Genomic DNA, 54,114 nt, shown 5'->3' with positions numbered 1-54,114 from the left:
GACCACGCAAGTACGTCCAGTACGAGCCGTGGCCCTCCGCCTTGCGATGCACCGCACCGGACACCGCGACCCGGCAAACCTTTCCGGCCACAGCACTAGCCGCGGGCCCGCAGGGCCGCGGTGTGGGCCCGAACCTGCGCGGGCGTCAGATAGCCGGACGTCTCCTCGAACTCCCGCAGGGCGGGCGGCTTCGCGGACTGGAAGCCGGTCCGCACGAAATCGTCCCCGGCGGCCGCGTTGAGCAGCCAGTTGGTCAGGACCCGGGTCTTCGCCACGTTCGTCCGCAGCGCCGACCAGTGGTACCCGCGGGCCACAGCCTGCGCGGGCAGCCCCCGCAACGGGATGCCGAGCGGCCTGGACACGGCGTCCGCGCCCCCGAGGTCGACCACCAGGCCCAGGTCCCTGTGCACGTACGGCCGCATCGGCCGGCCGCGCAGCACCGCGATCAGGTTGTCGGCGGCCGCCCGCCCCTGGCGCTGGGCGTGCTGCGCGGTGGGCGGGCAGACCGCGCCGTCCCGGTCCGCGGCGAGGTCGGGCACGGCCGCTGCGTCCCCCAGGGCGAACACCCCGGGTGCGCCGGGCACGGTCATCTCCGGGGCCACCACCAGCCGCCCCCGGTCGGTCGGCGCCTCCAGCGTCGCGACCAGCGGGCTCGCAGTGACCCCCGCCGTCCAGATCAGGGTGCGGCTGGGCAGCACCCGCCCGTCCGTCAGCGTCAGTTCCTCGGGACCCGCCTTGGCGACGCTGACCCCGAGCGACACCTGGATGCCGCGCCTGCGCAGGATCTCCAGGGCGGCCAGCCCGAGCCCCTCGCCCAGCTCGGGCATCAGGGCCGGGGCGAGGTCGAGGAGGTGCCAGGTGATCTGCCGGGGATCGAGCCGGGGGTACCGCTTCACCGCGTGGTGGGTCAGCCGCTGGAGGCAGGCCGCCGTCTCGGTGCCCGCGTAGCCGCCGCCCACCACCACGAAGCAGAGCCGGGCGGCGCGCTCCGCCTCGTCCTCGCTCGCGTCGGCCAGGTCGAGCTGTGCGATCACGTGGTCCCGCAGGTGCGCGGCCTCGGCCAGGGTCTTCATACCGCGCGCCTGCTCGGTGAGGCCGGGGACGTCGAAGGTGCGGGTCACGCTCCCGGGCGCCAGTACCAGGTGGTCGTAGGTCTGTTCGGTGACCTCCCCGGTGATCTTGCGGATCACGCAGACCTTCGCCGCCGTGTCCACCCCGATCGCACCGCCCGGCACGATCCGGGTCCGGTGCCGGCGGCTGCGCCGCAGCGATACGGCGATGGACTGCGGGGTCAGTACGCCGGACGCCACCTGCGGCAGCAGCGGCAGGTACAGCTGGTAGGCGTTCGGCGTGACCATGATGATCTCCGCCTCGGCGGGGGACAGCCGGCGTTCCAGCCGGCGCACGCACTCGACACCGGCGAAGCCGGCGCCCACCACGAGGATCCTCGGTCGTGTCACGGTGTCCGTCCTCTCTCGGGCCTGCGGATACCCGCTGCACCTGCCCCGTCCGGGGCGCCGCGCACCCGCAGAAGCCGAAGAACGCCGGATTCGGCCGGAATTCCTCTTAGCCTCTGTCGTGTGACCGACACCCGAGGAGGAGCCGCGATGGCCGACAGGGAGCCCGTGGCCGAGCTCGACGAGCGCTACAGCGACGCGCAGGCGACGCCCGTGCCGTGGCCGCGGGCGGCGGCCGCCCTGGCCGGGGCCGAGCTGTACTGGCTGACGACCGTACGCCCCGACGCCCGCCCGCACGTCACCCCGCTGATCGGCGTCTGGACGGACGGAGCCCTGCACTTCTGCACCGGCGCGCAGGAACGCAAGGCCGAAAACCTCCGCGCGAACCCGCACGTCGTCCTCACCACCGGCTGCAACACCCTGCACGAGGGCCTCGACCTGGTCGTCGAGGGCCGGGCGGCCCGGGTGACCGACCCCGACCGGCTGCGCGCCCTCGCCGCCGCCTGGGAGGAGAAGTACGGCCCCGACTGGCACTTCGACGTGGGCGACGGGGTGTTCGTCGCCCCCGAGGCGGGCGAGGCCCTGGTCTTCACCGTCCCCCCGGACACGGTCTTCGGCTTCGGCAAGGGCGTCTACAGCCAGACGCGCTGGAGCTTCGCCTGATGTGCGGCCGCTACGTCTCCACCCGCAGCCCCGAAGACCTGACCCGGCTCTTCGACATCACGCAGTGGAACCCGGAGCAGCTCGTCGAACCGAGCTGGAACGTCGCCCCGACCGACCCGGTGTGGGCGGTGCTGGAACGCCCCGACCGCACCTCGGGCGTACTGGAACGGCAACTGCGCGCGCTGCGCTGGGGACTGGTCCCGTCCTGGTCGAAGGGTCCCGGCGGCGGCCCGAAGATGATCAACGCCAGGGTGGAGACCGTCCACGAGAAGCCCGCCTACCGCAAGGCCTTCGCCCGCCGCCGCTGCCTGCTCCCCGCGGACGGCTTCTACGAATGGCAGCCCGTGCCCGCCACCGCCGGGGCCAAGGCCTACAAACAGCCGTACTTCATCCGGCCCGAGGACGGTTCGGTGATGGCGATGGCGGGCCTGTACGAGTTCTGGCGCGACCCCGCCGTCGCCGACGACGAGGACCCCGCCGCCTGGTGGACCACCTGCACAGTGATCACCACCGAGGCCACCGACGCAGCGGGCCGCATCCACCCGCGGATGCCCCTGACCGTCGCGGCGGACGACTACGAGACCTGGCTCGACCCCTCCCACGAGGACACGCACGACCTGCGGGCGCTCCTGGCCGCCCCCGCCGAGGGCCGCTTGGACGTCCGGGCCGTCACCACCGCCGTCAACAGCGTCCGCAACAACGGCCCCGAACTCCTGGACGACGCCCCCGATGCCCCGCCGGCATGAGACGGAGGGTCACGATCCCACGCCCTTCGTAACGATCCGCCGCCGGGTACTTCCGAATCGCGGAAGGTGACCTAGGCTCCGCGCCATGCCGATCTTCGGAAACCGCCGTCGTAAACCGCGCCTCGCGCCCGAGCTCGACGACGGCCGGCTCGGCAAGGTCCTCAAGGCCCTGGACGGCCCTCCGTCGCCCGGCCTGGCGGACCTGCACACCGCCCAGGTGGAACAGCTGCTGACGGAGGCGGGCACCGACTGGGACCGCCGCTCCCACCGCATCACCGTCCTCGCCCGGTGCACGGCCGACTCCGGCTTCGTACGGACCTGGGCCTCCCGGCACCCCAAGAACGCCGACGCGCTGGTCCTGCGAGCCGAGGTGGACCTCGTACTCGGCCGCCGTACCGGCGAGCTGGCCGACGCGCGCGAGACCCTCGACACCTGCTACCGCGCGGCCGAACTGGAGCCGGCCGACCCCGCACCCTGGGTGGCTCTGCTCGGCATCCTGCGCCTCCTGCGGGCCCACTCCGACGAGGTGTTCCCCGTGTGGCGGGAGGCGGTGGCCCGCGACGTCTGGAACCGCGAGGCGCACCTGCGGATGCTCGGGTACCTCTCGCCCGCCGAGTGCGGATCCCACATGCAGGTGCTGGAGTTCGTCGACGCCGCGCGCCCCCGCATGCCGGCCAACGCGCCCACCGTCGGCGTGGAGCTGACGGCGACGCTCCGCCGCCACCGGCACGTCGCCGGCGACGACGCCCTCACCGCGGTCATGGCGCGCCGCCACTGGGCGAGCGCTCCGGCCGTCACCGTCCTCGACCGCGCGTACGAGAACTGGCGGCACCCCGGGTTCCTCCACCACGCGGCGGCCGCCGCCGATCTGAACCTGCTGGCCTACGCGCTGGTGCAGGCCAACCGGATCCGGCACGCCGCGGAGGTCTTCCCGCTGATCGACGGGGTGGTGACCCCCTGGCCCTGGGTGCTGGACGGGGACCCGCTCCAGCAGTTCGAGAACTCGCGCGGGCGGGCACTGCGGTGAGACCGGCGTCCCGTACTTCGGTAGGGTGCCGTTCGATATCGGGTTCTGCGTGGGAGACATGAGTTGATGAGCGGTCAGCAGCCGGACCGGGGGCGTGCCTCGCAGATTTTCCAGCCCCTCGCGGGGGACGACCCGACCACCATCGCCGGATACCGGCTCGCCGCCAAGCTCGGCGCCGGTGGCATGGGCAAGGTGTACCTGTCGTACACGCCCGGTGGACGGCCCGTGGCCATCAAGGTGATCCGGCCCGAGTTCGGCGAGGACCCCGAGTTCCGCCGCCGGTTCGCCCAGGAAGTGCAGTCCGCGCAGCGCGTGCAGGGCCTGTTCACGGCGCCCGTCATCGATGCCGACACCGACGGTGCCCAGCCCTGGCTGGCCACCGCGTACGTGCCCGGCCCCTCGCTCGCCGACGCCGTCGTCGCCCACGGGGCGCTGCCCGTCGAGGCGGTGCTGCTGCTGATCGCGGGCATGGCCGAGGCCCTGCACGTCATCCACGGCGCGGGCATCGTGCACCGCGACCTCAAGCCGTCCAACGTGCTGCTCGCCGCCGACGGACCGCGCGTCATCGACTTCGGCATCGCCTACGCCGCCGACGCGACCTCGCTGACCGGCAGCGGCGTGACCATCGGCACCCCGTCCTTCATGGCTCCCGAGCAGGCGGCGGGACGCAGGGTGACCCCCGCCACCGACATCTTCGCCCTCGGCCAGGTCGCGGCGTACGCGGCGACGGGCACCCCGGCCTTCGGCGAGGGGACCTCGCACGGGGTGCTGTACCGGATCGTCCACGAGGAGCCCGACCTCAGCGCCGTCCCGGAGCGGCTCAGGGACCTGGTCACCCGCTGCCTCGACAAGGACCCCGAGGCCCGGCCCTCCATCAGCGAGGTCATCGCGCTCTGCCAGTCCGCGAACGCGGAGACGGTGCTGCGCCGCCCCGAGGACTGGCTGCCGGGGTCGGTCGCCGCCGACATCACCGTGCGTGCCGCGGCCCCCGCCCCGGTGCAGACCCCGCCGCCCCCGGCCACCGCCCCGTCCGTGGCCTACTCGCCCACCACGCCGGTGGCCCCGGCTGCCCCGCCGACCGCACCGCCGGCCGCCCCGGCCACCCCGCCTCCGGGATTCGGCCCGGCCGTCGTCCACCAGCCCACGCACACCGGGCCGCAGCCCGCCCCGGGGCCTTCGCCGTACAGCACGCCCGCCCCCGGGCAGGGCCACGCCTACGCCCCGACCCAGGTACCGGGCCCCGCGTACCCGCAGGCGTACCCGCCCAGGCACCCGGGCCACCCCGGCCAGCCCGGCCATCCCGCGCCTCCCGCGCCCCAGCCCCCGAGGAGCGGCGGCCGCAAGCGGGGCACCTTCCTCGCGCTGGCCGCGGCGCTGGTCTTCGCCGTCGCCGGCAGCGGTACGGCGTACGTCCTGCTCAAGGACAACGGCACCGAGAAGTCGGCGCAGCCGGGCGGCGCGGGCTCGAACGGCGCGGGCTCGAACAAGGACAAGACCGGCGACGGCGGCAGCAGCAGCGGTTCGGCCGACCCCAAGCAGAACGCCAAGAGCGACCCGAAGCCCGCCGACTACAAGGCCATCAACCTCACCGCCGGATACCACCTGACCCTCGGCGACGACAGCGTCCGCCCCCAGCAGGGCGAGGACGGCGGATACGAACTCTCCTACGACACCGGCGGCTACCTCGACGCGGAGAGCCACGGCGGCAACCTCGTCCTGCTCGACCCGGGCCAGGAGGGCTCGCTCGCCACCTGCCGCGCGGAGACCCGCTTCACCCAGAACGTCTACGTGAACAAGCTGTCCAAGGGGCGGCAGGTCTGCGTCACCACGGGTTCGGGGCACCTCGGCCTCGTGACCGTCCAGGGCTTCTCCGGTGAGGACTCGCCCAGCAAGTACATGACGCTGGACGTGACCGTCTGGCGCAACGCGGTCAGCCCCGGCACGAGCAGCTGACCCGCGCCGCGTCACGCCGGGGGTGCGGCCGCGCCCCCGGCTCAGGTGGGTGACGGCGCTCGTTGACACGCGACCGTCTCCTCGCGTGTAATGGCGGCGGTGCCGCGTGGCCCCGACCAAAGAGCAGTGGGCCGGTCGGTGTTCGGGCGAGCACCCCTTCCTCAGGGGATCAGCCATGAGTTCACACTCCGCACCCCGTCGCTGACGCAGCCCGCCGTACGTCCTCCTGCGCCTGTCCTGCGCCCGTACACCGTCCGGTGTGCCGCGCGCACACCGCAGGCCGTGCGGCCCGCTCCGTCCCGCGCCCGTCACGTCGCCCGTCACCGCAGCGCACCTGCGGTTTCCCATGTTCTCCGGAGACACATCCGCATGCCCACATCGTTCAACCAGTCCGTCATCGAGGAGTTCCGCGCGAACCGGGGGAAGGTCGGTGGCCCCTTCGAAGGCGCGGACCTGCTCCTGCTGACCACCACCGGCGCCCGGTCGGGGACCGAACGGACCACGCCCCTCGGCTACGTCCGCCACGAAGGTGCCCTGCTGATCATCGGCTCGAACCTCGGGGCCGACCGCCACCCCGCCTGGTACCACAACCTGCTGGCCCGTCCCGTGGTGCGGGTGGAGCTCGGCGGGGACAGCTTCGAGGCCCTCGCGGTACCCGCCGAAGGCGCCCGGCGCGCCGAGCTGTTCGCACATGTCGTGCGTGCGGAGCCCGGATACGGTGCCTACCAGGCCGCCACCGGCCGTGTGCTGCCGGTCGTCGTGCTGGAGCGCGCCGATCCCGACGCGTGGGAGGCGCCCCAGGAGATCACGAGCCTCGCCGACAAGCTCGTCGAGGTCCACACCTGGCTGCGGGCCCAACTGGACCAGGTGAGCGCGGAGGTGGAGGCCCACTTCGCCGCCCGGGCCGCCCACCAGGGCCCCGGCGAGCCGCCCGCACCGGGTCTGGGGCTCCAGATCCGCCAGCGCTGCCTGGCCTTCTGCCAGGCCCTGGAGTTCCATCACACCAGTGAGGACGGCCACTTGTTCCCGGGGGTCGCGCACCACCACCCCCACCTGGCCGGGACCTTCGAACGGCTGGCCGCGGAACACCGGACCGTCGCACGCATCCAGAACGACCTGGTCACCCTGCTGGCCGGGCTCGCCGTGGCCGGACCCGACCGGTTCCGCGTCGAGTTGGCCCGGATGTCGAAGGAACTGGGCGCCCACCTCGACTACGAGGAGGAGGCGCTCCTGCCGCTCCTCGCCGAGGTCCCCTGGCCCCCGGTTCCGCGCTGATCGGCCGGCCCCGGGGAGAGCCGCTGCTGCCGGTAGCGCCCCGGGGTCGTCCCGAACTCCCGGCTGAAGGCGTGGGAGAAGGCGTACGGGGTGCCGTACCCCACCCGGCGGGCCACGGAGGCCAGCGAGTCCGGGGTGTCGCGCAGCAGCGTGGCGGCCAGCGTGAGGCGCCACCAGGTGAGGTACGCCATGGGAGGGCGGCCGACCAGCGCGGTGAACCGGCGGGCGAGGGTGGGCCGGGAGACGCCCGCTTCGGCGGCCAGCCGCTCGTTGCTCCACGCGGCGGCCGGGTCCGCGTGCAGGGCCCGTAGCGCGGCGGCCGCCACCGGGTCCTCCAGCGCGGCCGGCCAGGCCCCGCCGGTGTCCCCGTCCATCCAGGAACGGATCATGTAGACGAGGAGGAGGTCGAGCAGGCTCGGCACCGCAGTGCCCGATCCCGGCCGCGGCCCGCCCAGCTCCCGGCCCAGCAGGTCGATGGCGGCGCGCAGTTCGGGATGACGGCCCACGCGGTGGGGCAGGTGGACCACCTGCGGCAGCTCCGCCATCAGCGGGTGCACGTGGCTGCGGTCCAGGCGGTACTTCCCGCACAGCATCTCCACGCCGCCACCACCGTCACCGCCCCCTTCGCCCGCGGTCCGGGGCGCAGCCGGCTGCCGCCCGGCGAGCCAGGGGCCGAAGGGCACCGCCCGCTCCACGGCCGCCGCGTCGGCCGAGGCGTCGGCGATCACATGGCCCGTACCGTGCGGCAGCAGCACCGCGTCGCCCGTGGCGAGGGAGACGGGCGGGCCGCCGTCGGGCAGCAGCCAGCAGCTGCCCTCCAGCACCACGTGGAAGCCCGCGCCGTCGTACGGGTCGAGCCGCGTGCACCAACTCCCGCCCGCCCGGACCCGGTCGGAGGAGGGCCGCCCGATGCGTACGGCCGAGATCGCGTCGCTCACGACATCCATCAGGGCAGCGTACCCATGGGTTCAGCACTGAGACGCATGCGTATCGGGATGAGCCGTACGGGCATTGAGCGGCTCGATCCACCGTCCCTAAGGTCGAGGACATGGAGAACGAGAGCACACGGAGCGGGAGCATCCTGCTGGGTGACGTCGAAGTCGTCCGGGCCCGCGAATGGCAGGGGCCCTTCGGGCCCGCCCGGGGCATCGTCCCCGCCGCCGGTCCCGTGCTGTGGCAGGAGAACGAGGAATGGCTGGCCCCAGGGCACTGGCAGCCGCAGGACGACAGCGCGGTCATGGCGCTGCAGTCCTGGGTGCTGCGCAGCGGCGGACGGACGGTGCTGGTGGACACCGGGGTGGGCAACGGCCGCGAGCGGCCCGGCGCCCCGCAGTTCCACCACCGGCAGGGCGACTTCCTGGGCGCGCTGGCGCGGGCCGGGGTCCGGCCCGAGGACGTGGACGTCGTCGTCAACACCCACCTGCACGCGGACCACGTGGGCTGGAACACCTACGACGCCGAGGGGGAGTGGGCGCCCACCTTCCCCAACGCCCAGTACCTGATCCCGGCTGCGGACGACTTCCACTTCGGCCCCCGCAACGCGTACGGCGGCGGCCTCCAGGAGGCGGACCGGCTGGTCTACCAGGACAGCGTGGAGCCCGTGCACCGGGCCGGGCAGAGCGTGCTGTGGGACGGCTTCCACCGCATCGACGAGCACCTGACGCTGGAGTCGGCGCCCGGCCACACGCCCGGTTCGGCCGTGCTGCGGCTCGCCTCCCGCGGTGAGCGGGCGGTGTTCGTCGGGGACCTGCTGCACAGCCCCGTGCAGATACTCGCCCCCGCCTGCAACAGCTGCTTCTGCCTGGACGCGGAGGGTGCGGAGCACAGCCGCCGCCGGGTCCTGGGACGGGCGGCGGCCGAGAAGGAACTGGTCGTACCCGCCCACTTCGGCGGGACCGGGGCCGTGGAAGTGCGGCAGGAGGGCACGGGGTTCGCCCTCGGACCGTGGGCGCCCTTCGCCGAGCGGTAGTGCGCGCCCGCCCGTCGGCCGGGGCGGGCCCGGCCGCGGGCCGTGCCGCTACTCGAAACGGGCCGTGTCGCCCGCGCCCCGGCGCACGATCTCGACGTCACCGCCGGAGAAGTCGATGACCGTGGTCGGCCTGACACCGCAGTCGCCCGAGTCGAGGACGGCGTCGACCACGTGGTCGAGCCGCTCCTTGATCTCCCAGCCCTGCGTCATCGGCTCCTCCTCGTCGGGCAGGAGCAGCGTGCTGGACAGCAGCGGCTCACCCAGCTCGGCGAGCAGGGCCTGCGTCACGACGTGGTCGGGGATCCGGACGCCGACGGTCTTCTTCTTCGGGTGCATCAGCTGGCGCGGCACCTCCTTCGTCGCGGGGAGGATGAAGGTGTAACTGCCGGGCGTCGCGGCCTTCACGGCGCGGAACACGTCGTTGTCGAGCTGCACGAACTGCCCGAGCTGGGCGAAGTTCTGGCAGACGAGGGTGAAGTGGTGACGGTCGTCGAGCTTGCGGATCGACCGGATCCGGTCGAGGCCCTCCCGGTTGCCCAGCTGGCATCCCAGAGCGAAGCAGGAGTCCGTCGGATAGGCGACGAGGGAGCCGGAGCGGATGGAGTCAGCCACGTTGCTGATGGTGCGCCGCTGGGGATTGTCGGGGTTCACGTCGAAGTACTTGGCCATCCGCCGACTCTACGGGATCGGACGCCCGCGCTCCGGAGTCCTGCGGTGGACGCGGGCCAGGACCAGCACGGTGTCGTCGGCGGGGGGACCGGGCAGCAGCTGCGCCAGCATCCGGTCCGCGAGCCCGTCCAGGGTGGCGGGCCCCGCCGCGCCCAGTTCGGTGCGCAGGGCGTCCAGACCCGCCCCGATGTCCCTGCCGCGCGTCTCGATCAGGCCGTCGGTGTACAGGGCCAGCACCGAGCCCTCGGCGAGCTCGGCCTCCGTGGTCCGGAAGGGGACGCCGCCGACGCCCAGGGGTACGCCCAGCACCTCGCCGACGGTGTCCACGGCGCCGTCCGGGCGTAGCACCAGGGGCGGCAGATGGCCCGCGCTCGCGATGCGGGCCAGTCCGTCCGCCGGGTCGTAGACGATGTAGAGGCAGGTCGCGAGTTCGATGCCGGACTCCTGTGCACACGCGTCGAGTTCGGTGAGCAGCGCCGCGGGGTCGCTGTCGTGCCGGGCCAGCGCCTTTGTGGTGATGCGCAGCCTTCCCATCGCCGCCGCGGCGGGCACCCCGTGGCCCATCACGTCGCCCACCACCAGGCCGATCCGGCCGCCCGGCAGCTTGATCACGTCGTACCAGTCACCGCCGACCTCCGTGAGGTGGCTTCCCGGCAGGTACCGGTGCGCCACCTCCACGTACGGGCTGGTGGCCAGGGCGCTGGGCAGCAGGGCCCGCTGCAGGGTGCGCGAGATGTCCTGGACGCGGCTGAACAGGCGGGCGTTGTCCAGGCAGATCGCGGCGCGCGAGGAGAGCTCGCCGGCCAGGGCGAGGTCGTCCTCGGTGAACACCGGCCGCTGCGTGGACCGGCCGAACATGGCGATCCCCTGGACGGTGCCCCGCGCGATCAGCGGGGCGACCAGGACACAGCCCAGGCCGCTCCCGGCCAGCAGCCGGGCCCGGGACTCCAGGGGCACCGTCCGGGCCACGAAGTCCTCGTCGACCACGGCGCAGACGGGCCGGTTCGCGCGCAGCATGTCGTGGACGGCGGAGCCGGGCGGATAGCGTACGGAATCCACCCCGCTCACCAGTTCGGTGGCCGGAGGGGGCAGCACCGTACCGGAGGCGATCCGGCGGGTGAGCAGGGGCAGGTCCGGGTCGAACGCCTCCGAGGCGTCCATCCATTCCACGATCTCCACCACCGCGCCGTCGCAGAAGTCCGGCATCACCACGTCGACGAGTTCCTGGGCCGTGAGGTTCACGTCCAGGGTCGTACCGATGCGGGTGGCGGCCCGGTCCAGCAGGGCCAGCCGCTGACGGCTCGCGGTGGCTTCCAGGATGGCCTGCTCGCGGTCCGTCACGTCGATGACGAGCCCGCCCACGCCGGGGCGGGACCCGGCCGTGCCGCTCAGCGGGAAGAAGCTCACCGACCGCACCTGGTCCTGGTCCGGGCGGCCCCGCGGGCGCATGCCCACCAGTGCCCCGATGACGGGGACGCCGTCCGCGGCGACGGTACGGAGCATGCGGTCGTACGCACCTCCGTCGGCCAGGATCACGACGTCGTCGGTGGTCCGTCCGAGGTGTGCCTCGACGGACAGCCCGTCCATGTCGGCCATCGCCTGGTTGAGGTGGACGTGGCGCAGGTCCGCGTCGAACATCACCAGACCTACGGGGCAGGTGGCGAAGAGGGCGTCGAGGAAGGCCAGGTTCGTCTTGACGCGGTCGAGCTCGGCGCTCCGGCTGGCCAGCACCATCAGCACGGGGTGCCCGTCGGTGCCGGTCACCGGGAAGGCCCGGAATCCGCAGTCGAAGGCCGTGCCGTCGCGGTGCCGGGCGGTCAGCCCGCCCCGCCAGTACCCCTGGCCCAGGGCGCGCTCGACGAGTCCGGCGCAGATCTCGGAGCTGCTCCCGCCGGCCGGGCTGCCGGCGAAGAGCAGGGCGCCGGGCCGGGACAGGGAGCCGGGGGAGTCGTGGCCGAAGAGCTCGCGGGCGCCGGGTCCCCAGTAGCGGATGCGGTGGTCGTGGTCGTGGTCGAGGCCGAACACGGCCACCGGCACGTGTTCGAGCAGCGTCCCCGGCTCGGACCACAGCGGGCCGTGGGCGCCCTCGTCCCCCGGCCGGACCGATGGCACGAGAGGTCCCCTTCCAGCCGCCGCCGTCCCCACCCATTATCCGGGCCGCACCGCAGGGCGCCTTCCGGGCCGGTCAGCCGGCGGGCGTGTGCGCCGGGACGGGCGCGGGCCCCGGGTAGTACTCGCCGAGGACGGCGTCGAACAGCGTGGTGACCTCGTGGGCGGTCAGGCCCTGCTCGCACGCCTCCCGCATCCATGCGCCGAGCTGGTGGCGCAGGGGGGATTCCGGTGCGGTCTGCGGGGTGGCGAGGGAGCGGGTGATGAAAGAGCCCGCGCCCTGGCGCACCTCCACCAGACCGGACCGTTCCAGCTCGCGGTAGGCCTTCAGCGTGGTGTTCGGGTTGACCTTCGTGGTGGCGGCGACCTGCGCGGCCGTGGGCAGCTTGTCCCCCTCGGCGAGCGCCCCCATACGGAGAGCCTGCTCCACCTGGTGGACGATCTGGAGGTAGGCGGGCAGGCCGCTGCGGCGTTCGATGCGAAACACGACCACGGTGCCCGCCTCCTTGATCCTTCGTGGTGTCGTTCAGAGTAGGGGGTGCGGTGGCCGGGGCTACAGCTGACCGCGTCGCAGGCGCAGCAGCAGGACGGCGGCCAGGAGCGCGGCCAGCGCCAGGAACGCCCCGGACGCGATCCACTGCATGCCCGCCAGCTGGCTGTGGTGGAAGTACTCCTGGACCGAATCGACGATGCCGAGCGAGGCCCGGCAGTTCTCGGGCGAGGCGTCGTGCACGCAGGTGCCCCAGCCGTAGAGCTGTCCGGACGAGGTGCCGATCCACCGGTCCACCTCGACGACCTGGGAAAGCGGGGCGGGTTCGGGGCCGTCCAGCGGGAAGGCGAGGCGCCGCGGGGTGGCCAGCTGGTCCCGGTACAGGGCGGCTGCGAACAGAGCGCAGACCGCGGTCACGAAGGTCACGGTCATCGCGGGCACGGCCCGGCGGGTCAGCGCGCCGATGGTGATGCCGAGCGAGGTGGTGAACAGGGCCGTCGCCACGAGGACCGGACCCGTGGTGTCGAACTCCGAGCCGCTGAGCCAGTCGGCGGGCGCGAACGGTCCGACGGAGCGGATCCACCAGGCGAACAGCAGGCTCAGGGTGCCCGTCGTCACGGTCACCAGGGTGAAGGCGAAGCCCAGCTTCCAGAGCAGCCAGCGCCGCCGCGGCACGGACTGGGTGGTGACCAGGTGGGCGGTCCCGTGCTCCTGGTCGGACGCGAGCAGCGGGGCTCCGAAGAACACCCCGAGCAGCAGCGGGAGGAGGCCCAGCTGGCTGCCGTAGGACTCGATGTCGTTGCTGATCCTGTTGCTGAGGTCGGTGTCCACGGAACCGGGGGGCCCGGACGTCCAGCCCGCGGCGTGCAGGCTGTCCAGCATCGCGCCGCGCTGGTAGACGATCCAGGCCGCGCCGAGGACGGTCACGGCGGCGCAGACGACGACGGCGGCGCGGTGCTGGCGGGCCAGCAGCCAGGCGAGTCCGCGGAGCCTGCGGGCCGGGCGGGGCGAGGTGTCCCGGCGCGTGGGGTCCTTGGCCAGGGTGCTCATGCCGCGGCCTCCTCTCGGTGGTCGGGGACGGCGGTCGGGGAGAGCAGGGCCGGGGCCCCGGGGGAGCGGAGGTAGGCGAGCAGCACCTCTTCCGTGCTGGGCTCGACCGTCTGCCAGGTCTCGTCCAGCGGGCCCTCGCGCCGCACCATGGCGGTGAACTGGCGTCCGGAGGTGCGTACTTCGATCACGGTGTGCGCATCCAGGGACGCGGGCAGGCCCTGTTCCGTGGTCACCCCGGTCACCAGGGAGTGCATGGGCACCAGCTCGTCGGCCTCGCCGGCCATCCGGACCCGGCCGCCGGAGAGCACGAGGAGGTAGTCGCACATGTGCTCCACCTCGCTCAGCAGGTGGGAGGACATCAGCACGGTGGTCCCGTACTCGGCGGCCTCGGACATGAGCAGCGCACCGATCTCGTCCCGGGCGACCGGGTCGAGGTCGGCCATCGGCTCGTCCAGCAGGAGCAGTTCGGGCCGCTTCCCGAAGGCCAGGGCGAAGGCCACGCGGGTCCGCTGGCCGGCCGACAGGTCGGCGATCCTCGCCCGGAGCGGGAGGGCGCCGTCGCGGACGATCCGTTCGGCTGCCGCCCGGTCCCAGGTCGGGTTGAGCTCCTGCCCCATGCGCAGCGTCTCGGCGACGGTGAACCGCTTGAACAGGGGCGTGCCCTGCCCCAGGTAGGCCCACCGGGTCATCGCGGCGTCCGAGGAGACGGGCGTGCCGAAGACCTTCAGCTCGCCGGCGGTCGGCTCGATCAGGCTGGTGGCCAGGGAGAGCAGGGTGCTCTTTCCCGCGCCGTTGGGCCCGACCAGGGCGGCGATGCGGCCGCTGGGGATGCGGAAGGAGCAGTCCTTCAGCGCCCACCCCCTGCGGTACTTCTTGCCGAGTCCGCTCGCCTCCAGGGCCCACCGGACACCGGCCGCGTCGGAACGGGTCGCGTCTCTCACGGCTTCCCCCCTTTTCCATGATTCCACTAGAGAAGTAATGGAATCATGGTCCCAGGGCGCTGCACTGTCAAACACACGTGCCCGGAGCGGGGGCCGGGGCGAGAGGGAGGGGCCCGGCCCGAGGGGGGGATCGGTCGGATAGGACTGTTATCGTCCTGGGCATGCCCGAGCTGATCACCCCGACCCCGCGCCTGCGTGCCTCCTGGCTCGCCGCGCAGCAGGAAGCCGGGCCCGACGCCCACCTGGACGGTGGCGGACTCGGCGCCGACGACGACGTGGACACCCCGGAGGGCTTCGCCGCCTGGGTGGAGCGCCTGCGCCGGTACGGGGACCGCACGGCGGCGGTCGATCACGGACGCGTCCACGCGACGTACTGGTGGATCGCCGAGGGCGACACCTACCTGGGCGCCATCGACCTGCGGCACTACCTCAACGGATTCCTGCTCGACGCCGGCGGCCACATCGGCTACAGCGTGCGCCCCTCGGCACGCCGCCGCGGGCTGGCCACCTGGGCACTGGGAGAGGTCCTCCACGAGGCGCGCCTGCTGGGCATGGACCGGGTCCTGCTGACCTGCGACCCCGGGAACACCCCCTCGGTCCGCACGATCGAGAGCAACGGCGGCGTGCTCGAGGACGTCCGCGACACCCTGATCGGCCCCAAGCGCCGCTACTGGATCGACCTCTAGGCCACTTCCTGCGGACCGCGTCCCGGCACGGGCGGTAGTTTGCCCGGCATGACTGCACTCGGACCCGTCGCCTGGCCTCCCGCCCCGATACGGACCGATCGCCTGGTGCTCCGCGAGTCCCTGGCCCGGGACCGTGCGGCCTTCATCGAGCTGTGCGCATCGCCGGAGGTGCGCACCTACCTCGGCGGTCCCCGGCCGCGCGACGAGCTCGAACGCGCGGTGCCCGAGGTTCCCGGGCGGCGCGCCGGCGTCTTCGTGATCGACCTCGACGGAGCGATGATCGGCACGGTCACGCTCGACCGGCGCGGCGCGGAGCGTCCGGGGCACCTCCGCCCGGATGCCGGCGAGGCCGAGCTCGGATACGTGCTCCTGCCGCAAGCGTGGGGACACGGGTACGCGGCCGAGGCGTGCGCGGCGGCGCTCGCCTGGTTCGCCGACGTGCTCCCCGGCGAGCCGGTGGTCCTTTGCACCCAGACCGCCAACACCCGCTCGACGAGCCTCGCGGCCAAGCTGGGGTTCATCGAAGTGGAGAGGTTCGAGGAGTACGGAGCCGAGCAGTGGTTCGGCGTGCGGCCCTCGGCCGCGCCGTCCGGCTGAGCCGTCCCGCGTCCCCTTCGCCGGGGGAAGCCCCCGGCGTCACGACGCCGGCTGCGGGCTCCCGTGGGACAGGCCCGAGCGCCGCAGGGCGCGCAGCATGGCCGGCAGGTCCGCGGGCTCGCCGCCCGAGCCGCGGACGAGGGTCTCCAGCAGCTCCGGCGTCAGCTCGTACCGCTCGGCGCGGCGCACCAGCTCCGCGCGGCCCTCCCCGCGGACCGCCCCGCCGTCGAGCTCCCGCAGCAGCTCGTCCTCGTTGACGAACCGGCTCAACCCGCAGTCGAGACCGTCGTCTTCGAGGTCCGCCGGGTACGGAGCCCGCGCCCAGGACCCGTTCTCGGACCAGTACACGCACCCCAGTTCGTTCCCCGCGAGCAGCTCACGGAGCTCGTCGTGGGGGAGCCACTCCGGAGCCCCTGCCAGCATGTCGACCGGCGGCTCGTGCCACTTGACCCCGCTGGACTCGTCCTCACCGAAGAGCACGAACCGGTCCCCGCCCAGCGGCTTCAGCGTCCACCAGGTGCAGCCGCAGTCGTCGAGGTGCAGCCCACGGTCGTCGATCCAGCAGCCCGTGCGGTGGACCGGCGGCTTCTGCTCCGCCTCGGTCGTCGCCTCCAGCACGGCGACCGCGCTCCACCGGGCCCACAGGACCTCCGGCGCGGGCAGGTCCTGCGGCAGTCCGGGCCGGTGCACTGTCATTCCATCCCCCACGGGTGCGCGATCACGTTCCCGATGCACCCTAGCCGTTCCCGGTGACACCCCTACCGCGGTGCGGTGGCGTCCGCCGGGAACGCGGGGCCGTGGCCCGGCACGATCACGTCCGCGGCGTCCAGCACCCGCAGCCGGGAGGTGCGCAGCGTGCCGTGGTCGGGGGCCACCGGGTCCTCCACCGGGCCGTCGGGCCGCCACCACAGGTCGCCCACGAAGGCGACGACCTCGGTACCCGTGCCCGCCAGCAGGGTGATGTCCTCACGGCTGTGCCCGGGGGTACGGATCAGCCGCAGCGACGGGGTGAGTTCGTAGCCCTCCGCGTCCCGGTCCGTCCACTGGTCGTTCTCGTATATCGCCTTGTGGTCGTGGACCCGGGCCTGCCCGAAGAGGCCGACGTTCATGGTGTTGTCCGGGTGGTGGTGGCTGAGCACCACGTCGGTGATGTCGTCCGGGGCGATCCCCAGCTCCGCGAGCGGGCCCAGGATCCGGTCACGGCCGGCCACCATCCCCGGGTCGACGATCACGTGGTGTTCCCCGTCCCGCACGTAAGAGACGGTGGCGGCCACCCCGGGGCCGGTGGAGAGGGTGTAACCGGTGGTCAGGATCGTGTACTCGGCGCTGCGGCCGAGCGGTGCGTTCGTCGTCATGCCCCAAGTCTTCTCGGTGCGGCCCCCGTCGACGAGTGGCCCTTCTGCCACCGATCGCAGGAAACGTGCCACACTCCCCGCATGCCGCCCTTCACGAACGTCGCCGCGTACGCCCCCACCGGTGTCGGCATGCTCGGAGCCGCCATCGTCTCCGAGGTCTTCGACGCACGCGGCCCGGACCTGCCCCGCTTCGACTTCGCCCTGTGCACCGACCGGCCGGGACCCGTCCGCAGCGACGTCGGGCTGCCGCTCCTCGTCGAACACGGCCTGGACCGGCTGGCCGTGGCGGACCTGGTGATCGTCCTGCCCTGGACGGACTTCCGTACCCCGCCGGCACCCGCCGTGCTCGACGCGCTGACCACCGCCCACGAGCGCGGCGCCCTCGTCGCAGGTCACTGCGTCGGCACCTTCGCCCTCGCCGCCGCCGGACTCCTCGACGGGCGGCGCGCCACGACCCATTGGCGCTTCGCCGCCCTGCTGGCCGAGCGCCACCCGCAGGTGACCGTCCGCCCCGACGCCCTGTACGTGGACGAGGACCGGATCACCACCGGCGCCGGGGCGGCCGCGGGCTTCGACCTGTGCCTGCACCTGCTGCGGCGGGAGTACGGAGCCACGACGGCCAACGCCATCGCCCGGGACCTCGTGCTGCCCGCCCACCGCGACGGCGGGCAGGCCCAGTACCTGGCCGCACCGGCCCCCGAGGACTGCCAGGACGACCGGCTCGGAGAGGTGCTCCAGTGGGCCCGCGAACACCTCCACGAACCGCTGCCCGTGGCGGAACTGGCCCGCAGGGCCCTGATGAGCAGGCGCTCCTTCGCCCGCCGCTTCACCGCCGCGACCGGCACCACTCCGCACGCCTGGCTGCTCGGACTGCGCCTCAGCCGCGCCGAGGAGCTCCTGGAGAGCACCGACCTCCCGGTCGAGGAGATCGCCCGCCGCGTCGGCTACGGCAGCGCGGCCGTCCTGCGGGCACAGTTCGTACGCCGCCGCGGAGTCCCGCCGCGCTCCTACCGCCGGGCCTTCACCCGTACGCCGTAGCCGCCCGCGCACCGCCCGACCCGGTGGCTCGATCCGTTCCATCCGATCCCGAACGCATCACGAATGGTCACTCGCCGCACGGCAACGGTGCCTTACGATCGCCCCGGACGGTCTCGTCCTGCGACCGTCACAGCCGCCGCACGCCCCGTACCCGTGGAGGTCAACCGTGTTCTGGACGGCAGAAGGACACCGCAGTCAGCGCACCCGCCGCCCCCGCCGCGCAGGCCTGCGCGTGCGCGCCGCGGCCGGGGTCGCCGTGGGGGCCTTCCTCGCCGGGGGCTGTTCCTCGGGCGGGGACGGGCCGGGCGAAGCCGCCGGAGGCGTGCCCGTCGTGGAGAAGGGCAAGCTCACCACCTGCACCCATCTGCCGTACCCGCCCTTCCAGTTCGAGCAGGACGGCAAGGTCGTCGGCTTCGACGTGGCCCTGATCGACCTGGTCGCGAAGAAGCTCGAGGTCGAGCAGAAGATCCTCGACACCCCCTTCGAGAACTTCAAGACGGGCGCCTTCCTGAACTCCGGAGAATGCGACCTCGCCGCCGCCGGCATGACCATCACCGACGAGCGGAAGAAGAACGTCGACTTCTCCGTCCCCTACTTCGACGCCACCCAGGCCCTCCTCGCCACGAAGAAGAGCGGGGTGACCTCCCTCGCCGACGTCAAGGCCAAGGGCAAGAAGCTCGGCGCCCAGGCCGAGACCACCGGTGAGAGCTACGCCAGGAGCCAGGGCTTCAACCCCGTCGCCTTCGAGAGCTCGGACGCCGTGCTCAACGGGCTGCGCACCGGCCAGGTCGACGCGATCGTCATCGACTACCCGGTCGTCCAGGGCTGGCTCAAGGACAAGAAGAACGAGGCCGAGTTCGCCCTCGGCCAGAACATCGAGACCGGTGAGCAGTACGGATTCACGGTGAAGAAGGGCAACAAGGCCCTCCTCGCCGCCATCGACAAGGCGGTCACGGACGCCAAGGCCGACGGCACCTACAAGAAGCTGTACGAGCAGTGGATCGGCCCGCTGCCCCAGGCCACCTCGTGACCTCACGGCTGACGCGGCGTCAACGGCGCCGCGTCTGGCAGGGCGTCCAGTACGCCGTGTTCGTCGCCGCCCTGGTCCTCATCGGCGTCACGGCGGACTGGGGCAGGCTGCAGAACCAGTTCGCCCAGACGGACCTGGCCGTCCGGCTGTTCCCGGACATCATCACCATCGCCCTGCGCAACACGGTGGTGTACACCTTCTCCGGGTTCCTCTTCGGCCTGGCGCTCGGCCTGGTCATCGCCATGATGCGGCTGTCGTCGGTGGCCCCGTACCGCTGGGTCGCCAGTGTCTACATCGAGCTGTTCCGCGGCCTGCCCGCCCTGCTGATCTTCATCTTCGTGGGCGTCGCGGTGCCGCTGGCCTTCCCCGGGACCGAGATCCCCGGCGGCATCTACGGGAAGGTCGCGCTCGGCCTCGGTCTGGTCGCCGCCGCGTACATGGCGGAGACCATCCGGGCCGGCATCCAGGCCGTGCCCAAGGGGCAGATGGAAGCCGCCCGGTCGCTGGGCTTCTCGCACGGCCGGGCCATGGTCTCGGTGATCATCCCGCAGGCGTTCCGCATCGTCATCCCGCCGCTCACCAACGAACTCGTCCTGCTGTTCAAGGACTCCTCGCTGGTGCTGTTCCTGGGCGTGACGCTGGAGCAGCGGGAACTGACGAAATTCGGCCGCGACCTCGCCAGCGAGACCGCCAACTCCACCCCGATCCTGGTCGCGGGCCTGTGCTACCTCCTCGTGACCGTGCCGCTGAGCTTCGTGGTGCGCCGGCTAGAGGCCCGCGCGGACAAGGCCACGTGAGGAAGAGATGTCACAGACGACGGGACCGGACGACACCACGGCCACGGGCGGCCCGGAGATCGAGATCCGGGGGCTGCACAAGTCCTTCGGCGACAACCACGTCCTGCGGGGCATCGACCTGGAGATCGCCCGGGGCGAGGTGGTGTGCGTCATCGGGCCCTCCGGCTCGGGCAAATCCACCCTGCTGCGCTGCGTGAACCTGCTGGAGGAGCCGGACGAGGGCCGGGTCTTCGTGGGCGGCACCGAGGTCACCGACCTCGATGTCGACATCGACGCGGTACGCCGCCGCATCGGCATGGTCTTCCAGCAGTTCAACCTCTTCCCGCACGTGGACGTCACCGGCAACCTCGTGCTGCCACAGCGCCGGGTCCTGGGCCGGGACAAGGCACGGTCCGCCGCCGTCGCCCGGGAGAACCTCGAACGCGTCGGCCTCGCCGACAAGGCCGGGGCCTTCCCGGCGCAGCTGTCGGGCGGCCAGCAGCAGCGGGTGGCGATCGCCCGGGCCCTGTCGATGGGCCCCGAGGTGATGCTCTTCGACGAACCGACCTCGGCGCTCGACCCCGAACTCGTCGGCGAGGTGCTGTCGGTGATGCGGGTGCTGGCGGCCGAAGGCATGACGATGATGGTCGTCACGCACGAGATGAGCTTCGCGCGCGAGGTCGCGGACCGGGTCGTGTTCATGGACGGCGGGGTGATCGTCGAGCAGGGTCCCGCGGCGCAGGTGGTGGGAGCTCCGCAGCACGAGCGGACGAGGAACTTCCTCAACCGTGTCCTGGACCCGGCGGCGGTCGCGGCCCCGCAGGCCGAGGGCCCGCCGAGGACGCCCGGGCCCCCGGACGCCGACGGGACCTCGAAGACCGACGGGCCCCCCGGGCCGGGGCAGCCGCCCGGAGGATCGCCGTAGGCCTGGCGGCAGCGGTCAGGCGGGCCCGGGCACGAGGAACTCGCGCAGGTCGACGACCTCGTAGCCCTCGGCCCGGGCCGCGTCGACGATGAGGGGCAGGGCCTCGGCGTCGAGGACGACGCCGTCCCCGTTGCTGCCGACGTGCATCTGGAGGACGGCCCCGGGGACCAGCGCGTCGAGGGCCCGCTCCACCGCCCTCTCCACGGTCATGCCGCCCGCCGGGCCGAGGTAGCCGTTCGTGTCGGCCGTGAACTCGATCGCGGCGAAACCGAGTGCGTTGACGTCGGCGACGGAGTCGTCGCTGGTGGAGCTGTAGGGGAAGCGGAAGAAGGGCAGCGGCTCGGCCCCGGACGCCTTGCGGATCGCCGCGTCGGCGCGCATCACCTCGTCCCGCCTCTGCTGGGTGCTGAGGTCATCGAAGTAGGGGTGGCTGTAGGAATGGTTGCCCAGGCCGTGCGTGGCCGCCATGGCGCGTACGGCGGCCGGGTGCGCGGCGGCGAACTGCCCGGTCGGGAAGAACGTGGCGGGCAGCTTCCGGCGGCGCAGTTCACCGAGGACGGTGTCGATCCCGCTCTCGTCCCAGGCGGCGTTGAAGGTGAGCGCCATGACCTTGCGGGAGGTGGGCAGCCGCCGGATCTCGCTGCCCATCAGGGAGGCCGGCGGGACCGGTCCCGCCGGCCTCCCGGAGACAGGGGCCGGCGCGGAGGGCCGTACCGCACGCCGGGGGGCCGCCTCGGCCACCGGGCCGGGGAGGAGCCCCGCCACCCCGGCCACGAGCGCCGCCAGCGCGGCGCGCCGTCCTGAGTCCACCACGGTCACTCCTTCTGCCGTGGCCCGCCGATGCGGGCCCGCCTGCGACGACTATGCGAGAGCGCGGCGCCCCGCGCCCCGCAGCCCGTGCCGGGCACCCGGGTGATCTCCCCTCCGGTACCCCCTCCAGGGGCGGCCCGTCGGGGCGTCCGGCAGGACGGGGGAGGGGCGCGAGGTGGCGGGTGGGGGCGCGCGGGGGAGCGGATGCGCTTCTTCCGGAAGATTTCCTGAGACCGGCTTGCACGATCGGGCGTGTTTTTCGATGGGGTGGTGATCAGGGGCGCACAACGCCCCCCGCGGCTGCCGGAATCGGGGGCGGCACGCCGGTCACACACCAGTCGGAAGGTTTGGCGCAGACGTGAACGTTGCCGTTGCCGGGGATCTCGCCCGCGTACTGATAGACGCCACTGCGGTTCGTGTTTGCGCGAGCGAGATCATCAGGGTGCCGCGGCGCCCCGTCCGCCGTCCCGAAGTACCCACCGCCCGCCGGGGCGCAGACGAGCAGCTGTGGGGGAGCGTATGACCGAAGGCGAGTTCGACCCATCGGGAGACCAAGCGGTCTCCAGCGAACTGGCCGGTGTCCTGCCGGTGGACTTCACGGCCTTCCACTCCCAGCAGCACCGCGTCTACCTGCGCTACGCACACCTCCAGCTCGGCAACGGCAAGGACGCCGAAGAGGTCGTCGACGACGTCTTCACCTTCCTGCTGAAGGTCTGGCGCCAGGCGCTGAAGGAGGCGAGCCTGCACGGCTTCGCCTGGGCCGTGCTGCGTGAGCACATCGAGCGGAGGCTGGCGGTCCTCGGCCGCCAGGTGGCCATGGTCGAGACGGCCTGGTTCGCCGCCCTGCGCCGCTCCTCAAGGGAGAGGCTGGAGCTGCTGGAGTCCAAGCTCGGCCTGTACGCGGCGATCGCGGAGCTCTCCGAGCGGCAGTACGACGTGGTGCTGCTCGCCTTCCTGCTGGGCAACGACTCCGACACGGTCGCCCGGATGATGGGGATCTCCCCCGCGACGGTCCGCTCGCACATCCGCGGCGCGCGCCGAACCCTGTCCCGCAAGCTCGGGGTGGACTGGATCCCCGGAGAGGAGAAGGACCAGTGAGCGACGTGCCCGGTGACCGAGACATGGCGCTGTGCGAACTGGACGCGGCCCTTCGGGACGCGACGGTGCTCGCGGAGGAGTACGCCGGATACGACGAGGGCGCGGCCCGGCGCCGGATCGCCCGCCGGATCGTGGCCGACCGGTCCTGTCCGGCGAGGGGGACCACCGCCACCTCCCGCGGCGCAACCGCTCCGTCCCGGGGCCAGGCCGCGCGGGACGACCTGGTGCTGGACGCCGCCTGCCACGTGCGGGCGGCGCGCGCCCTGGACGACCTCACCTGGTCCCTGGTGGAGAGCCGGGACTTCGCCGAGATGGCCCTGGACGCCGAGTGCTGGCCCCACGGAGCCGAGTCGGCCCTGCTGTTCGGCTCGCTCCTCCACCTGGCCGACCAGCTGGAGGAGGCCCAGTTCTGGTTCCAGTACGCGGCCGGGGCCGGATCGCGGACCGCCGCCCGGTGCCTCTACCTCCACCACCTGACCCGTGCCGAGGTCCGGGCGGCCCGGCACTGGAAGGACCAGGCCCAGACCCTGCCCCCCGACGAGCAGCTGCCGCACCTGCCGCCGATCCCGGAGGACCTGGAGGACGCCCTCAGCGCCTCGGTCATCTGGACCTCCCCGCCCATCACCACCCAGGACCTCACCGCGCTCGCCACCCGGCCCGGCCTGGGCGGCCGGCCCCCGTACCGCCTCCCCGTACGGCTGCGGCAAGCCGTCATCGCGCGCCCCCGCAGGGAGCACCCGGACCTGGGAGAGGTCGTCACCCCGGGCCCGCTCATCGCCGTGGCGGTCGCCCAGTACGCCCGCCTCAACCCCCTCCACCTGACCCACGAGCCGAACATGTGGGTGCGCGAGGCGCTCAGGCGGCCCCGCCCGGCGCCCGCCGCGCGCAGGAACACCGACACCAGGCCCGCCGCCCCCCTGGAATCGGTGCACCAGGCACTGCGCATCCTGGAGGTCATCAACCACTACTCGGGCGGCGTGAGCCTGACGCAGATCGCCCGTGAGACGAAACTGCCGCAGCTGGTGCTGCTGCGGGCCCTCGAACAGCTCGTCCGGGCCAACCTGGCCACCGCCGTCGGACAGGACGCCTACGCCGCCGGTCATGCACTGCTGCTGACCGATGCGGTGGGCGGGGCGGGGCGCGGCCACCTGAGGGAGACCCTCGCCTGGGTCCGTGACGCGGTCGGCGCGGCCGTGTACGTCGCCCGCTACACCGACGGCGAGGTCTCCATCACCCAGTACGCCGACGGGCCCGCGGCCCCGGTGGTGGAGGAGTGGGTGGACTTCCGCGCCGCCGCGCATGCTTCTGCCGTGGGCAAGGCCCTGCTGGCCCAGCTCGGCGACGAGGACCGCAAGGACCACCTGGACCGGCACCGGATGACCCGGTTCACCCCGCACACCCTCACCAGCCGGGAGGCGCTCTTCCAGCAGCTCGATGCCCGTCAGCCGAACGCCCCGCTCCTCGACCTGCAGGAATACGCGATCGGTACGGTGTGCGCGGCGGTGCCGATCACCTCGGGTCCGAACGCGGAGTGCGTGGCCCTGTCCATCCCGGTCACCGATCCCGGCCGGCTGAAGCAGGCGGCCCGCATCCTGCAGAGCGAGGCCGCCGCGGTCTTACTGGCCCTGATCGTCGCGGGCAGCACCGAGCCCGCGGCACCCGAGGACGAGCCGGGCGGACAGGGCGCCGCCGGGCTCGGGACCGTCCTGTCCACCACCGTCTGAGATCCGCCCGCGCGGCCGCCCCCGTACCCGCCCCGGCCCACTGCGATCGGGTGGGCACGGGGGCGGCCCGCCGTCGCCCCGTCCGCTTGTCAACTTCACGACAGGAGCACATAGTTGGCGGAGCTGATGGGGGGATCATGGGTTCGTATCAGGAGCGGCGATTCGTTCCGCGAGGTGGCGTGGACGGACTCGGCCTCGGCGCGGCGCGCGGAAGTCATGCCGTGTCCGGAGTGACAGGCGCCGTCGCACAGGTCGGGAGGCGCCTCCTCATCGGGCTGTGCGTCGGAGTCCTCGTCGCGCTGGCCTTCATCCGGCCCCCGGAGGCGCCGGCCAAGGCGATCGGGACAGCGGCCCTGCTGCTGGCCGTACTCGGTCTCGTGTGGCTGTGGCGTCAGCTGGCCGCCCGGCTGGGCCTCAGCAGGTGCTACCTCTTCGCGGGCGGTCTCGTCGTCACCGGCCCGCTCGGCCGGGTGCGCGCCGTGGTGCCGTGGACCGAAGTGACGTCGCTGCACCAGATGTCGACGCAGTCGCTCCTGATGGCGTTCCACCGGGTGGAGCTGGTCCGGCGCGGCGCGCGGACGCTGGCGCTGGTGATCCTGGGGCTCGACCCCGCGCTCGTGCCGGCTCTGCTGGCGCAGGCCGCGGAGAACGGCATCAGCTGATCCCCGGAGAGCGGGCGGCGGGCTGCGGCCGACCATCCGCAACTACGGCGGTTTCCAGCCATTGGGAGGGGCGTCCTGGCGGGCGCCGACGCCGCCTCGGGGGCCGGGCCGCGAGGAGTTCATGCGGTCGGCCCCGCCCTGCGGGGGTGCTCAGGCGGGGCCGTCGACCTCTCTCCACGGGGGAGGGGAGAGGGTCTCCGCACGCACAGCATTGCACTGTTTCAAGCCAAACGACAAGGTTCTGGTCAACGATCTTGCCGGGGTCGGCGGACGGTCCGCCGGCCCCGGTTCACCAGCGCCCCGGCTCCGTGCCCACGACCGGTGCCGAAGGCTCGCCGTCCACCCCCACCGGCACGTCACCGGCCAGCATCACGCGGTGCATCACCCGCGGGGCGTCGAGGTGGGCGGTGTCGGACGGGGCCAGGTGGATCGTGGCCCGGTTGTCCCAGAAGGCCACGCTGCCCGGCTCCCACCGGAACCGCACCGTGTACTCGGGCCGCGTCGCCTGCTCCAGCAGCATCTCCAGCACCGGTCCGCTCTCGGCACGGGACAGGCCCAGGATCTGCTCCACGTAGTAGCCGTTGACGAACAGCACCCGCTCGCCCGTCTCCGGGTGCACGCGTACCAGCGGGTGGTGCGAGGCGCTCTGATGGTCCAGCAGGTGCCGGACGTACGCGTCGTCCCCCGGCCGCGGCTGATAGCCGACGCCCAGCCGGTGCTCGGCGCGCAGTCCGTCGACGAACTGCCGTACGGGCCGCGAGAGCCCCGCGTAGGCGGCCGCCAGATTGGACCAGGTGGTGTCGCCGCCGTAGGGCGGTACGGCCTCGGCGCGCAGGATCGTCGCGGCCGGCGGGTCGACCCGGGCGCCGTGGTCGCAGTGCCAGCCCCGCAGCAGCGTGTGGCGGCGCCGCCGCAGCCATTCCTCGTGGTCCATGCCGTAACGGCCGCCGAGCTCCAGCCGGTCGGCCGTGGTCTCGACCTCGGGGAACCCGGCGGGCGAAGCGCTGCCGCGCGAGCGCAGCACCACGGGTTCGCCGAACCTGCGGGCGAAGGCCACGTGGGCGGCGTGATCGAGCTTCTGCTCCCGGAAGAAGACCACCTTCCAGCGCAGTACGGCGGCCCGGATCTCGGCGACCACCGCATCGTCCAGCTCTCCGGCCAGGTCGGGCCCCGTGATCTCGGCCCCGATGTGCCCCGCCACCGGCCTGACTTCGACCTTGGTGGACCCGTTCGTCGCCATGCACGCTCCCGTCGCTCGTAGTGCTGCTGCCCTCCCGGCCAGCATGACGGTTCACCGTGATCCACGACAGGCCGCACCGCACCGGCGGGACGCGCCCTCGTCCCCTCAGACCCGGCGGTCGGCCGCGTCGAAGCGGGCCAGGGACAGGGCTCCGGCGCGCAGGGCCTCCTCCAGGGCGCGGTGCTCGGCCCCGTCCATGCCGCCCAGGGTCTCGGCCGCCTCCTCGGCGGCGTCCCGGGCGATCTCGGCGGCCAGTTCCCCCGCCGGAGTGCGCGGTCCGAGCTTGCTCACGGCCGAAGCCGCCCGCGCCGGGGTGAGCAGGGCGGTGCCGTGGGCCAGCAGCCAGCCGGGGACACCGGCCGCGCCCTCCGGGGGCGCCTGGTAGGGGCGCGAGCCGTCGAAGCGCTCGTCCTCGGCGAAGGCGGGCTGCTTGAACTTGGCCATGGGCCGTGCGGCGCCCCGGAATTCCCCGGCCGGCTTGACGACCAGACCCTCCGCGAGGTTGCCCGGGAGCGCGGGCAGGCCCAGCAGAGCGGGCAGCCGGGTGGGGAACTCGACGGGCAGCTCCTGGAGCCGCGCGACCGGGCCTTCGCCCAGGAGCGGGGCGCAGTGCAGTCCGGCGGCGCCGGCCGCGGCGCGCAGCGTCCGGTCGGCGACCCAGACGAGGCTGTCCGCGTCCACGTCCGCGTCCGAGCCGGCGTGCGCGTCCGAGCCGGCGTCCGAGCCCCAGCCCGGGTCTGCGTCCGCGACGGTCGCGTCGAAAGGGAGCCACAGCAGGTCCGGGGCGTACCAGACGCCCGTCTGCACGGGCTCCGCCCCCGGGACCGGGGGTACGGCGTGGTGCGGGTAGTGGCCGCCCGCCAGTTCGCCGTAGAGGGTCACGACCGCCGAGGCGCCGGCTCCGTGCCGCTCCCGCAGGGCCCGGGCGCAGCGGGTCGCCGCGACCGCCAGGGCCGGCCAGATCCGGCCGACGCCGAAGAAGTCGTCGAGTCCGGCCTCCCCGAGCAGCTCGCGCCGCTTGGCGGGGTGCGCGCCCCAGGCGTCGCACACCACGGCGAAGTTGGCGCCGTGGACCTTCTCGTGGGCGACCCAGTCCCGTCCCCGGGCCTCGCCCAGACGGCGGTTCGCCGGGATCTTCGGATACGGGGACCAGGGCAGGGGTTCGGGGTGCACCGGGCGATGGTAGCGAGCCCGCCCGGTGCGCAGCGCGGGATTTCCGCGCGGCCGCCGGGCACCCGCCCCCGACGTGGGGGCAGCCGCCCCGCGGGCCGCGCCGCAGGTCAGCGGTGCGGTCAGGTCTCCAGGGCCGAACCGCGCCACTGCTGGTCGGTGTGGTGCGGGGTGCAGTCCCAGATGCCGACGCGGGACCCGTTGCCGGTGTCCGAGCCGAGGACGTCGAGGCACCTGCCCGAGTGGACGCTGCGCAGCAGGCCGCCCGGGAGCTGCTCCCACTTCTGGTTCAGCCCCTCGTGACAGGAGTTGAGCCCGATGAGCGAACCGTTCTCCGTCTTGCCGTCCAGGCACTTGCCCAGGGCGCGGACGGTGCCGTTGGCCTCCGGCTTCCACGCCTGCGCGTCGGTGCCGTTGCAGGCGTAGATCTGGATGGGCGTGCCGTCGGCGGTCTTGGAGCCCTTCACGTCCAGGCACTTGCCGGAGTGGACGCCCACGATCTGCCCGGAGCCCGGGGGCGGCGGTACGCAGTAGATCTCCAGGGTCACCTGGTAATAGCCGCCGTTCCCGATTGGGCCGCCGCGGGCCGGGCGGAGCGGGACTGGCCACCGTCACCCTCGGGCCCCGGCAGCCCGAGGCGGTCGAGGCGCAGGCCCGGGCCGCGGGCATCGAGGATCCGGAGGCCCTGGCGCTGGTGGTGCGGCTGGCCGGCGGGGTGCCCCTGCTGGCCGGACTCGCCTGCCGGGCCCTGCACGCGGGGATCGCACCGCAGGTGCCCGGAGCGGTCGCCGCCCGGATGGCGGGGACGATCCTGCAGGCGTACTACCTGGGGAGGGGCCGTACGCACCACCAGGTCGCCCGGCGCCTGCACCTGAGCCGGGCCACCTACTTCCGTCGGCTCCGGCGCGGCCTGGCCCTGCTGGTGGCCCGACTGCCGCGCTGACCGCGCGGCCGCGGTGCCCCGGGCGTCAGCGGGCCGGGCCGGGGGGCACCGGAGCGGTGATCCGGCGGACCGACTCCACCACCGCCGCGCGGTGGCGGGCCAGCCGCTCGGGGGTCCAGCCGGCGCCGGGACCGCCCGCCGCGGGGTCGCCCACCGCGCCGAACCAGGCCTGGGACAGGGCCACGACCAGCGTCAGCACGTCGACGGGGTCCATGCCCGCGTCGATGCGGCCCGCGTCCTGCGCCTGCCGGACCGCCGCGGCCTTGCCCGCGTAGGAGGCGGCCTCCGTGTCCGTCGCTCCCGGACGCTCCAACTGCTTCCACAGCACCAGCCGCATCAGGGACGGCCGCTCGACGAGGTGGTCGAAGACGGCGCCCGCGTAGCCGGGCAGGTCGTCGGCGTCGAACGGCACGGACTCCGAGCCGGTCTCCAGGGCCCGCTGGAGCACCGCGTCGAAGAGCTGCTCCTTGTTGCCGAAGTAGACGTAGATGAGCCGCTTGTTCGCCTGCGCGGCCTCGGCGACGCGGTCGACCCGCGCACCGGCGATGCCGTACGTCGCGAACTCGGCGAACGCCGCGTCGAGCAGGCGCGCCTTGGTCGCGCTGGAATCCCTTGCCATGGTCCGCAGCCTAGCAAGTAACTATCTGGTTATTGACATCCCCGGCGGGCGTGGTGCATGGTCTATCTATCCAGTTAGTTACTTATTGGCCCACCTGAAGGAGAACGTCATGGAGATCCGCGCACTGGGCGGTCAGGGCCTGGAAGTCGGCGCCGAGGGCCTCGGCCTGATGGGCATGAGCGCCCACTACGGAGCCACCGACGAGACCGAATCCCTCGCCACGATCGACCGCGCCCTGGAGCTGGGCGTCACCCTGCTCGACACCGCCGAGGGCTACGGCCCCTTCCACAACGAGCAGCTGCTCGGCAAGGCGCTGGCCGGCCGCCGCGAAGCCGCCGTGATCGCCACGAAGACCGGCGTCGAGTTCACCGATGACGGAGGTTTCCGCGGCCACAACGCCACCCCGGAGTACATCCGCCGGGCGGCCGACCGCTCCCTGCGCCACCTGGGAACCGACCACATCGACCTCTACTACCTGCACCGCATCGACCCGAACGTCCCCGTCGAGGAGAGCGTCGGCGCCCTGGCCGAGCTCGTCGCGGCCGGCAAGGTCCGCCACATCGGCCTGTGCGAGGCCGCGCCCGCCACCATCGAGCGGGCTCACGCCGTGCACCCGCTGGCCGCCGTGCAGACGGAGTACAGCCTCTTCGAGCGCGGCATCGAGCAGGACGGGGTCCTGGACACCCTGCGCCGGCTCGGCATCGGGCTCGTCGCCTACTCGCCGCTCGGCCGCGGCTTCCTCTCGGGCGCCGTCACCAGCCCCGACGACTTCGCCGCCGACGACTTCCGCCGCACCGACCCGCGCTTCCAGGGCGAGAACTTCGGGCGCAACCTCGCCGTCGTCGACCAGGTGCGCCGCCTGGCCGCCGAGAAGGGCGTCACGCCCTCGCAGCTGGCCCTGGCCTGGACCCTGCGCCAGGGTGCGGTGCCGATCCCGGGCACCAAGCGCCGCCGCTACCTGGAGGAGAACGTCGCCGCCACCGCCGTGACGATCACCGATGCCGACCTGGCCGCCATCGAGGCCGTGGCCCCGCACGGGGTGGCCTCGGGGGAGCGCTACGCCCCGGAGCTGATGGCCTCGCTGAACGGCTGAACGGCTGAACCGCCTACCGGTTCACCGCCCGGCCGGCGTACCGCCCCTCAGGTGAATGCCCCCGCGCGGGCCGCGGCGACGGCCGCCTGCACGGCCCGTTCGGCCGCAGCTTCGTCCAGCGGGGCGCCGGAGGTCAGCAGCCGGTAGTACAGGGGGGCCGAGACGGCCCGGACGACCTCGGCAGCGTCGGTGCCCTCCGGAAGTTCGCCCCGGTCGACGGCTTGCTCGACGCAGGGCGCCCACTCGGCGACGCGCACCTCGTAGAAGGCGTGCAGTGCCTCGGCCGTCTTCCCGTCGCTCGTGGCCGCGGCGATCACGGACGTGAACAGCGCCCCCTGGCGGGGGTCGGACAGCGTGCGCCGTACGAGGTCGGCGTTGGCCCGCAGGTCCTCCAGGAGCGAACCCGTCTCGGTGCGCGGTGAGGACTGCTCGGCCATGTCCGTCAGCAGGTCCGCGACCAGCCCGGCCACGGTTCCCCAGCGCCGGTACACGGTGGTCTTCCCGACCTCGGCGCGGCGGGCGACCTCCGTCAGGTCCAGGCCGTGGTACCCGGACTCGGCGAGCATGTCGCCGGCCGCGCGCAGCACCGAGGCCCGGACGCGGGCGGTGCGGCCCCCGGGGCGTACGGATCCCGGCTCGACGGCATCAGTGGGCGCCATAACGGGTCTCCGGTTCCATTAGTGATGATCCCCTGCTAGGTTGGGACCAGCTTAACGGGTCTACGGTGCCATTACTTCGCCGAAGGGATTCATCATGGAATACAGGCAGCTCGGTACGTCCGGTCTCAAGGTCCCCGCCCTCAGCTTCGGGGCCGGCACCTTCGGAGGCCAGGGGCCGCTGTTCGGCGCCTGGGGCACCACCGACGCGCAGGAGGCGCGCCGGCTCGTGGACATCTGCATCGAGGCGGGCATCACCATGTTCGACACCGCCGACGTGTACTCGGCGGGGGCCTCGGAGGAAGTGCTGGGCCAGGCCGTCAAGGGCCGCCGGGACCAGGTCCTGCTGTCCACCAAGGCCGGCCTGCCGACGGGCGACGGTCCCGGCGATGCCGGGACCTCCCGCTCCCGCCTGATCCGGGCCACCGAGGACGCCCTGCGCAGGCTGGGCACCGACCACATCGACCTCTTCCAACTGCATGCCTTCGACGCCGCCACCCCCGTCGAGGAGGTGCTGTCCACGCTCGATCAGCTGGTGAGGTCCGGGAAGATCCGTTACGTAGGCGTCTCCAACTTCGCGGGTTGGCAGCTGATGAAGTCCCTGTCCGCCGCCGAGAAGCTCGGCTTCCCCCGCTACGCCGCCCACCAGGTCTACTACTCCCTCATCGGCCGCGACTACGAGTGGGACCTGATGCCGCTCGGCCACGACCAGGGCGTCGGAGCCATGGTCTGGAGCCCCCTGGGCTGGGGCCGCCTGACGGGCAAGCTGCGCCGGGGCCGCCCGCTGCCGCCCGGGAGCCGCCTGCACGAGACGGCCGACTACGGCCCGCCGGTGGAGGAGGCGTACCTCTACGAGGTGGTAGACGCCCTCGACGAAGTCGCCCGGGAGACGGAGCGGACCGTCCCGCAGGTGGCCATCAACTGGCTCCTGGGGCGGCCCACGGTCTCCTCCGTCATCGTCGGCGCGCGCAACGAGGCCCAACTGCTCCAGAACATAGGGGCGGTCGGCTGGAGCCTCACGCCCGAGCAGACGGCCCGGCTCGACGCCGCGAGCCACCGGCCCGCGCCCTACCCGCACTTCCCCTACGAACGCCAGGAGGGCTTCGCCCGCCTCAGCCCGCCGATGATCCGCAGCGGCCGGGCGGCCGGCTGACGCGGGAGCGCCGCGGGAGCGCAGGGCCGTGCCGGACCGCGTCGCGGGCGGACGGGGTCAGCCGCCGGTGGCGAAGGGGCCGCCGGAGGCGAAGGCCAGGGCGGCGAAGCGCTCGCCCATGCGGCGGTGCGTCGCGGCGTCCGGGTGGAGCGCGTCGGGCAGCGGCAGTTCCGCGAAGTCCGCTTCACCGTAGAGGGCGCGGCCGTCGAGGTGGTGCAGGTGCGGGTCCTCGGCCGCCCGCTGCCCTACGAGGCGGGCGAGTTCGTCCCGGATGACGCCCAGGGTCAGCTTCCCGGCGGCCCGTTCCACGGGGTCACCGGTGGCCCGGAAACGTATCCGGCCCGACTTCAACTCCTCCAGGTCCGGGGCGCTGGGCCCGGGCGTGTCCTCGTGGATCGGGCACAGGACGGGCGAGATGACCAGCAGCGGAGTGGTGGGATGGCCCTCGCGCACGGTGTCGAGGAAGCCGTGCACCGCCGGGCCGAAGGCGCGCAGCCGCATCAGGTCGGTGTTGACCAGGTTGATGCCGATCTTGATGCTGATCAGGTCGGCGGGGGTGTCGCGCAGGGCGCGGGCGGTGAACGGATCGAGCAGCGCGCTGCCGCCCAGGCCGAGGTTGGTCAGCTCCGCCCCGCCGAGCGCGCCCGCCACGGCCGGCCAGGTCGTGCTCGGGCTCGCGGCGTCGGAGCCGTGGCTGATGGAGCTCCCGTGGTGCACCCACCGGGGGCGGCCGCGGTCAGGGACGGGTGCGACGGGGGCGTCGGTGCGCAGGGCGACCAGCTCGGTCGTCTCGTTGTACGGCAGCCAGACCTCCACGTCCTTGTCCCGGTCGGGGAGGCCGGTGAACCGGACCGTGCCCACCGGCCCGGACCGGAGCTCCGCGGAGCCGGTGGCCATGTCGTCCGTCACGACGTTGCCGCCGCTCACCGAGGCCTGACCGGCCAACTGCCCGTCGACCAGGAGGTCGTAGACGCCGTCGGGGCGGGGCGGGGCGCCCAGGTAGGCCCGCTTGGTGCGCAGGGCGTCCAGCTCGATGACGGTGGCCCGGGTGCGCAGCACCACGCGTACGCCGGAGGGCTGGGACTCCGCCATGGCCAGCTGGCCGTCGGTGCACTGGGCGCGGGCCCGCGCGGGCAGCCGGTGCGGCAGGACGCCGCGGTCGGTGCGCTCCAGGTCGAGGGCGCCGCGCAGCAGGTCCGCGGTCAGGGGTGTGGTGATCAAGCGGGGTGCGGTGCTCATGGTTCCAGCCTCGGTCTGACGTGTGCGTGTGTGCGTGTGTGCGCGTATGCGGTGCGGGTGCGGGGCCCCGTCAGGGCGCGGGCCAGTTCCGCAGGAGGGAGTCGAGAGCGTCCAGGGCCCGTGACCAGGACTCCTGGGAGTCGGGCGCGCTGTGACTGAAGCTGCCGCCCGCTTCGAGGCTGACGTAGCCGTGGAAGACGCTGCCCAGGAGCCGGACGGCATGGGTCTGGTCCGGTTCGGTCAGGTCGTAGCCGCGCAGGATCGCCCGGGTCATCTGGGCGTGCCGGACACCGGCGCTGCCGGCCGCCTCCTGAGGGGTGAGCCGGAAGCGGGTCGCGGCGTAGCGGCCGGGGTGCTCGCGGGCGTAGTCGCGGTAGACGTTCGCGAAGGCGGTCAGCGCGTCCTTGCCGGCCCGCCCCGCGAGCGCCGCGGCCACCCGGTCGGCGAGTTCCTCCAGGGCGAGCAGGGCGATGCGCGCCTTGAGGTCCCGGGAGTTCTTCACGTGCGAGTACAGGCTCGCCGCCTTGACGTCGAAGTGCCGGGCGAGCGCCGAGACGGTCACCTCGTCGAAGCCGACCTCGTCGGCGAGCTCAGCCCCCGCCCGGGTCAGTCGTTCCGCAGTCAGTCCTACGCGCGCCATCGCCGTCCTCCCGTTCTCCTTCATCCATCTTGCATTTGCCTAATACCTTTAGGCAAATCGGGGTCACGTGAGGGGTTCGGCGACTTCGCCGCCGGTGCGGCCAGGGCCGCTGTGGCGAGGACGGCCAGTCCGCATCCGGCGACCAGCAGCCAGCCCGGGCGGGACGCCTGGGCGAGATCGGCGGGCGCGGCTCCGACGACGAAGCCGCCCGCCAGGGCCACGCCGAGGGCCGAGCCGAGCTGGCGGGCGGTCGAGGTGATCCCTCCGGCGACCGCGGCACGCTCGGGCGGCAGGGCGCTGACCGCGGCGTTCGTGATCGGCGCGTTCGCGAAGCCGAAACCGGTGCCGACCAGCAGGTAGGCCAGCGCCGGCAGCCCGATGCCGGTGTCGTCGCCGAGCCCCACGAGACACAGGCCGCCGCCCGTGAGGAACGCCCCGGCCAGCACCAGCGGCGGGCGCGGGCCGAACCGGCCGACGAGCACCCCGGAAACCGGCGCGCACACGGTGGCGGCGAGGGCCATCGGAAGCGTGACGAGGCCCGCGGTCAGGGGGTCCATGCCCCGCGCGTGCTGGAGGTAGAGGGTGTTGAGCAGCAGGGTCGCGCTCAGGGCGACGAACACCACGACCGCACCGGCCACGGCGGAGGCGAAGGCCGGCCTGCGCAGCAGCCGCGGGTCCAGCAGCGGCTCGGCCCGGCGCGACTCGACCCGCCCGAACGCGGCGGCGGCGAGGACGACGAGGGCGTAGCCGGCGAGCGCCAGGGGCGAGCCCCATCCGATGTGAGGCCCCTCGATCAGCAGGGCGACCGTGCAGGCGACGAGCACGGTCAGCAGCAACTGCCCCGGCCCGTCGAACCGCCGCGGCCGCTGCGCGCGGGACTCGGGGACGAACACCGCGGTCAGCACCAGGGCGACGAGGACGACCGGCAGGTTGATCCAGAAGAGCGAGCGCCAGCCGAAGGCCGAGACGAGAGCCCCGCCCACGAGGGGGCCGGCCGCCATGCTGACGCCGAACACGGCCGCCCAGATCCCGATCGCCCGGGCCCGTTCCCGGGGTTCGGTGATCACGTTGACGACGATCGCCAGCGCCACGGGGCTGAGCATCGAACCGCCGATGCCCTGCAGGGCGCGGGCGGCGACCAGCACGCCGATGTCCGGGGCGAGCGCGCAGGCGGCCGACGCGGCGCCGAACACGAGCAGCCCGAGCAGGAACACCCGTCGCCGTCCGATGCGGTCGGCCAGTGCGCCGGAGGAGATCAGCAGGCTGGCCAGCACGAGGGTGTACGCGTCCACCAGCCATTCCAGGCCCCGGGTGCCGACGTCGAGGCCCGCGCCGATCGACGGCAGCCCGACGTTCACGACGGTGGTGTCCAGCCCGACGACGAACAGGCTCAGACAGCAGATGGCCAGTACGGCCCAGCGGTGCGGCGGTTTCGGCTGCGGGTCCATGGTCGTTGCTCCTTCGTACCTCGCGGATCAGGAGATCAACGTCGGGCCGCCGCGGGCGGAACGGGTAGGGAATTTGCGAACACCGCAAAAACGGGTCCCGGCCCGCCCCCCGGCGAGGAGGGCGCCGCCCTGCCCGCAGACTGGGGGCATGGACGCCGACATGGAGCAGATGCTCGCCGCCATCGGGCCCCGGCTGCGCACGCTGCGCCGCGACCGCGGCATGACCCTCGCCGCCCTGTCGGCGGCGACCGGCATCTCGGTCAGCGGGCTGTCCCGGCTGGAGTCCGGCAAGCGGCGCCCGACCCTCGAACTCCTGGTGCCCCTCGCCCGGGTGCACCGCATCGCCCTCGACCAGCTCACCGCCGTCCCGGCGACGGGCGACCCGCGGGTGCACCTGACCCCGCTGAGGCACCGCAAGAACGGCAGCGCCCTGGTGCCCCTGACCCAGTACCCCGGCCGCTTGCGGGTCTTCAAGCAGGTGATCGCGCCGAGCCCCCGCAAGCTGGTGACCCACGCCGGCTACGAGTGGCTCTTCGTCCTCGCCGGAGAGCTGCTGCTCGTCCTCGGTGAGCGCGAACTGACGCTGGGCCCCGGTGAGGTGGCCGAGTTCGACACGGCCGAGCCGCACTGGTTCGGGCCGCGCGGGGAGCGCCCCGTGGAGATTCTGCACATCTTCGGCCCACAGGGCGAAAGGGCCCGGGTCCGGGCCCGCCCGCGCGAGCACCCCGTAGCCCCGTAAGGCAGGTGGCCCGGGGCCGGGCAGGGCAGGGCAGGGGCGGGCGGTTGCCGTGTCCGGCGTTCAGCGGTGCCGTTCCCGCAGGGCCTGCGCGCCCGCTTCGACGACCTCGGCGAGCCGGTCCGCGAGCTCCGCGTTGCAGCCGCCGAGGTGGACGAAGCCGTGCCCGCCGACGGGGCCGTCGTTGCGCAGCGAGGGGAGGGCGACCCCGGCCCGTGCGAGCGCCGCCGCCAGGCGGGTGACGGCGTCCTCGCCCTCCTGATAGGCGGCGTCCTGGCGCTTGGTGTACTCGATGCGTTCGGTGCGGCTGAGCTCATTCGTCATGACGCTGCCCTCTCGTGGTCGGTGCAGGTGGCGGATGTGCCGCCCGGAAGCGGGTGCAGGACCAGGAGCGGGTCTCCTCGGACGGGTACGGATAAGCCCGAGAGCCCCTTCGCCATGAACGCCTCCCTGATCGGTCTTCGTGTCCCGCTTCCAAGCAACCAGCGCAAGAACACCCTCCGCGACGCGTCCGCGATGAAAGACCGGTGCAACTTGGTCCCCCTGCGGGTGAACAAGTCCCAAGCTCGGGTCAGGAGATGGTCGAGACGGATAGGGTGGTCCACCCTCCGGGCCCCGCGCCCGTGTGCCACTCGCCGGGCCGCCGTCGCCCTCCCCGTCCCGTGAACCCCTGCACGCGTCTGCACGCGCCTGCGCGCGCCTGCGCGACCGTAGCGCCTCTCCCGTGCGGCGCGTCCGGCGACCGGGGGCCGGGGGCATCTCACCGACCGAGGTTTGTCCTGGATCGTCCCATTGCTGGGGTCGGCGGAGGTCTGGTGTTGCTGGCCACGATCGGTGACATCGCGTTCGTCGTTAGTCGTTCTGGCGCATCATCAGATCGCCTCGTTCCGAACTCGATCGCGGATGTCCGGAACCGGGGTGAACGGGAGTGTTGCAGGGGGAGAACAAGGGTTTGTGTGCGCCCTTGGGCGCATCGGGCCATAACCCTCCGTGCGCGTGGCGCTGCGGACGGGCGGCGAGTTACTGTCCCGCTCACCGGTGCAGTTGCCGGAAAAGGCAAGGACCCTGGCGGGGGCGTCCAAACCACAGCCAGGGCCTTGTCGAACCACCGTGACATCGATCGCACGCCGGCGCGAAACACGCCGAGATCGGAGTACTTCATGCCCCACGACCGATATCACCGCCAGCGCCCTTTATGGGTGCTGGGATCAGGTGCCGAAACTATCATGACCCCGTCTTCCGACGGGGAAACACGAAGCGCCGATGCCTTGACGGTCACGGCGCGGGGGAGCCTGTTCCTCGCCGTCCTGGTGCTGCCGATCGTCCTCATCACGGGCGTGCGTGACTCCGTCACCCTCGCAGCTCTGGCCATGGCTATTTCCACGGTGGCGGCGGGGACTCGCGTCGCGTACCGGCGAGTTCGCAGAATCTGAATTCGCCACCCCCGCCCGCCCCGTGCGAGCCGGCCGTCCGGCGGACCGGGCCCGCGCGCCGGGCCCGTGTCCGGTCGCGCCGCGCGAGTTTCTCGCGCGGCGCGCCATCCGTGACCGGCCCAACACCCCTAATTCCGTCCGTGCTTCCCCTGAAAGAGACACCGGCATGCCTTCCGCCCTCCCGCGGCAGCTCACCAGGCAATGCATCCGCTGCGGCAACGACTTCCTGCACACCGTCCGGCCCGGGCGCCCGAGCACCTTCTGCTCGCAGCGCTGCAAGTCCGCTGCCCGCAGCCGGCCCGCCGAACCTCCGGACCTCTCCGAGCACGAGAGGGACCTCACGGAGGCCGGCGAGGACTTCCACCTCGCCGCGGGAGACCTGCTGGCCACCATCCACGACGCGGCCGACTCCGGCACGCTCATGCACCAGGTCACCGACCTCTACCGGCTGCTCGCCGACGTCGAGGCCGCCGTCGTCAACCGGGGCCGGGCACGCGGGGATTCCTGGGAGACCATCGTCTCCTCCACCGGGCACAGCGCGGACCGCCTCCGCAAGAAGTGGACCCAGGACAAGCTCCGGCGCCGTCTGGACCTCCTGCGCGCCGCCCGCATGCAGCGGGACATGCCCGCCCGGTCCGCCCAGGCCGGCCCGCCCGCCGGGGGCTGGGCCGACGGCCGGGGCCGCGCCGCCGAACCGGACGACGGCGCCGCCCGGCCCCCGAGCCAGACCCCCGCCCAGCAACTCGCCGCCGCCCTGGCCTTCCTGCACAGGGCCACCGGCCGGGCCCTGAAGGACACCGCCCAGGAGATCGGGATCTCCGCCTCCCACGTCTCCCGGATCCTGGCCGGCCACCGCAGGCCGTCCTGGCACGTCGTGGAACACTTCGCGGCCGCCTGCGGAGGCAACGTCCGCGAGCTGCGCGACCTGTGGGAAGCGGCCCAGCGCCCGCCCGACCCCGACCCCCCCGCCCGGGAACCCGCCCCGGGAGATCCCGCCGAGGCGAAGACCAAGTTCCACATCGCCCTGAGCGCCCTCTACCTCGCCGCGGACCGCCCCGACCTCTGGACGATCCAGCGCATGACCTCCAAGAAGCTCACCATCAGCGAGATCGCCCGCGCCCTCAACGGCGGGCACATCCTCGACTGGGACGCCACCGCCCGCATCGTGTTCGCCCTGCGCGGCCGACCCGCCGAACTCCGCCCCCTGTGGCAGGCGGCCACCCGGCCCCCGACGCCTCCCGAACCCCCCGAACACCGGCCCCGCTATCCCGCCGCCGCCTTCGGCTGACCCCCGACCCCCGACCCGCCGCCCCGGGAGGAGCCATGAACCCGACCCCGTACACCGCGTCCCCGGCCGACCTCCCGGGCGTCGCCCTGCCCCCGGCCTTCGAGGCCTTCTACGCCCTCCACCACGCCCGTTACCTCACGTACGCCCGCGCCCAGCTCCCGCCCGGCCCCGCCGTGGAAGCCGTCCGCACCGCCTTCGGCGCCCTGGTCATCGGCTGGAGCGCCGTCGTCGGCTCGCCCAACCCCACCGCCCGCGCCTGGGACTTCCTCTCGTACGAGGTCCGCCGCCGCGACCTCCGCCGCAGCGCACGGCCGGCCGATGCCTCCTGCGTGCTGCACGAGGACGTACGGGTCCTTGCCGCGCTCGGCTTCACCCCCGAGACCAGCGCCGACATCACCGGCCGCGACCCCAGCAAGATCCGCTACCTGGCGGCCCGCAGCACCACCTGCACCCACCCGGCCTCCTGCGAGCGGGGCTGCGACACCGCCCTGTGAACGGCCGCCACCTCGCGCGCCTGGCCCCGGCCCGCCCGTCAAGGCCCCAGACTGTGCAGGTGACTTCCCCCGTACGCGGCCGAGGCCTGGGCCGAGGCGTCTCCCAGCTCATCCCGCAGGCGCCGTCCGCCACCCCGGCCGACCAGGCGGCCACCGTGCTCGCCGCCCTCCAGCCCGTCCCGGTCCACCTCGGCGTCCTCCAGGCGGCCGTGGTGCTGCTCGACTCCACGGCCTGCCTCTCCCCGGACGAACAGACCCGGCAGGCCGCGACCGCAACCGTCGAGCTGCTCCGGGCCGCGATGGACCGGGCCGCCGGCCCGCTCGGCCCCGAGGCCGGCCGCAGCATGCCGAGGATCAGCTGAGTGCCTCGACCGCGTACAGGGACCCGACCGCGCAGGCCAGTGTGCCGAGGAGCAGGCGCAGCGCCTTCTCGGGGAGCCGCGGCTGGAGACGGGCACCGAGGTAGCCGCCGATGAGGCCGCCCAGTCCGCAGGCCATCCCGAGGAGCCAGTACGGCGCGATGTCGCCGGACCCGGTCAGGGACAGCAGTGCGTACGTGGCGGCGCCGACGACGGAGGTGGCGAAGGTGGAGGCCAGGGCCGCCGGAGCCACCTGCGTGACCGGCATCCCGCGTCCCACCAGGACCGGGCCGAGCAGGGAGCCGCCGCCGATGCCGTAGATCCCGCCGACCACGCCGACGACGAGGGCCAGGCCGGTGACCGAGCGGTCCGAAGGAGCCCCGGTCCTCGGGACTCCCCGGCGCGGCGGCAGGAGCGTCCGGGCCGTCAGCCACAGGCCCAGCGGCAGCAGGAACGCAGCCACCAGGACCTTGAAGACGGCCGGGCCCGGGATCGCGAACACCCGCACGACCGCCCCGACGACGACGCCGGGCAGCGTGCCGAGCACCAGACGGCGTACCAGCGGCCCGTGCAGCGCGCCACTGCGCCGGTAGCGCAGCAGAGCGCCCGGTCCGGCGACGACGTTGTAGAGCAGATTGGTGGGCGTCACGGCCGGACTGGGCACGGCGAACACGCTGAGCTGGACGGGCAGCAGGAACACCGCCCCCGAGACGCCCACCGGCGCGGTCACCAGGGCGATCAGCAGTCCCGCCACCAGTCCGCCCGCGGCCGTTCCCCATTCCATGGCCGCCACCCTAGGCGGGGCGCGGGTGAAGGGTGTGCTCCGGGTGCCCTGTGCGCCGCGATTGCCGTGCCGTCGCCGTACCGTGGCGTGCCGTGTTGGCCGGGCCCGGGCGCGCACCGGGGCCGGGCAGGGGACAATGGCCGCATGGCTGGCGCAGGGATGTCGGCGGACGGCACGGGCTCCCCGGGCGAGGGGCGCTACGGCGAGGACGAGTTCCGGCCCGACGCGAGCGGCGAGGGCGAACGCATCGACCTCGGAGCCCTCGCCTACGACGCCACGACCATGGCCCGCCTGCGGACGCTCGGCGCGGGCCCCGGCTGGAACTGCCTGGACGTGGGCGCCGGAACCGGCACGGTGGCCCGGAGCCTGCTCTCGGAGGCAGGGGTCGAGACGGTCCTCGCGGTGGACCGCGACGTACGGTTCCTCACCGCGAATCCCGCACCCGGGCTGACGGTGATGCAGGCGGACATCACCTCCGACGACTTCGCTCCGGGCCTCTTCCAGCTGGTCCACGCCCGCTTCGTGCTCATGCACCTGCCCTCCCCGCAGCAGCTGATCGCCCGGCTGAGCGGACTGCTCGCACCCGGCGGCGTCCTGGTCGTCAGCGACGCCGTCGACCTGACCACGGCCACCGCGCCCGACACCCCGTACAGCCGTGCCATGCGGGCCATGTGGCAGGGGCTCCGCGACAGCATCGGGACCGACGTCTCCCGGGTGCCCGGCCACCTCGACCTGCTGTGCGCCGCGGGACTGGCCTCCGTGGCCGCCGAGATCCACGTGCCCCCGCTGCTGCCGGGCAGCGCGATCAGCCGGTTCTGGGCGGACACCTGGGAACGGGCCCGCGGGGCGATGGTGGCGACCGGCCTGGTCGACGACGCGCAGCTCGACGAGGCCCTGCGCCATCTGGACTCCCCGCAGTGCACCGGACTGTCCCCGGGCATGCTCACGGCATGGGGCTGGAAGGGTGCGGCCCGGGAGGCCCGGACGGCAGAACGTCCGGCGGCCCGGACCCAGGACGGGACCCAGGACCGGGCTGAGGCCCGGACCCAGGACCGGACGGCGGAGCGTCCGTCGGCGTGACGCCGCCCGCGGACGGCCCGGGGGAGTCGCGCAGGGCCGTACGGACCGACCAGATCACCGACACCAGCGGTACGGCCACCACGGCCCCGACCACGCCCGCTGCGATCGCCCCCGCGATCACCGAGATCGCCACGACCAGGGGATGCAGCCGCACCGCCCAGCTCATGACCAGCGGGTGCAGCAGATGGCCCTCGATCTGCCCGATGACCACGATCAGGGCGACCACGACCGCCGCCACCAGCGGGCCCTGCGAGGCGAGGGCGACGACCGCCGCCACCGCGAGCGCCACCGGGGAACCGATCAGCGGGATGAAGGCGGCCAGGAACTCCAGCAGCGCCAAGGGCACGGCCAGCGGGACCCCGAGCAGCCAGAGCGCGAGGCCGACGAGGACCGCGTTCGTCGCCGCGACGAGGACGATCCCGTGCGTGTACCCGGTGAAGGTGCGCCAGGCCGCCCGCCCGCCGGTGTCGGTGCGTTCGCGCACCGAGACCGGCAACTGCTCCCGGAACCAGGCCCACTGCCGGTCTCCGGAGTGGATGAAGAACACCGAGCAGAACAGTGCGAGCGCCAGCGTGGTGAGGACGGCCACCAGCTGGGTCGCACCGCTGAGCGCCGTGCTCAGCAGGGACGAGCGGTGGCTGGAGAGGTAGTCCCCGATCCTGTCCTGGACGCCGGCGAGCGCCTGCGGAGCCAGGTGGAACGGCGGCCGCTCCAGCCAGTCCTCGATCCGGCCGATGCCGTCCCGGAACTCGCGCACCAGCGTCGTCCGCTCGCCCGCCACCGCCTCGCCCACCAGCGCGAGGACGCCGAGGACCAGCGCTGCGCTGCCGATCAGGGTGACGCCCACCGCGATCCCGCGGGGCAGGCCCCGGGACACCAGATCGGCGACCGGCCGCAGCAGCGCGGTGACCACCAGACCGAGGAACACGGCCACGCCGATCTCGTGGAACCGCCCCAGCAGGGCGAAGAGGGCGTACACGACCACGCCGACGACGAGCAGCCGCCACGCGTAGGCGGCGGCCGTACGAAGGAACGGGATCACCGGCGGGGGTGTGCCTGGCTGCATGGCCAACGAGGTACCACCGCAGGCGCACCCGTCCACGCCCGCACCCCGACATTCCCCCGGCATCCACCGGACCGGGGTCCGTACGGGCGAACGTCACGGGCCCAGGGTGGCGGTGAGCTGGGTGCGGTTGCGGATGCCCAGCTTGCGGTAGATCCGGCTGAGCGTCGATTCGACGGTCTTGGCCGAGATGAACATCTGCTGGGCCGCTTCCTGGTTGGTGGCGCCCGCGCAGACCAGGCCCGCGAGCCGGAGCTCGTGTTCGGTCAGCTCCGGTGAGGACGCCGCGGGCGGCCGGCCGGCCAGGTGGGAGAGGTGGTCGTCGGCGAGCGCCGTCCAGGGGCGGGCCCCCGCCTCCTCGAAGACCGTACGGGCCCGCTCCCACGCCGTACGGGCGGCGGCCGCACGGCGCCGGCGGCGCTCCACGCGTCCGCGGGCCAGGTGGGCGCGGCCCTCCTCGACGGGGCGGCCGAGCGCCACGAAGGAACGGGCGGCGTCCGCGAGGAGCTCGACGGCCTCGTCGTGCGCCCCGTCGAGGTGGAGGCAGGCGGCCCGGGCCCGGGTCAGCGCGGCGCGCAGGGGGGCGTGGCCGCTGTGGGGTCCGACGGATTCCTGCATGAGGTCCAGGAGGGCGTGCGCGCGGGCGGTCCGCCCGGACGCCGCGAAGGCCTCCACGGCGTCGGCCTGCCAGCGCAGGACCGCGGGATCGGCGGCCCCGGCGTGCGCTTCGAGCACGTCCACCTCGGCCAGCGCCGTCGCGGCCTCCTCCACGTGGCCCTGGTGCAGGTGCACGGCCCCCAGGATCCACAGACTGCGGGTGGTGTGCAGGGTGTCGTGCTCCTCGCGGGAGGCGCGCAGCCCCTGCGCGGCGTACCGCAGCGCCTGCGGAAAACTGCCGCCGTGGCTGTGCGCGAGGGCTGCGGTGTACCAGGCGGGCCCGGGCGAGAGGCCGGCCGCCGCGGTCAGGTCGAGAGCCATCGCTGCCCAGCGCAGGGCGCGGGAGCAGTTGCCGAGGCCGGAGTCGACCTCGGCGAGGCTGCGCCAGATGTCGACGAGGTCCTCCGCCTCGCCGGAGGCCTGCGCCGTCGCCAGCAGGTCCGTCAGGGCGCGGCGGGCCGGTACGAGGCGCCCGTCGAACACCGCGTGCCGGGCCGCCAGGTACTCCGGGCTGTTGCGGATGCCGATCCGGGGCGGCGGCACGGCCAGGGCGAGGGCCGCGGCCAGGGTGACCGGGGCGCTGTCCAGCCGGCCCAGCACCCGTTCCATCCGGGCGGCCATGGTCAGCGCGGCGGCCTCCAGCGGGGTGTCGCCGCACTGCCGGGCCAGTACGGTCGCGGCGCCCGCGTGGTGCAGGGCCAGGGCGGCGTCACCAGCGGCGACGTTGGCCTGCACCGCGGAGCGCAGCTCGACGGCGCCGAGCAGCGCCGGATCCCCGGCGGCGGTCCTGCGGGCGGTGGCGAGCAGCGACCCCGTCCCGGCGAGGTCCTGGCCCCGGGCGTCGGCCACGGCCAGCAGGGCGTGCACCTGCTGGGCAGGACTGCCGCGGTCCTCGGCGATGCGGGACGCGGCCTGCTGCGCGAGGTCGGCGGACCCGGCCGCGGCCGCGTCCCGGGCCGCGTCGCACAGCCGGTCCAGCCGGAGCGAAGGGCGGTCGGCGGGGGTGAGGCGCGCGGCCAGCAGCATCAGTTCGGCGGCCAGGAGCCGCTCGCCCGCGCCCCGGGCGACGGCCGCTGCCTGCGCGGTGTCCTCAGCCGTGGCCTGGTCGGCGCAGTCCTGGGCGAGGGCGCGGTGGCGGGCGCGCCGGACCGGGTCGTGGACGGCTTCGGCCAAGGCGCCGTGGATGCGGCGGCGTTCCAGGGCGGTCGCCGTGGTGGCGGCGGCTTCGGCGAGGGCATCCGCGGCGAACCGGGTCCGCGGCGGGGTCGCACCCTCCGGCCCGGACACGTCGTCCGGGGTGAGCAGGCCGCAGCGGACGGCGAGTTCGAGGTGGTCCTCGGCCCGGGGGCAGCCCGCGCGGCGCAGCAGGTCGGCATCGGGGTGGCGGGCGAGTGCGGCGATCCGGAGCGTGGTGCGCACCTCGGCGGGGACGGTGGCCAGCCACAGCGCGGCGAGTTCACGGACCTGGCGGCGCCCGGGCAGGCCGTACCGGTCGGCCTCGGGCGCATGCGTACGGGCCTGCGTACCCGTACCCGTACTCGTCTCCGCACCTGGATCCGTGCCTGAATCCGTGGACGAGGCGGCGCCCCCGGCACCGGCGAGGCCGCCCGTTCCTGCGAGGGAGCGGCAACCGGCGGCCAGCAGGGCCCGGTTGCCGCCGCAGTACCGGTGCACGGGCGCGGCCCAGCGGGCGGGCAGGCCGGACCGTTCCAGGGCGGCCGCCGTCTCCAGGCGGTCCGCGGCGGGCACCTGGAGCAGGGGCGGGTGCCCACCGAGGATCCGGGCCGCGAAAGCCGGGTGACCCGAGGTCCGTTCGGCGGCCACGACGGCCAGCCGGGCCGGCGGCAGGGTGCGCGCGCAGTAGCCGAGGACGTCGGCGCTGGCGGCGTCCACCCAGTTGGCGCCGTCGAGGAGGAGCAGTACCGGCTCCCCGCCGCCGAGGAGTTCCGCCAGCGCGAGCCGCAGCCGCAGGCGTACGGCGGCGGTGTGCGGGTGCTGCCCGGGGAACTGCCCGGCCCCGGGCGGCGGAACGCCTGGCGAGGCCGGGTCGGGCACCGGAACACAGGACATCGGAACACCGGGGACCGGGACGCCGGGCGTCGGAGCACCGGGCGTCGGGACGTCGGGCACCGGGACGTCGAGCACTGCAACGTCCAGCACCGGGACGTCGGGCACCGGGACGTCGAGGAGCTGGGCCAGCGCCGCGTACGGCACCTCCTGGTCGCCGTCCTGGCTGTGGACGCGCAGACAGCGGCGCCCGGCCGCCCGGGCGGCCACGTCGTCGAGCAGTGTGGTCTTCCCCGCCCCCCACGGACCGGACACCGCCAGCCGCCCGTGCCGCTCCAGCAGGCCGCAGGCCGTGGTGACCAGGGTGGTCCATCTGTCAGCCCCCGCGCGGTCCGCGATGTCCGTGCCCCCGTGTCCGTTCACACCGGCACGGTAGGCGTCGTCCGGCCCGGGGGACAGCCGCCGGTGACGGATCGGGGGAACCGCAAGGGATTTCCCCGATGCCCCGACCGGTCGCGGACCGCCCCGGCCGCCGCCCCCGCACCCTCGCCGGCCCTCCTCGCCACCCGTTCCGGACGCCCCGCGCAGGGTCCGCGCGGTCCGCGCGTCCGCTATCCGGGGTCCGCGATGCAAGGGCCTGCCCGGATACCGCCGACGGCGCCGGGCCGTGACGCTGTGGGCCGTTCCGGTCGGTGGACGCCCTTCAGCTCCCCCTTCCCCGCCCCGCGTTCCGCCCTCCGGACGATCCAGCCCGCCGGTGATTGCCCGTCACCAGCGGCCCCCTGTCCGAAAGGAACGCTCCGCCCATGCGCGTCGCAACCCGCCGCTCCGTCCTGACCGGTCTCGTGGCCGCGGCCACCCTGGCCGGGCTCGCCGCGATGCCGGCCCACGCCGGTACCACCGCCTCCCCGGACACCTCCGCCGGAACCTCCCTCCCCGCAGCCGAGTCCGTACCCGCCGACGTCCTGGCCGCCATGGCCCGCGACCTCGGGCTGAGCGCCGACGGGGTCCGCGACCGGATCGCCGCCGAGCGGGCGGCACACCGCGCCGCGACCTCCCTGCGCGCCACCGTCGGCGACCGGATCGCCGGGCTGTGGTTCGACGCCGGAGACGGCCGCCTGCACGCAGCCGTCACGGCGACGGACGGAGCTGCCGTCCGGAAGACGGGCGCCGTGGCCCACGAGGTCCGCTATTCCCGCGCCCAGTTGGACGAGGCGGTGCAGACCGTGGGCCGCTGGGCCGAGGGCGTGCCCGGCCTCGTGTCCTGGGGCACCGACGTGCGCGGCAACCGGGTCGAGGTCACCCTCGCCCCGGCCCGGTCCACCGAGGCGACCTCCGCGCTGCGCACCCGGCTCGCGGGCCTCGGCGACCTCGTCCGGATCGTCGACTCCCAGGACCTGCCCCGCCAGCAGGGCGGCAACGTCGTCGGCGGAGAGAAGTGGATACCCGGCAGCGAGAGCCCCTGTTCCATCGGCTTCCCCGTCACCCGCACCCAAGGCGGCGCCCGGGCCTACCTGACGGCCGGTCACTGCACCAACGACGTGGACCAGCCCGCCTACGGCAAGGACGGGAGCCGCGTCGGCACCTCCAACAAGGGCGGCGTCGGCAGCGTCAACTCCCGTGAGGGCGACTTCGGGATCGTGGACGTCGACCAGAGCGCCTGGGCCCTGAGCGCGACGGTGTCCGGCTGGGGCAAGGGCGACGTCACCGTCACCGGATCCGCCGAGGGCATCGTCGGTACGGCCGTCTGCCGCTCCGGCCAGACCACCGGCTTCCAGTGCGGCTCGGTCACCAAGGTCAACCAGAGCGTGAACTACGGCAACGTCGTCATCGACGGCCTCTCCTACTCCAGCGCCTGCTCCGCGGGCGGTGACTCCGGCGGCAGCTACGTCAGCGCCACCGGCGGGAAGGCGGTGGGCCTCCACTCCGGAGGCGGTGAGGCCACCTGCTCGGGCGGCAGCGGGGAGAAGTACACCATCTTCCAGCCCGTCAACGAGGCCCTCACCCGGTTCGGTGCCTCGCTGGTGACCTCCACCCCGCAACCCGGTGAGGTCACCGTCGCCGCCGTCTCCGCGCAGACCACTGCCACCGGCACCCCGGTCGAACTGAAGAACACCGCCGAAGGCGGCACCGCGCCCTACACCTGGTCCGCGAGCGGCCTGCCCGCGGGCCTGTCCATCGCCGCCGCGACCGGCACGGTGACCGGCGCTCCCACCACCGCCGGCACCGGCCAGGTCACGATCAGCGCGACCGACGCCGCCGGGAAGAAGGGCACCACCACCTTCACCTGGACAGTCACCACCCCCGGAACGGGCAACCCGACGCTGACAAGCCCCGGTAGCCAGAACGTCTACGCAGGCCGCCCGGTCAGCCTCCCGCTCACGGCCGCCGGCGGTACGAAGCCGTACGTCTTCAGCGCGGTCAACCTCCCGGCCGGGCTCAGCGTGAACGCGTCCACCGGGGTGATCTCCGGCATCCCGAGCGGCTGGGGCTTCCGCAACGCGACCCTGACCGTCACCGACGCCGCGGGCAAGAAGGCCTCCGTCACCGTCACCTTCACCGTCTGGTCCTGACCCCGCACACGGCCGTCGTCTCCTGGACACGAGGGGGCAGGAGACGACGGCTGCCGACGCCCGACGCCCGGGCGTCGCATGGCACCCTGTGCACCATCATCAAGATCGGTGCTCAGGGGGGTCCGGGACGTGCTGTGGACGAGACGCAGACATCGGCGGCGTCAGGAGGAGCTGATCGCCGCCGCCCACATGGTGTGTCAGTACCGGAACCCGCCGCACGGCCTGTGGGACCTGCTCGCGGTGGCCGCCACCGACCGGGACCCGGACATCCGCTGGATTGCGTACGACCTGGTGCCCGAGGCGGGCCGACACGTCGCCGCGCACGCCGACCGGTTCGCCGCGTTCGTCGCCCGTCCACCGGCCGAAACCAGCGAAGGGTGCGTGCAGAGGATCATGCTCGCCCTGGCCGGAACCGGCGACCCGCGCGCCCTGCGCCCGCTCGGCGCCGCACTGGAGCGCGGACCGCTCGCGCTCGCCAACGACCGCCGGCACGCTCCGACCTTCGCCGCGCTCCCCGCGGCCGCGCTGCTCCCCGCGATGCGCACCGGGCTGCGCATCCGCCCTGAACGGGAGAGCCACCAGACGACCATCGACGTGCTCACCCTGTGGGGCGCCGAGGCCGCCCCCGCGACGCCCGAGCTGATCACCCACCTGCACACCCCGCACGCCCGGGACGCGGTCCAGGCGCTCGGCCGCATCGGACCGGGGGCCGCGGCCGCGGCGGACGTGCTCGCGGACATCGCCCTCGGACGCATCCACCCCCAGGACCCCGACGGGAAGTGGCCCGCGCGCCGCTGGCACGGCGTCCAGACGGCGGCCTGGGCGCACTGGAGGATCACCGGGGACACCTCACTGGCCCTCGCGGTCTGCGGCGCCGCCGTCGAGGCCGGACCGAGCCGTCCGGCCCTCAGCCACCTCGCCGACCTCGGCCCGGCCGCCGCGGGCCACGCGGACGCGGTGCACAGGCTGCTCGCCTCGCCCGGCACCTGGACCCGGGTCGGGGCGGCGCACGCCTGGTGGCGGATCACCGGGGAGAGCGCCGAATCCGTTCCCGTACTCGTCGGCGCGCTCGAACCGGCCCGGGCCGGTCACCCCGCCTTTCCCACCAGGGAGGCCGTCCGTGCCCTGGGAGCCATCGGGACACCGGCCGCGCAGGCCGGTCCCGTCCTGCGGAAGCTGCTGGACGAACCCAAGCGCACCACCGGCGTCTACGCGGGGTGCCGCAACATCCTGGAGGACGAGGCACTGTGCCGCGCGCTGAGCGAGGCGCTGGAGCGCATCGACGGCTGACGGGGGCCACGCGCGTACCGCCGTACCCACCGGCAGGCGGACTGTCAGTGGCATGGGTCACAGTTGAGGGGACCGACGGCGCTTCCACGGGACGACGAGGTGATCCCATGACGCACGCGATCCAGGCCGAAGGCCTGGCCAAGCGGTTCAAGGAGACCAAGGCGCTGGCCGGGGTGGATCTCCAGGTTCCGGCGGGGACCGTGTGCGGGTTGCTGGGGCCCAACGGTGCCGGGAAGACGACCGCGGTCCGCATCTTCGCCACCCTCCTGCTGCCGGACCAGGGGCGTGCGGAGGTCGGCGGGTACGACGTCGTACGGCAGGCGGGGCGCGTGCGTTCCCTGATCGGGCTCACGGGCCAGTACGCCGCCGTCGACGAGAACCTGACCGGTACCGAGAACCTGCTGATGATCGGCCGGCTGCTCGGCATGCCCCGCGGGGACGCCAGGGCCCGGGCCGCCGAGCTGCTCGACCGCTTCCACCTGACCGACGCGGCGGGACGGGCCGCCAAGGCCTACTCCGGCGGAATGAGGCGGCGCCTCGACCTGGCGGCCAGCCTGGTCGGACGGCCCCGGATCCTCTTCCTCGACGAGCCGACCACCGGGCTCGACCCGCACAGCCGCGGTGAGGTGTGGGACATGCTGCGGGTCCTGGTCTCGGAGGGCATGACCACGCTCCTGACCACGCAGTACCTCGACGAGGCGGACCGGCTCGCCGACAACATCGTGGTGATCGACAAGGGCGCGGTGATCGCCGACGGCACCCCCGACCAGCTGAAGTCGCAGGTCGGCGGGCAGGTGCTGCAACTGCGCCCCGCCCGTGCGGCGGACCTCGGAGCGGCGCACGCACTGATCACCGAGGCCGCCGGACCGCAGGCGAAGGTCGAGGGGGACGGGATCACCGCCCCGGTCAACGATCCGGGGCTCATGCCGAGCGTCGTCCGCAGGCTCGACCAGGCGGGCATCGAGGTCGGTGAACTCACCCTGCGTCGCTCCTCCCTCGACGAGGTGTTCATGGTGCTGACCGGACACCGCGCGGAGCCCGGTGGCGGTCCGGACGACGGAGACGGAGACGGAGACGGGGGCGGGGGCGGGGGCGGGGGCGGTGCGGACCCGGGCGTCGAGGCCGACGCCGACGGCCGGCCCGTGAAGGCGGGGAGGGCGTCATGACCGCCACGACGATCGCCGACGGCCTCGGCCGCAGCGGCCGGGTCCGGCCCCTGGCAGCCGTGCAGCAGACGGCGACCATGGCGTGGCGCAGTCTGGTCTCGGTGAAGCACAACCCGCTGGAACTGGTCGACTACAGCGTCACGCCGATCATGTTCGTGTTCCTGTTCACCTACGTCTTCGGCGGGCAGATGGCCGGGTCTCCCCAGGCGTACCTCCAGTACGCGCTGGCCGGGATCATCGTCCAGAACACCCTCTTCATGAGCATGTACACCGCCATGTCGCTGAACTCGGACCTCACCAAAGGGGTCTTCGACCGACTACGGAGCCTGCCCATCGCCCGCTCCGCACCGCTCTTCGGACGCATCACGGCCGACCTGGCCAAGCAGCTCTGGGCGATGTGCCTGATGGTCGCACTGGGCATGCTGCTGGGCTTCGAGGTCAGCGGGGGCGTCATGGGCTTCATCGGCGCGGCCGTGCTGCTGCTCATATTCGCCGCCGCCGTCTCGTGGACGGCGGTTCTGATCGGAATGGTGGCCGGGGACCCCGAGAAGGTGCAGGTATACGCCTTCACGTTCATCTTCCCGATCACCTTCACCAGCAGTGCCTTCGCCGAGGTCGACACCATGCCCGGCTGGCTCCAGGCGTGGGTGGAGGTCAATCCCGTCACGTACCTCTCGGACGCCTTCCGAGGCCTCCTGCTCGGCACCCCCGCGGGCGGGCCGATCCTGTGGTCCCTGCTCTGGGCGGCGGGCATCGCCGCCGTCTTCATGCCGCTGGCGATGCGCGCGTACCGGTCCCAGGACCGCTGAGCCGAGGGCGCGCGGAGGCCGCCGCCCGGCGCCCGGGGGTGTCAGGCGCGCGGCCTCGATCCGCTGTGTCGCTCGACGTGGCGGAGCCAGGCGAGGAGGGCCGCGGCGGTGGGGAACTCACCTCCCGCCAGGGTCAGGTGGTCGACGGTGGGGCCCGCCCCTTGGGGCGGGCGGTCCCCGAGGCGCCATCGACGGCTCGGCCGGGGCCACTTATGATGCCGACGCCCCACTGCACCTCGAACGCCCTCACCCAGCAAGGGGGGTGGCGGCGCCCGGAACCCTGACCGGGACCGTCCGCGCCTCCCGACGAGTTCGGAGGTCCCGTTGAGCACTCCCTCGCGCACGCCGCGCCGCCTGGCGGCCCTGGCCCTCGGCCTCGCGGCCGTCCTGGCCGCACCGGCCGGCCCCGCCGTCGCCGCACCGCAGAGCGCCGCACCGGTCGTCCGCACCGCGGCCGCAGCCCCGGCCGTGGTCAACCCGGGCAACCAGGTCGACTACCAGTACGACGCCGCCCACCTCCAGATGACCGCCACCGGCGGGACCGCGCCGTACGCCTGGTCGGCCGTGAACCTGCCCGCAGGAACCTCGATCAACGCCTCGACCGGCCTGATCTCGGGCCTCCTGCGCGGCAGCGGGACCCGCACCGTCACCGTCACCGCCACGGACGCCACCGGCACCTCCGCCGCCACCAGCTTCACCTGGCGCGTGATCCGCGACGCCTGCCCGCGCTGCTGACCCACCGGTCCGGCAGGATACGCAGGTGCAGACGACGACGGAACTCGTAGCGAGGGCGGCCGCACTGGCCGACCCCGGCAGCCGGCGGATCCTCGGCATCGCCGGGCCGCCGGGGGCCGGGAAATCGACCCTGGCCGCCCGGCTGGCCGAAGCCCTCGGGCCGGACACGGCCGTGGTGGTCCCGATGGACGGCTTCCACCTCGCCCAGGCGGAGCTGGCCCGGCTGGGCCGCGCCGACTGCAAGGGGGCCCCGGACACCTTCGACGCGGCCGGGTACGTCTGCCTGCTGCGCCGCCTGCGCGCAACCGGCGGGACGACGGTGTACGCGCCCGCCTTCGACCGCTCCCTGGAGGAGCCGATCGCGGGCAGCATCCCCGTCGCCCCCGCCGTACCGCTGGTGATCACCGAAGGGAACTACCTGCTGCACGACGAGGGGGACTGGGCCTCGGTACGGACGCTGCTGGACGAGGCCTGGTACCTCGCCCCCGACGAGGACCGGCGCGTCAGACGCCTGGTCGACCGGCACGTACGCCACGGCAAGGAGCGGGCCCACGCGCAGGACTGGGTGGCCCGTTCGGACGAGCCGAACGCCCGCCTCGTCGCCCCCGGCCGCCACCGCGCCGACCTCGTCGTCGACACCGGCTGACCGCGCCCCGGCCGCCCGGCCCGCCCTGACGCGGGCCGCCGGGGGGCGGTGGCTTCCGGCTCGGCTCGGCACCGCGTCCCCCGTGCGGGACCATGGACCTGTGACGGCGGTCCTCGACCGGCCGGCCGGCGAAGGAGCACCGACGTGCGCGAAGCGGCGATCATCGAAGCACCGTCCGTACTGGGGTTGCGCCCCTCCGGCGTCGAGGACCTGCCGACGGCCCTGCTCGACGCCGGTCTGCTCGACGGCGCCGGGGCGCTGCGCGCCGCCCGGATCGAGGCACCCGCGTACGACCCCCGGCGGGGCCCCGCCACCGGGGTGCTCAACCCCCTCGGGATCGCCCGGTACTCCGTCCGGCTCGCCGACGAGGTCGGGGCCGTCCTCGACGACGGCCGCTTCCCCGTGGTCCTCGGCGGGGACTGCAGCATCCTCCTCGGCAACCTGCTCGCCCTGCGCCGCCGCGGTCGCCACGGGCTGTTGTTCCTCGACGGCCACACCGACTTCTACCAGCCCGCGGCGGAGCCGGCCGGCGAGGCTGCCTCGATGGAACTCGCCCTGGCCACCGGCCGGGGCCCCCGGCTGCTCACCGACCTCGAAGGCCGCGGGCCCCTGCTCCGCGACGAGGACGTGGTCGCCTTCGGCTTCCGCGACGGCGCCGAGTCCCGGGAGGCCGGGATGCAGCCGCTGCCGCCGGGCCTCCACACGTTCGGCCTCGACGCCGTGCGCGCGGCGGGCGCCGCCACGGCCGCACGCACGGCGATCGGCCTGCTCACGCATGACGGCAGCGCCGGGTACTGGGTCCACCTCGACGTGGACGTCCTGGACGACGCGGTCATGCCCGCCGTCGACTACCGGATCCCCGGCGGGCTCGGCTGGGCCGAACTGGAGGCCGTGCTCCGCACGGCACTGGCGGGCGATCGGGCCGTCGGCCTCGACGTCACGATCTTCAACCCCCGCCTCGACCCCGGCGGCACGATCGCGACGCGCCTGGCCACATGCCTGAACCGCGGTCTGTCAGCCCTTACCGCCCGCACGAGTTGAGCCACCGGACCGTGCGGAGCAGGCGGGCCGGTCCGCTCAGCCCCCGGCCCGCGGGGCGGCGCAGCGGCGGATGCGGCATCGCACGCCCCAGGTGCCGACCGGTGCGAAGGCCTCGCCGTTCGCCCGGGTCACGCGAAGGCTGCTGCGGTCGAAGCGGACCCGGGCGCCAGGAAGAGCGGGGCGGACAGGGTGCAGAAGTACCCGTCGTCCGTCTGGAGGTCGTCGACGAGCACGAGTCGCGGAACGGGGGTGACGCCGTCGGTGGGCAGGAGCATGCCGGGATCCTTCCGCACGGCAGGAGCCGTCTGCTCGGCCCGTGCCGGAATAGCCGTGCAGGCCGCGGGGGTTGGACGCGGTGAAGACACCGGATCACCGCACCCGATTCCCCCGCACCCGGGGGTCAGAGAAACGGAGCAGAGATGACCACCGAGACGCCCCGCGGCGCGGACCGCTCGTTCCTCTTCGTCCTCGGCAGCTCCCGCCCCGACGGCAACACCGAGATGCTCGCGCGGGCCGCCGCCGAACAGCTGCCCGGCGATGTGCCCCAGCGGTGGGTGGACCTGGCCGGGCTGGCGCTGCCCGACTTCCAGGACGGGCGGCACGAGACCGATGCGTGGCCCGTCAGCGAGGACGAGGAACTGCTTCGACAGGCCACCCTGGAGGCCACGGACATCGTCATCGCCTCCCCGCTGTACTGGTATT

At 73.7% G+C, this 54,114-nt stretch carries 54 protein-coding genes and 1 pseudogene (1 of these 55 running past the window's edge); 32 read left to right on the top strand and 23 right to left on the bottom strand.

The annotated features are described in order from the left end of the window. Nucleotides 1–95: 95 nt before the first annotated feature. The gene (locus tag IO30_RS0105915; RefSeq protein WP_031139979.1) at nucleotides 96–1,460 is read right to left on the bottom strand and encodes an NAD(P)/FAD-dependent oxidoreductase; all 1,365 of its coding nucleotides are present in this window, start codon (nucleotides 1,458–1,460) and stop codon (nucleotides 96–98) included. Nucleotides 1,461–1,607: 147 nt separating this feature from the next. Between IO30_RS0105915 and IO30_RS0105910 the strand changes: the two genes are divergently transcribed. From IO30_RS0105910 to IO30_RS0105890, 5 genes are all read left to right on the top strand, one after another. After that, a complete protein-coding gene (locus tag IO30_RS0105910; RefSeq protein ID WP_031139977.1) occupies nucleotides 1,608–2,120 on the top strand; it encodes a pyridoxamine 5'-phosphate oxidase family protein in 513 nt (170 codons plus the stop codon). After that, nucleotides 2,120–2,866 (top strand): SOS response-associated peptidase, encoded by a 747-nt coding sequence (locus IO30_RS0105905; protein ID WP_031139976.1) that lies wholly within the window; start codon nucleotides 2,120–2,122, stop codon nucleotides 2,864–2,866. The genes IO30_RS0105910 and IO30_RS0105905 overlap by 1 nt, the downstream gene beginning before the upstream one ends. Before the next feature lie 85 nt (nucleotides 2,867–2,951). Then, entirely contained in the window at nucleotides 2,952–3,893 is a 942-nt protein-coding gene (locus IO30_RS0105900) for a tetratricopeptide repeat protein (RefSeq protein ID WP_031139974.1), read from the top strand. A 66-nt stretch (nucleotides 3,894–3,959) separates the two neighbouring features. Further along, nucleotides 3,960–5,846 carry a serine/threonine-protein kinase gene (locus IO30_RS0105895; protein ID WP_031139972.1) on the top strand — a complete coding sequence of 629 codons (1,887 nt, stop codon included), beginning with the start codon at nucleotides 3,960–3,962 and terminating at the stop codon, nucleotides 5,844–5,846. Between the two features lie 369 nt (nucleotides 5,847–6,215). Then, nucleotides 6,216–7,121, top strand: a complete 906-nt coding sequence (locus tag IO30_RS0105890) for a nitroreductase/quinone reductase family protein (protein ID WP_031139971.1) — start codon at nucleotides 6,216–6,218, stop codon at nucleotides 7,119–7,121. Here IO30_RS0105890 and IO30_RS0105885 read toward each other — a convergent pair. Further along, nucleotides 7,058–8,068, bottom strand: coding sequence for an AraC family transcriptional regulator (locus IO30_RS0105885; RefSeq protein ID WP_078904560.1), 1,011 nt, complete (start codon nucleotides 8,066–8,068; stop codon nucleotides 7,058–7,060). The genes IO30_RS0105890 and IO30_RS0105885 overlap by 64 nt on opposite strands. A gap of 101 nt (nucleotides 8,069–8,169) precedes the next feature. On the opposite strand from IO30_RS0105885, the gene IO30_RS0105880 reads away from it, so the two are divergent. Continuing rightward, on the top strand, nucleotides 8,170–9,090 hold the full coding sequence (locus IO30_RS0105880) for an MBL fold metallo-hydrolase (protein ID WP_031139967.1): 921 nt from the start codon (nucleotides 8,170–8,172) through the stop codon (nucleotides 9,088–9,090). Between the two features lie 48 nt (nucleotides 9,091–9,138). On the opposite strand, the gene IO30_RS0105875 is transcribed toward IO30_RS0105880, so the two are convergent. The 5 genes from IO30_RS0105875 to IO30_RS0105855 all read right to left on the bottom strand — a co-directional run bounded on the left by IO30_RS0105875 (nucleotide 9,139) and on the right by IO30_RS0105855 (nucleotide 14,349). Next, the gene (locus IO30_RS0105875) at nucleotides 9,139–9,759 is read right to left on the bottom strand and encodes an L-threonylcarbamoyladenylate synthase (protein WP_031139966.1); all 621 of its coding nucleotides are present in this window, start codon (nucleotides 9,757–9,759) and stop codon (nucleotides 9,139–9,141) included. A 9-nt stretch (nucleotides 9,760–9,768) separates the two neighbouring features. After that, complete coding sequence (locus IO30_RS0105870; protein ID WP_031139964.1) at nucleotides 9,769–11,871, bottom strand: SpoIIE family protein phosphatase; 2,103 nt, start codon at nucleotides 11,869–11,871, stop codon at nucleotides 9,769–9,771. 73 nt (nucleotides 11,872–11,944) lie between these two features. Then, nucleotides 11,945–12,361, bottom strand: coding sequence for a GntR family transcriptional regulator (locus IO30_RS0105865; protein WP_031139962.1), 417 nt, complete (start codon nucleotides 12,359–12,361; stop codon nucleotides 11,945–11,947). Between the two features lie 60 nt (nucleotides 12,362–12,421). Continuing rightward, nucleotides 12,422–13,408: a hypothetical protein gene (locus tag IO30_RS45245; RefSeq protein WP_031139960.1), complete on the bottom strand. Its 987-nt coding sequence runs from the start codon at nucleotides 13,406–13,408 to the stop codon at nucleotides 12,422–12,424. Beyond that, a complete protein-coding gene (locus tag IO30_RS0105855; RefSeq protein ID WP_031139958.1) occupies nucleotides 13,405–14,349 on the bottom strand; it encodes an ABC transporter ATP-binding protein in 945 nt (314 codons plus the stop codon). Before IO30_RS0105855 ends, IO30_RS45245 begins: the two co-directional genes overlap by 4 nt. 161 nt (nucleotides 14,350–14,510) lie before the next feature. On the opposite strand from IO30_RS0105855, the gene IO30_RS0105850 reads away from it, so the two are divergent. Both IO30_RS0105850 and IO30_RS0105845 read left to right on the top strand, forming a co-directional pair. After that, nucleotides 14,511–15,035 (top strand): GNAT family N-acetyltransferase, encoded by a 525-nt coding sequence (locus IO30_RS0105850; protein ID WP_031139956.1) that lies wholly within the window; start codon nucleotides 14,511–14,513, stop codon nucleotides 15,033–15,035. A gap of 48 nt (nucleotides 15,036–15,083) precedes the next feature. Continuing rightward, the gene (locus IO30_RS0105845; protein ID WP_031139954.1) at nucleotides 15,084–15,632 is read left to right on the top strand and encodes a GNAT family N-acetyltransferase; all 549 of its coding nucleotides are present in this window, start codon (nucleotides 15,084–15,086) and stop codon (nucleotides 15,630–15,632) included. A gap of 39 nt (nucleotides 15,633–15,671) precedes the next feature. Here IO30_RS0105845 and IO30_RS0105840 read toward each other — a convergent pair whose 3' ends face one another. Then, the gene (locus IO30_RS0105840; protein WP_031139952.1) at nucleotides 15,672–16,328 is read right to left on the bottom strand and encodes a hypothetical protein; all 657 of its coding nucleotides are present in this window, start codon (nucleotides 16,326–16,328) and stop codon (nucleotides 15,672–15,674) included. Nucleotides 16,329–16,390: 62 nt separating this feature from the next. Beyond that, the gene (locus IO30_RS0105835) at nucleotides 16,391–16,987 is read right to left on the bottom strand and encodes an MBL fold metallo-hydrolase (protein ID WP_031139951.1); all 597 of its coding nucleotides are present in this window, start codon (nucleotides 16,985–16,987) and stop codon (nucleotides 16,391–16,393) included. An 81-nt stretch (nucleotides 16,988–17,068) separates the two neighbouring features. On the opposite strand from IO30_RS0105835, the gene IO30_RS0105830 reads away from it, so the two are divergent. From IO30_RS0105830 to IO30_RS0105815, 4 genes are all read left to right on the top strand, one after another. Next, nucleotides 17,069–18,025, top strand: coding sequence for a GlxA family transcriptional regulator (locus tag IO30_RS0105830; protein ID WP_031139949.1), 957 nt, complete (start codon nucleotides 17,069–17,071; stop codon nucleotides 18,023–18,025). A 226-nt stretch (nucleotides 18,026–18,251) separates the two neighbouring features. Next, the gene (locus IO30_RS0105825) at nucleotides 18,252–19,055 is read left to right on the top strand and encodes an ABC transporter substrate-binding protein (RefSeq protein ID WP_031139947.1); all 804 of its coding nucleotides are present in this window, start codon (nucleotides 18,252–18,254) and stop codon (nucleotides 19,053–19,055) included. After that, complete coding sequence (locus tag IO30_RS0105820; protein WP_199920982.1) at nucleotides 19,022–19,852, top strand: amino acid ABC transporter permease; 831 nt, start codon at nucleotides 19,022–19,024, stop codon at nucleotides 19,850–19,852. The genes IO30_RS0105825 and IO30_RS0105820 overlap by 34 nt, the downstream gene beginning before the upstream one ends. 7 nt (nucleotides 19,853–19,859) lie before the next feature. Next, nucleotides 19,860–20,756: an amino acid ABC transporter ATP-binding protein gene (locus tag IO30_RS0105815; protein ID WP_078904559.1), complete on the top strand. Its 897-nt coding sequence runs from the start codon at nucleotides 19,860–19,862 to the stop codon at nucleotides 20,754–20,756. Nucleotides 20,757–20,771: 15 nt separating this feature from the next. Here IO30_RS0105815 and IO30_RS0105810 read toward each other — a convergent pair whose 3' ends face one another. Further along, nucleotides 20,772–21,569, bottom strand: coding sequence for a polysaccharide deacetylase family protein (locus tag IO30_RS0105810; protein WP_031139941.1), 798 nt, complete (start codon nucleotides 21,567–21,569; stop codon nucleotides 20,772–20,774). A 516-nt stretch (nucleotides 21,570–22,085) separates the two neighbouring features. Here IO30_RS0105810 and IO30_RS0105805 point away from each other — a divergent pair. The 3 genes from IO30_RS0105805 (at nucleotide 22,086) to IO30_RS0105795 (ending at nucleotide 25,050) form a co-directional block, all read left to right on the top strand. After that, the gene (locus tag IO30_RS0105805) at nucleotides 22,086–22,664 is read left to right on the top strand and encodes an RNA polymerase sigma factor (RefSeq protein ID WP_234321558.1); all 579 of its coding nucleotides are present in this window, start codon (nucleotides 22,086–22,088) and stop codon (nucleotides 22,662–22,664) included. Nucleotides 22,665–23,581: 917 nt separating this feature from the next. Then, the gene (locus IO30_RS0105800) at nucleotides 23,582–24,388 is read left to right on the top strand and encodes an IclR family transcriptional regulator (RefSeq protein WP_234321611.1); all 807 of its coding nucleotides are present in this window, start codon (nucleotides 23,582–23,584) and stop codon (nucleotides 24,386–24,388) included. Nucleotides 24,389–24,609: 221 nt separating this feature from the next. Further along, nucleotides 24,610–25,050 (top strand): hypothetical protein, encoded by a 441-nt coding sequence (locus IO30_RS0105795; RefSeq protein ID WP_157853117.1) that lies wholly within the window; start codon nucleotides 24,610–24,612, stop codon nucleotides 25,048–25,050. A 289-nt stretch (nucleotides 25,051–25,339) separates the two neighbouring features. Here the strand turns inward: IO30_RS0105795 and IO30_RS0105790 are convergent, their stop codons facing one another. The 3 genes from IO30_RS0105790 to IO30_RS0105780 form a co-directional block, all read right to left on the bottom strand. After that, entirely contained in the window at nucleotides 25,340–26,290 is a 951-nt protein-coding gene (locus tag IO30_RS0105790; protein ID WP_031139934.1) for a TauD/TfdA dioxygenase family protein, read from the bottom strand. A 105-nt stretch (nucleotides 26,291–26,395) separates the two neighbouring features. Then, nucleotides 26,396–27,463 carry an RNA ligase family protein gene (locus IO30_RS0105785; RefSeq protein WP_031139932.1) on the bottom strand — a complete coding sequence of 356 codons (1,068 nt, stop codon included), beginning with the start codon at nucleotides 27,461–27,463 and terminating at the stop codon, nucleotides 26,396–26,398. A 119-nt stretch (nucleotides 27,464–27,582) separates the two neighbouring features. Next, on the bottom strand, nucleotides 27,583–28,008 hold the full coding sequence (locus IO30_RS0105780; protein ID WP_051901925.1) for an RICIN domain-containing protein: 426 nt from the start codon (nucleotides 28,006–28,008) through the stop codon (nucleotides 27,583–27,585). A 23-nt stretch (nucleotides 28,009–28,031) separates the two neighbouring features. On the opposite strand from IO30_RS0105780, the gene IO30_RS0105775 reads away from it, so the two are divergent. Further along, nucleotides 28,032–28,403 carry a hypothetical protein gene (locus IO30_RS0105775; protein ID WP_031139928.1) on the top strand — a complete coding sequence of 124 codons (372 nt, stop codon included), beginning with the start codon at nucleotides 28,032–28,034 and terminating at the stop codon, nucleotides 28,401–28,403. Between the two features lie 25 nt (nucleotides 28,404–28,428). Here the strand turns inward: IO30_RS0105775 and IO30_RS0105770 are convergent, their stop codons facing one another. Continuing rightward, nucleotides 28,429–29,022 carry a TetR/AcrR family transcriptional regulator gene (locus IO30_RS0105770; protein ID WP_031139926.1) on the bottom strand — a complete coding sequence of 198 codons (594 nt, stop codon included), beginning with the start codon at nucleotides 29,020–29,022 and terminating at the stop codon, nucleotides 28,429–28,431. 109 nt (nucleotides 29,023–29,131) lie between these two features. Between IO30_RS0105770 and IO30_RS0105765 the strand changes: the two genes are divergently transcribed. Continuing rightward, nucleotides 29,132–30,115 carry an aldo/keto reductase gene (locus tag IO30_RS0105765; RefSeq protein ID WP_031139925.1) on the top strand — a complete coding sequence of 328 codons (984 nt, stop codon included), beginning with the start codon at nucleotides 29,132–29,134 and terminating at the stop codon, nucleotides 30,113–30,115. Nucleotides 30,116–30,162: 47 nt separating this feature from the next. Here IO30_RS0105765 and IO30_RS0105760 read toward each other — a convergent pair whose 3' ends face one another. After that, entirely contained in the window at nucleotides 30,163–30,774 is a 612-nt protein-coding gene (locus IO30_RS0105760; RefSeq protein WP_031139923.1) for a TetR/AcrR family transcriptional regulator, read from the bottom strand. 94 nt (nucleotides 30,775–30,868) lie between these two features. Between IO30_RS0105760 and IO30_RS0105755 the strand changes: the two genes are divergently transcribed. Next, the gene (locus IO30_RS0105755; protein WP_031139921.1) at nucleotides 30,869–31,924 is read left to right on the top strand and encodes an aldo/keto reductase; all 1,056 of its coding nucleotides are present in this window, start codon (nucleotides 30,869–30,871) and stop codon (nucleotides 31,922–31,924) included. Between the two features lie 57 nt (nucleotides 31,925–31,981). Here IO30_RS0105755 and IO30_RS0105750 read toward each other — a convergent pair whose 3' ends face one another. The 3 genes from IO30_RS0105750 to IO30_RS0105740 form a co-directional block, all read right to left on the bottom strand. After that, nucleotides 31,982–33,163, bottom strand: a complete 1,182-nt coding sequence (locus tag IO30_RS0105750) for an SGNH/GDSL hydrolase family protein (RefSeq protein WP_031139919.1) — start codon at nucleotides 33,161–33,163, stop codon at nucleotides 31,982–31,984. 70 nt (nucleotides 33,164–33,233) lie between these two features. Continuing rightward, complete coding sequence (locus tag IO30_RS0105745; protein WP_031139917.1) at nucleotides 33,234–33,803, bottom strand: TetR/AcrR family transcriptional regulator; 570 nt, start codon at nucleotides 33,801–33,803, stop codon at nucleotides 33,234–33,236. A 20-nt stretch (nucleotides 33,804–33,823) separates the two neighbouring features. Further along, the gene (locus IO30_RS0105740; RefSeq protein ID WP_037893035.1) at nucleotides 33,824–35,251 is read right to left on the bottom strand and encodes an MFS transporter; all 1,428 of its coding nucleotides are present in this window, start codon (nucleotides 35,249–35,251) and stop codon (nucleotides 33,824–33,826) included. Between the two features lie 148 nt (nucleotides 35,252–35,399). Here IO30_RS0105740 and IO30_RS0105735 point away from each other — a divergent pair, with 148 nt between their 5' ends. Further along, entirely contained in the window at nucleotides 35,400–35,990 is a 591-nt protein-coding gene (locus tag IO30_RS0105735; protein WP_031139913.1) for a helix-turn-helix domain-containing protein, read from the top strand. 60 nt (nucleotides 35,991–36,050) lie between these two features. Here IO30_RS0105735 and IO30_RS0105730 read toward each other — a convergent pair whose 3' ends face one another. Further along, nucleotides 36,051–36,311: a hypothetical protein gene (locus IO30_RS0105730; protein ID WP_031139911.1), complete on the bottom strand. Its 261-nt coding sequence runs from the start codon at nucleotides 36,309–36,311 to the stop codon at nucleotides 36,051–36,053. Nucleotides 36,312–37,213: 902 nt separating this feature from the next. On the opposite strand from IO30_RS0105730, the gene IO30_RS0105725 reads away from it, so the two are divergent. The 4 genes from IO30_RS0105725 (at nucleotide 37,214) to IO30_RS0105710 (ending at nucleotide 39,564) form a co-directional block, all read left to right on the top strand. Then, nucleotides 37,214–37,420 (top strand): hypothetical protein, encoded by a 207-nt coding sequence (locus IO30_RS0105725; RefSeq protein ID WP_031139909.1) that lies wholly within the window; start codon nucleotides 37,214–37,216, stop codon nucleotides 37,418–37,420. 166 nt (nucleotides 37,421–37,586) lie between these two features. After that, complete coding sequence (locus IO30_RS0105720; RefSeq protein WP_031139907.1) at nucleotides 37,587–38,708, top strand: helix-turn-helix domain-containing protein; 1,122 nt, start codon at nucleotides 37,587–37,589, stop codon at nucleotides 38,706–38,708. Nucleotides 38,709–38,743: 35 nt separating this feature from the next. Continuing rightward, nucleotides 38,744–39,202 (top strand): hypothetical protein, encoded by a 459-nt coding sequence (locus IO30_RS0105715; protein WP_051858971.1) that lies wholly within the window; start codon nucleotides 38,744–38,746, stop codon nucleotides 39,200–39,202. Between the two features lie 59 nt (nucleotides 39,203–39,261). After that, complete coding sequence (locus IO30_RS0105710; RefSeq protein WP_063768131.1) at nucleotides 39,262–39,564, top strand: hypothetical protein; 303 nt, start codon at nucleotides 39,262–39,264, stop codon at nucleotides 39,562–39,564. Here IO30_RS0105710 and IO30_RS0105705 read toward each other — a convergent pair. Beyond that, nucleotides 39,557–40,345, bottom strand: coding sequence for a sulfite exporter TauE/SafE family protein (locus tag IO30_RS0105705; protein WP_031139901.1), 789 nt, complete (start codon nucleotides 40,343–40,345; stop codon nucleotides 39,557–39,559). The two genes, IO30_RS0105710 and IO30_RS0105705, sit on opposite strands and share 8 nt — an antisense overlap. Before the next feature lie 144 nt (nucleotides 40,346–40,489). Here IO30_RS0105705 and IO30_RS46755 point away from each other — a divergent pair, with 144 nt between their 5' ends. Then, nucleotides 40,490–41,425, top strand: a complete 936-nt coding sequence (locus IO30_RS46755) for a class I SAM-dependent methyltransferase (protein WP_237403349.1) — start codon at nucleotides 40,490–40,492, stop codon at nucleotides 41,423–41,425. Nucleotides 41,426–41,441: 16 nt separating this feature from the next. Here IO30_RS46755 and IO30_RS0105695 read toward each other — a convergent pair. After that, nucleotides 41,442–42,491: pseudogene (locus IO30_RS0105695) on the bottom strand (AI-2E family transporter); the annotation flags it as partial. A gap of 93 nt (nucleotides 42,492–42,584) precedes the next feature. After that, the gene (locus IO30_RS0105690; protein ID WP_051901923.1) at nucleotides 42,585–45,575 is read right to left on the bottom strand and encodes a helix-turn-helix transcriptional regulator; all 2,991 of its coding nucleotides are present in this window, start codon (nucleotides 45,573–45,575) and stop codon (nucleotides 42,585–42,587) included. A gap of 383 nt (nucleotides 45,576–45,958) precedes the next feature. On the opposite strand from IO30_RS0105690, the gene IO30_RS0105685 reads away from it, so the two are divergent. The 7 genes from IO30_RS0105685 to IO30_RS0105655 all read left to right on the top strand — a co-directional run bounded on the left by IO30_RS0105685 (nucleotide 45,959) and on the right by IO30_RS0105655 (nucleotide 53,412). Next, a complete protein-coding gene (locus IO30_RS0105685; protein ID WP_051901921.1) occupies nucleotides 45,959–47,725 on the top strand; it encodes a putative Ig domain-containing protein in 1,767 nt (588 codons plus the stop codon). Between the two features lie 129 nt (nucleotides 47,726–47,854). Next, entirely contained in the window at nucleotides 47,855–49,015 is a 1,161-nt protein-coding gene (locus tag IO30_RS0105680; protein ID WP_157853115.1) for a hypothetical protein, read from the top strand. Nucleotides 49,016–49,122: 107 nt separating this feature from the next. Next, nucleotides 49,123–50,181, top strand: a complete 1,059-nt coding sequence (locus IO30_RS0105675) for an ATP-binding cassette domain-containing protein (protein ID WP_078904553.1) — start codon at nucleotides 49,123–49,125, stop codon at nucleotides 50,179–50,181. Then, nucleotides 50,178–50,990, top strand: coding sequence for an ABC transporter permease (locus IO30_RS0105670; protein ID WP_031139889.1), 813 nt, complete (start codon nucleotides 50,178–50,180; stop codon nucleotides 50,988–50,990). Before IO30_RS0105675 ends, IO30_RS0105670 begins: the two co-directional genes overlap by 4 nt. Nucleotides 50,991–51,314: 324 nt before the next feature. Then, complete coding sequence (locus IO30_RS46750; RefSeq protein ID WP_031139887.1) at nucleotides 51,315–51,725, top strand: putative Ig domain-containing protein; 411 nt, start codon at nucleotides 51,315–51,317, stop codon at nucleotides 51,723–51,725. 25 nt (nucleotides 51,726–51,750) lie between these two features. Beyond that, on the top strand, nucleotides 51,751–52,371 hold the full coding sequence (locus IO30_RS0105660) for a nucleoside/nucleotide kinase family protein (RefSeq protein WP_031139885.1): 621 nt from the start codon (nucleotides 51,751–51,753) through the stop codon (nucleotides 52,369–52,371). A 144-nt stretch (nucleotides 52,372–52,515) separates the two neighbouring features. Next, nucleotides 52,516–53,412, top strand: coding sequence for an arginase family protein (locus IO30_RS0105655; protein ID WP_031139884.1), 897 nt, complete (start codon nucleotides 52,516–52,518; stop codon nucleotides 53,410–53,412). Nucleotides 53,413–53,540: 128 nt separating this feature from the next. On the opposite strand, the gene IO30_RS45240 is transcribed toward IO30_RS0105655, so the two are convergent. Next, nucleotides 53,541–53,687 (bottom strand): hypothetical protein, encoded by a 147-nt coding sequence (locus tag IO30_RS45240; protein WP_157853113.1) that lies wholly within the window; start codon nucleotides 53,685–53,687, stop codon nucleotides 53,541–53,543. 144 nt (nucleotides 53,688–53,831) lie between these two features. Here IO30_RS45240 and IO30_RS0105645 point away from each other — a divergent pair, with 144 nt between their 5' ends. Continuing rightward, a protein-coding gene (locus IO30_RS0105645; RefSeq protein WP_031139882.1) for a flavodoxin family protein crosses the window boundary here: on the top strand, nucleotides 53,832–54,114 show its start. It continues 335 nt past the right edge of the window; only the first 283 of its 618 coding nucleotides appear in the window; its start codon is at nucleotides 53,832–53,834; the stop codon falls past the right edge of the window.

The organism is Streptomyces xanthophaeus (assembly GCF_000725805.1).
Lineage (GTDB): Bacteria > Actinomycetota > Actinomycetes > Streptomycetales > Streptomycetaceae > Streptomyces > Streptomyces xanthophaeus.
The sequence above is the reverse complement of the archived record's forward strand: the minus strand, read 5'-3'. Positions and strand labels throughout refer to the sequence as shown.

Bases quoted from the DNA above. Each gene is read 5' to 3' on its own strand.
- IO30_RS0105910 (WP_031139977.1), top strand. From the start codon at position 1,608: ATGGCCGACAGGGAGCCCGTGGCCGAGCTCGACGAGCGCTACAGCGAC.
- IO30_RS0105905 (WP_031139976.1), top strand. From the start codon at position 2,120: ATGTGCGGCCGCTACGTCTCCACCCGCAGCCCCGAAGACCTGACCCGG.
- IO30_RS0105900 (WP_031139974.1), top strand. From the start codon at position 2,952: ATGCCGATCTTCGGAAACCGCCGTCGTAAACCGCGCCTCGCGCCCGAG.
- IO30_RS0105895 (WP_031139972.1), top strand. From the start codon at position 3,960: ATGAGCGGTCAGCAGCCGGACCGGGGGCGTGCCTCGCAGATTTTCCAG.
- IO30_RS0105890 (WP_031139971.1), top strand. From the start codon at position 6,216: ATGCCCACATCGTTCAACCAGTCCGTCATCGAGGAGTTCCGCGCGAAC.
- IO30_RS0105885 (WP_078904560.1), bottom strand. From the start codon at position 8,068: ATGGATGTCGTGAGCGACGCGATCTCGGCCGTACGCATCGGGCGGCCC.
- IO30_RS0105880 (WP_031139967.1), top strand. From the start codon at position 8,170: ATGGAGAACGAGAGCACACGGAGCGGGAGCATCCTGCTGGGTGACGTC.
- IO30_RS0105875 (WP_031139966.1), bottom strand. From the start codon at position 9,759: ATGGCCAAGTACTTCGACGTGAACCCCGACAATCCCCAGCGGCGCACC.
- IO30_RS45245 (WP_031139960.1), bottom strand. From the start codon at position 13,408: ATGAGCACCCTGGCCAAGGACCCCACGCGCCGGGACACCTCGCCCCGC.
- IO30_RS0105850 (WP_031139956.1), top strand. From the start codon at position 14,511: ATGCCCGAGCTGATCACCCCGACCCCGCGCCTGCGTGCCTCCTGGCTC.
- IO30_RS0105845 (WP_031139954.1), top strand. From the start codon at position 15,084: ATGACTGCACTCGGACCCGTCGCCTGGCCTCCCGCCCCGATACGGACC.
- IO30_RS0105840 (WP_031139952.1), bottom strand. From the start codon at position 16,328: ATGACAGTGCACCGGCCCGGACTGCCGCAGGACCTGCCCGCGCCGGAG.
- IO30_RS0105835 (WP_031139951.1), bottom strand. From the start codon at position 16,987: ATGACGACGAACGCACCGCTCGGCCGCAGCGCCGAGTACACGATCCTG.
- IO30_RS0105830 (WP_031139949.1), top strand. From the start codon at position 17,069: ATGCCGCCCTTCACGAACGTCGCCGCGTACGCCCCCACCGGTGTCGGC.
- IO30_RS0105815 (WP_078904559.1), top strand. From the start codon at position 19,860: ATGTCACAGACGACGGGACCGGACGACACCACGGCCACGGGCGGCCCG.
- IO30_RS0105805 (WP_234321558.1), top strand. From the start codon at position 22,086: ATGACCGAAGGCGAGTTCGACCCATCGGGAGACCAAGCGGTCTCCAGC.
- IO30_RS0105790 (WP_031139934.1), bottom strand. From the start codon at position 26,290: ATGGCGACGAACGGGTCCACCAAGGTCGAAGTCAGGCCGGTGGCGGGG.
- IO30_RS0105770 (WP_031139926.1), bottom strand. From the start codon at position 29,022: ATGGCAAGGGATTCCAGCGCGACCAAGGCGCGCCTGCTCGACGCGGCG.
- IO30_RS0105765 (WP_031139925.1), top strand. From the start codon at position 29,132: ATGGAGATCCGCGCACTGGGCGGTCAGGGCCTGGAAGTCGGCGCCGAG.
- IO30_RS0105760 (WP_031139923.1), bottom strand. From the start codon at position 30,774: ATGGCGCCCACTGATGCCGTCGAGCCGGGATCCGTACGCCCCGGGGGC.
- IO30_RS0105755 (WP_031139921.1), top strand. From the start codon at position 30,869: ATGGAATACAGGCAGCTCGGTACGTCCGGTCTCAAGGTCCCCGCCCTC.
- IO30_RS0105750 (WP_031139919.1), bottom strand. From the start codon at position 33,163: ATGAGCACCGCACCCCGCTTGATCACCACACCCCTGACCGCGGACCTG.
- IO30_RS0105745 (WP_031139917.1), bottom strand. From the start codon at position 33,803: ATGGCGCGCGTAGGACTGACTGCGGAACGACTGACCCGGGCGGGGGCT.
- IO30_RS0105740 (WP_037893035.1), bottom strand. From the start codon at position 35,251: ATGGACCCGCAGCCGAAACCGCCGCACCGCTGGGCCGTACTGGCCATC.
- IO30_RS0105735 (WP_031139913.1), top strand. From the start codon at position 35,400: ATGGACGCCGACATGGAGCAGATGCTCGCCGCCATCGGGCCCCGGCTG.
- IO30_RS0105730 (WP_031139911.1), bottom strand. From the start codon at position 36,311: ATGACGAATGAGCTCAGCCGCACCGAACGCATCGAGTACACCAAGCGC.
- IO30_RS0105725 (WP_031139909.1), top strand. From the start codon at position 37,214: ATGACCCCGTCTTCCGACGGGGAAACACGAAGCGCCGATGCCTTGACG.
- IO30_RS0105720 (WP_031139907.1), top strand. From the start codon at position 37,587: ATGCCTTCCGCCCTCCCGCGGCAGCTCACCAGGCAATGCATCCGCTGC.
- IO30_RS0105715 (WP_051858971.1), top strand. From the start codon at position 38,744: ATGAACCCGACCCCGTACACCGCGTCCCCGGCCGACCTCCCGGGCGTC.
- IO30_RS0105705 (WP_031139901.1), bottom strand. From the start codon at position 40,345: ATGGAATGGGGAACGGCCGCGGGCGGACTGGTGGCGGGACTGCTGATC.
- IO30_RS46755 (WP_237403349.1), top strand. From the start codon at position 40,490: ATGGCTGGCGCAGGGATGTCGGCGGACGGCACGGGCTCCCCGGGCGAG.
- IO30_RS0105685 (WP_051901921.1), top strand. From the start codon at position 45,959: ATGCGCGTCGCAACCCGCCGCTCCGTCCTGACCGGTCTCGTGGCCGCG.
- IO30_RS0105675 (WP_078904553.1), top strand. From the start codon at position 49,123: ATGACGCACGCGATCCAGGCCGAAGGCCTGGCCAAGCGGTTCAAGGAG.
- IO30_RS0105670 (WP_031139889.1), top strand. From the start codon at position 50,178: ATGACCGCCACGACGATCGCCGACGGCCTCGGCCGCAGCGGCCGGGTC.
- IO30_RS45240 (WP_157853113.1), bottom strand. From the start codon at position 53,687: ATGCTCCTGCCCACCGACGGCGTCACCCCCGTTCCGCGACTCGTGCTC.